We start from the raw sequence: 55,482 nt of genomic DNA, 5'->3' as shown, positions 1-55,482 counted from the left end.
GCCTGCGACCACATCGGCTCCCCAACCGTCTCGTGTTTGTCAGTTTCCGGTCGGCCGGTGGCGCCGCCGGTCTCGTTGTCGATCAAGCTGCCGGTCTCGTGGCCGGTTCCGCTGCCGGTCTCGCGGCCGGGCACCTGGCCGGTCTCGCTGCCGGGCACGTGGCCGGTCTCGCTGCCGGGCACGTGGCCGATCTCGCTGCCGGGCACGTGGCCGATCTCGCTGCCGGGCACGTGGTCACCGGGCGCGCCGGGCACGTGGTCATCGGCCGGGCTGGTCAGGTGGTCACTGGGCGCGCCGGGTGGCGCGGCCGGGGGCGTGGCGCTCAGGCCGGCCGCCTCGCGCCGGCCCCGGGCGGTGCCCTGCTGCAGCGCGCTCATCAGGGAACGGACCTGCTCCGGGGAGCGTGCCGGGGCGGCGGGCTGCTCCGCGACCGGGCCGCGCAGCTGCGGCGCCAGGCTCGCCTGCCGTACCCGGCGGGGCAGCAACGGTTCGTCACCGAGCAGCTCTTCAGCCGGCGTGGCGGCCGGCGCGGTGGTCGGCGTTACCGGTGGCACGGTCGGTGGCACGGCCGGTGGCACGGCCGGAGCGCCGGTCGGCATGACCGGGGGCACGGCCGGCGGCGCGGTCGGCAGCGCGTCGTGCATCGGGTCCGGGGCGACGCGGGGTGAGGGGATCCTTGGCGGCACCGGTGTCGGCGTGGCGCCCGGAGGCCGGAGCACAGCCGGACCGCCGCCGTGGCGCAGCGTTCCGTCGCCGCCCGGCACGGCGCCGTTACGGCCCGCGCCAGGACGCTCGGCGCCGTTCGATCCGGCACCGAGCGGACCGGAACCGAGCGGGCCGGCACTGAGCGGACCGGCACCGAGCGGACCAGCACCGAGCGGGCCGGAACCGAGGGGACCGGCGCCGTTGAGTCCCGCGCCGGACAGGCCGCCGCCGTGCGCCGTCCGGCCGTCGCCGGCCGATGGGAGGTCCGAGCCCAGCGACGGCGGCGCGGTGAGGCCCGCCGGTGAGGTCAGGTTGGGCGGCAGCGGCGTGGGCGGGGCCGCCGGCTCGTCGTTCGCGCGGCGCGGCTTGGTGCGGCGTCGTTGCACCAGCCCGTCCTCGGTCAGTCCGTCGACGATCGCGCTCGGCGCCGGTCCACCGGCGCCCGCGGCCGGCTCCGGGGCGGGCGTGCCGGTCAGGCCGAAGCTGTGCCGGCTCAGCGGCCGGGTGGGGTCGCCCACGGACGGGTCGGCGCCGGCCACCGGGGCAGCCAGTTCCCGGCCGGGCCGCCCGGCCGGATCGGGGCCGGGCGTGGCCGTGCCGTTGATCGTCACCGGGCGGCCGGTGACCGTGATCGAGCGGAGCTCCTCGGTGCCCTGCCACTGCAGCGCCGCCAGCGAGCTGCGCGCCGGGTCCTCGGTGCCCGAGCCGACCAGCGGCCGGTCCCAGGCCTGGTCCGGCGGGGTGGGACCGGCGGGCAGCGCGACGGGGCCGCGGGCGGTCCCGGTGGTGACCAGCTCCCCCGGCACCAGCACGATCGCCGTCACGCCGCCGTAACCGCTGGGCCGCAGCGAGACCCGGATGCCGTGCCGGTCGGCGAGCTGGGCGACCACGAACAGGCCGAGCCGGGCGCTGTCGGCGGGGTCGAAGTCCGGCGGCTCGAGCAGCTTGCGGTTGGCCTCGGCGAGGGCCTCGGAGGACATGCCCAGCCCGCGGTCCTCGATCTCGAGGGCGTACCCGTTGGGCAGGATCTGGCCGACCACCTGGACCCGGGTCTGCGGCGGCGAGAACGACGCCGCGTTCTCCAGCAGCTCGGCCAGCAGGTGGATGACGTCACCCACGGCCCGGCCCAGGACGGCCGACGACTCCACCGAGACGATGTCGACGCGCTTGTAGTCCTCGACCTCGCTGATCGCGCCGCGGACCACGTCGATCACCGGCACCGGGTTGCGCCAGCCGCGGCCCGGGGCGGCGCCGGCCAGGATCACCAGGTCCTCGGCGTGCCGGCGCATCCGGGTGGCGAGGTGGTCGACGCGGTACAGGTCCTCGAGCTCGTCCGGCTCGGTCTCCCGCCGTTCCATCTTGTCCAGCAGGGCGAGCTGGCGGTGCAACAGCGTCTGGCTGCGCCGGGCGATGTTGAGGAAGACCTCGTTGATGCCCCGGCGCACGTTCGCTTCCTCGACGGCGGACTGGACGGCCGTCCGCTGCACCTCGTTGAAGGCGCGGCCCACCTCGCCGATCTCGTCCCGGCCGTACTCCAGCGGCGGGGTCTCCACCTCGACGTCGACGGCCTCGCCGCGCTGCAGCCGCCGGACCACCGACGGCAGCCGCTCGCCGGCCATCTCCAGGGCCTCGCCGCGCAGGCGGGTCAGCCGGCCGACCATCGACCGGCCGACCCGCACCGACACGACGATCGAGACGATGACGGCGAGCAGGCCGAGCAGGCCGGCCAGGCCGAGGCGCAGCAGCACCTCCACGGCGACCGGCCGGGCGTCGCCGGGCAGCGCCGCGACGGTGTTGACCTCGAACGCGGTCAGCTGCTGGGTCGACGCGTCGAAGGTGGGCTGCCACTGCGCCGCCGTGACCGGCACGGCGGTGCCGGGGCGGCTGTCGCTGATCACCTGGTCCTGCAGCTCGCGCAGCCGGGTGAACGCCTGCCCGCTGCTGAGCCGCTGGAACGCCGCCCGGTCGGGCGCAGCGAGGTCGGTCACCCCCTCGGCGAGCAGGAAGCGCGACGTGGCGATCGCCTGGAGCAGGTCGACGCGGGCCGCCGGGCTCAGCTCGCCGGCCGCCAGCGCGCCGCCGATCAGCGAGTTGGACCGGCTCAGGTGCTCCTGGCCGCGCGCGATGGTGACCACGGCGCGGATCTTGCGGTCGATCCGCTCGTCGCCGAAGGTGGCCGTGGCGATGAACATCCGGAAGCCGGTCTCCACCATGGCGTTGTAGAGGTTCTGCGCGCCCAGCGCGTCGACCTCGCGGCGGTCGATGTGCCGCCGGTTCTCGGGCAGACCGTCCAGCTCGGAGAAGAGTTGCCGGATGCGGGCCTTCAGGTTGTCGTCGGCGGCGTCCTGGGCGTCGGCGGCGCTGGCCGAGCGCCGGAAGTCGGCGGCGGCCCGGTCGGTCGAGGCCCGCTGGGCGACCAGGGCGGTCGCGCCGGCCTGCCGGTCGGAGAGGTACGCGACGGACATCCGCCGTTCCAGCTGCAACTGGCCGATGAGCCGCTCGCCGGGTGAGCCGACCCGGTCCACCAGGGTCTGCGCCGACAGCAGATTGCTGGCCGGACCGGCGGTCACCGCCGTCGCGAAGATCCAGAGCGCCAGCAGGGCCGTCAGCGGCACCGCGGCCAGTGCGATGATCTTCGAACGGATCGACCAGTTGCGGGTTCTCATCAGACTCCGCCCGAGGGGATTGCAGGACCGTCGGCACGCAGCACCCGGGTGACCACGGACGAGGGATTGACGACCGTTGACGGAGATGCTGCGTGCGCCTTCGGCAGAATACGGAATGGCGGCGCTCCCAGCCACCTCGGCGGCGTGCCACAGATCTTGGCGAACACCCGCGAACCGGTCGAACCGGTCAGGGGCCGGCGGCGCCCGGCGGATTTTCTCCCGCGCGCCGCGATTTCGGATTGATGACCCTGGTTGAGTGGGCATACCCGGTGGTGAAGAAGGAGGACCGCCATGTCCGCTTGGCTCACCATCGTCCTGATCATCGTCGTGCTGGTGATCGTCGCCGCGATCCTGTTCGCGGTGCGGGCCAGCCGTCGCAAGCAACTGCAGAAGACCTTCGGTCCCGAGTACGACCGCGTCGTCGCCGACGCCGACAGCCGTACCGAGGCCGAGCGCGAGCTGCGCGACCGCGAGAAGCGGCATGCCGAGCTCGAGCTCAAGCCCCTGTCCGCCGAGTCCAAGGCCCGCTACTCGGTCGCCTGGGAAGAGGTGCAGATCCAGTTCGTGGACGCGCCCGAGACCGCCGTGTCGACCGCCGACGAGCTGACCACCCGGCTCATCGCCGAGCGCGGCTACCCGACCGGCGACTACGACGACCAACTGGCCACCCTCTCCGTCGCCCACGCCCGCACGCTGGAGCACTACCGCGACGCCCACGCGATCAGCGAGCGCAGCCGCACCGGCGAGGCGAGCACCGAGGACCTGCGGCAGGCGCTGGTCCACTACCGTGCGCTGTTCGCGGACCTGCTCGGTGAGAACCCGGTCCGCAGCGAGGGCGCGGCCAGCCCCGCGGCCGAGCCGAAGGTGCCGAACCAGCAGATCAACAACCACGACAGCGACGTCGCGGGCTCCCGTCCCGACGCCACGAGCCGCTGAGGAGCCTGACCATGCGTTTCTTCTCCAACGACGCCCGCGAGTCCAGCGATGATCAGGTCACCGACGAGCGGGCCGAGGCGCGCGCCGACGAGGACCGGCCGGAGCGGGTGCAGTCCGACCCGGTAGCCGTACCGAGCCAGCGACCCCCGTCGCCCTGGTCGAACACCCCGGCCACGGCCGACGACACCGTCGCCGTCGACCCCGAGCGCCGCGACGGCAGCCCCGACGCGGTACCGGACCGGGACGACGCCGGCGCACCGCCGTTCCACGAGCCGAGCCCTCAGCCGACCGCCTTCGGCGCCTCCACCGTCGGCGGCGCGGTGGCCGCCTCCGCGATGGCCAACCCGGAGAACGACCGGTGGCAGGCCACCGACCGCGACTCGGCGGCCGACTCGGGCGTCGGCGACGACGCCAACGTCGCGCCCGGCGACGGCGTGGTGACGTCCTCGACCAACACGTACGCCGGCAGCACCGCGGACACCGAGCGCACCGACCCCGACGCCGTCGTCGACGTGCCGCTCGATGACGACGACGACACCGACACCCGCCCCGGCGCGGTCTCGGACCGGACCGCCGACGCCGGTCTCGCGGACACCACCGACACCACCGACCGCGATCACGACGGCAACCGCGACGAATCGGTCACCACCTACGATGAGACCGACACGCCGGCGTCCGGCACGCTCAAGGACGACGGCGGCTTCGACGACCCCCGGGCCGTCGAGCCCGGCACCGAACGGCCCCTCGACGACTCCACCTTGGACGACGATGCCCGCCCCGAGCCGGCGGCCTCCGCCCTCAAGGACGAGGGCAGCTTCGACGACCCGCAGGTGGTCGAGCCCGCCACCGGTGCGCCCGTCGACGCGGACGACCGCCCGGCCCAGGACCCGGACGACCGCCCGGCCGCGGAGGCCACCCCGGCCGTCGTGGCCGTCCCGGTGGCCGCGGCGACGACCCCCGCCGCGCCGGCCGAGACCCTCTTCGACCGGGGCGACGCCCAGGCCTTCCAGGAGCGGTGGCGGGACGTGCAGCTGCGCTTCGTCGACAGCCCCAAGGACGCCGCCGCGGAGGCCGCCGGACTGGTCGAGGAGGCCGTCGAAAAGCTCACCGCCGGCCTGCGCGCGCAGCGCGAGGGCCTGCACAGCGACACCGATGACACCGAGCAGCTGCGGGTGCAGCTGCGCGGCTACCGGGACATGCTGAACCGCATCCTCAGCCTCTGACCCCGGCGCCACCTGCCCCTCCGTCCCCGGCCGCGTGCTCACCGCACGCGGCCGGTGCCATGCTGGGCGCATGCGCGCGTCCCGGCTGCTCTCCCTGCTGCTGTTGCTGCAGAACCGCGGGCGGATGACCGCCCAGGAACTGGCCCGCGAGCTCGAGGTGTCGGTGCGCACCGTGTACCGCGACGTCGAGTCGCTCGGCGCGGCCGGCGTGCCGGTCTACGCCGACCGGGGCCCGGCCGGCGGCTACCAGCTGCTCGACGGCTACCGCACCCGGCTGACCGGCCTCACCGGCGACGAGGCCGGCACCCTGTTCCTGGCCGGGATGCCCGGCCCGGCCGCCGAGCTCGGGCTCGGCTCGGTGCTGGCGGCCGCGGAGCTCAAGCTGCGGGCGGCGCTGCCGGGTGAGCTGGCGGACCGGGCGGACCGGGTACGCGAACGCTTCCACCTGGACGCGCCGGGCTGGTTCCGGGCCGACGAGCCCACCCCGCACCTGGCGACAGTGGCCGACGCGGTGTGGCAGGCCCGCATGATCGATGTGCGGTACCGGCGCTGGAAGGCGCCCCGCGAGGTGACCCGGATGCTGTCCCCGCTGGGCGTGGTGCTCAAGGCGGGACGCTGGTACCTGGTGGCCGGCTTCCGCGACCGGGTCACGGCGTACCGGGTGGTGAACGTCCTCGACGCCACGCTGCTCGACGAGCCCGCCGACCGGCCGCCCGGCTTCGACCTGGCGGCGTTCTGGCGGGACTGGACGGAGCAGTACGAGCGGGGCGTCTACACCGGGCAGGCCACCGTACGGATGACGGCCGAGGCGCTGGGCCGGATGGCGTACGTCTTCCCGCCGGAGATGTCGCGGACGGCGCGTGAGCGCGCCGGGCCGCCCGGCGACGACGGGTGGCTGACCACGACGGTGCCGATCGAGTCGATCCGCCACGGCCACATCGAGCTGCTCAAGCTGGGCGCGGAGGCCGAGGTGCTGGCGCCGCCGGAGCTGCGCGAACGCTTCGCGGAGACCGCCCGCGGAATGGGCCGGACCTACCTGCCCGACGGGGCGGACAGCACGCGGCCCGGGCCGGAAGGGCCCGGGCTGCGGGTGGGGCAGTCGTCAGACGAGTGAGGTGCTGGGCGCGCCGGAGTCCTGGGAGCCGGGCGCCGGGTCGCCCTGCGGGTCGGTGGGCGGCGGGTCGTCCGGCCCGTCGTCCGGCGGGGGCGGATCGTCCGGCGAAGTCGTCGACTCCGTCGGCGGAGTGGTCTGGCCGTCACCCGGGCCCGAGGTCCCCGGCGAGGTGGGTTCGGTGGGCGGCGTCGACGCGGAGGACTCCGACGGCGAGGGCGACGCCGACCTGGTCGCGGCCGGACGGGCGTTCTTGGTCCGGGTCAGCGGCTGGGTGTCGGCCTTGGGCTCGGAGCGGATCGTCTCGGTGCCGGCCGGCGCGTCGCCCGCGCCGGAACCGCCGCGCGGCGCCTCCACCTCGTTCTGCACCGTGGTCACGGCGGGCGGGCGATCGGGCGACAACGTCACCTGACCGAACTGCGCGCCGAGCCACATCGCCGGTCCGAGGCCGATCGCGACGATGGCCCCGAAGAGCGCCAGTGGTCCCCGCTCCATAGCGCCCCTCCCCCCTGTCGATGACGATCATCGCCGCTGCGAGTGGACTTCTTCTACCCAATTCGGCGAAGGGTAAGCGAACGATCCTGGACCCCATGATGACCCTTGGTGACAAGCTGGTGACTCGTCCCGTCGGACATGCGACCGTCCCCTGGTGACACGCGTTGCGGTGCGGAACGGTTCAGTCGTACCGGCGGCTATCTGCTGCGGGCCAGGAACGCCACGGCGTCGTCCAGCGCGGCCCAGCCGCCCGGCAGCTCGTCCGAGTCGAGCGCGGTCCGTACGCTCACCGCCCCGCCGTCGCGCAGGCGCAGGTCCCAGCTCCGCCGCCGGGTCCGGGTGGCGCCGGCGATCTCGGCGTACGGCAGGAACCGGCTGCCGGGCGCGGTCTCCTCGCGCAGCGGCACGTCGGCCGCCGCGAACCGGGCCAGCCGCCGCTTCGCCGAACCGTTCTGCGACCGGGGCAACCCCGGCACCAGGAACAGTCCGGTGTCGACGATGAGCAGATCCGTACGGGCGCCGTCCACGACCAGGTTGACCACGCCGCCGACCACCTCGGGCCGGGTCCGCGCGGTCTCCGCGCCCGGCCCGGCCGCCGCGTCGATGCCCAGCTCGGCGAGCCGCTCCCGGGCGGTCACGACCGTCGCCGGGTCGCTGGCCAGCGCGGCCAGGCCACCCAGGTCGAGGTGGGCGCCGTCGGCCGCGATCAGCTCGGCGTTGCCGGTCCAGCTGTGCCGCCAGCGGGCCGCCCCGCTGCGCAGCGCGGCCAGCGCGAGCAGCAGCGTGACCAGCTCGGCAACCCGGCCGGCGGTCTCGTCGGCGGGCAGCCCGGCGAAGACCGACTCGGCGGCCTTGTGCAGCCGGCCGTCGGCGGCCAGGTCGAGCACGTCGGCGGCGTTGGCGACGGGGACGCCGGCGGCGCGGGAGATCGTGGCCAGGGCGCCGTCGGCCTCACGCTGCATCTCGACAGTGCGGGCCGCGCCGAAGAAGGTGTCCCAGTCGACCGTCGTGCGGCCCTGGGCGGGGAAGGCGACGCCCTGGAGTGCGCGGCCCAGGCCGGGCAGGTCGGGGACCAGGTCGCCGGCCGGCGCACCCAGCTCGGGGGCGAGGGGGCGGCGGGATGCGGCGGGCTTTGGTGCGGCGGGCTTTCCCGGGGCGGGCTTTGGTGCGGCGGGCATTTCCGCGGCAGGACTTCCCGCGGCGGGTGGGGTGGGATTTCCCGCGGTGGGCGCGGCGGTCGGCGATGGAGTGCCCCGACCGGCGGAAGGCGCCTCGGAGGTATCGCCGGCGAGGGCCGTGGGCGGGGCCTGACCGGCAAGATCGGCTGCATCGGCTTCGCCAGGCGAATTATCCGGTTTCGTTCCCACCGGGTCGGCCGCGCCAGAGCGAGCACCCGTCCCCGACGTCGCGGGGTCGGCCGTGCCGGCGACGACCGCGCCGACCAGCTCGCGGTCCGGCTCGACCGGCGTGGACGGAGCCGGTTGCGCGGGGATCGCGGTCGCGGTCAGCGCGGCGAGCCGCTCGGCGACCGGTGGATGGGTGTCCCAGGCGCCCGGCGTGCCCGGGTCGCGGGCGCGCAGCACCGCCACGTCGTCCGCGCGGGCGGCGAGCACCCGCAGGAAGCCGCCGAAGAGGTCGTCCGGCACGTGCCCCGCCTGCCAGCCCGGGCCCAGGTACTCGGCGTGGAAGATCCGCTGGAGGGCGTCCAGCGCGGGCAGGTCGCGCAGCACCGCCGCGGCCGCGGCCGGACCGGCGTACTCGGCGGCGATCCGGTCGGCGGTGAGCTCCTGCGCGCGGCTGAAGGGCGCGTCGACCCGGCGGTAGAACTTCGCGTACGCGCGCAGCAGCGGGCCGGCCGGGTTGCGGGGCGGGATGCGCGGCAGCGTGCGGCCGACCGCCAGCCGGCCGCGGTAGGCCAGCGGCGCGAGCCGGCCCAGCCGCGGCGAGAAGTGGCCGAGCTCGTGCGCCGCGACCGCCCGCAGGTGCGCCTCGTCCCAGGCCTGCAGCAGCGGGAGGCCGAGGTAGAGGTCCCGGCGGCCGCCGAGCAGGCCGAGCAGCCGGGTGCGCTCCATGATCTTCGCGGCCGCGTCGGCGACGATGGTCACCCGGTCGGGGGCGCGGGTGCCGGCCGCTGCCGCCGCGCCGTCGAGCAGCGCCCACAGCTGCGGGGCGTCCGTGCGGGTCACCGGGATGCCGACCGGTTCGGGACGGCGGGTGTGCAGAGCCCGCCAGGTCGCGTACGCCATCACGCCGACCGTCGCGATGCAGACGGGCAGGCCCAGCCGCAGCGCGACGGCGCCCGGCAGCATCGAGAGCAGCAGCAGCACCGGCACCACCACCAGGGCCAGCTGCACCGCGGCGACGAGCAGGAACCCGGCCAGCGCGGTCGCCGATGCCAGCACCCTCTTCTGCACGCGGCCAGCCTAGGGCCGCCCCGCGACCCGCCCGCAGCCGCCGCTCCGCCCGGTGGTCACGATTCGGCGCCGAAGAACGCTCCTGACGTGCGCGGATCCGCCGCCGCGCAGGACCACCCGGGCGGCAAGATTTAAGGAAGATTTCGGGACGTTCGCTGCGGTGGCCCACCGTGCCGTTTCGCTCGGCGCTCGCAGGGGATCCCCGACGGCACGGCCGTCCTCGATCAGACCCTCGCCGCCGGCATCAAGGGCTATGCCTGGCTGCCCGACCTGCGCCGCCGTCACCACGACCGGCCCGTTCCCCTGCGGGTGCTGGGCCGGCGCGTGGTGGCCGTCAGCGTGCGAATCGTGGTGCCCTGAGGCCCGGGACCGGGTTCAGGGTCCGGGGGTCAGGCCTCGGCCCAGGGGATCTCCGGCGACGGGTGGAAGGCGACGCCCTGGTGGCGCCAGCGGGGGCCGAAGGCGGCCAGCCGGCGGCGGAAGGACTCCCAGTCGTGGCTCGCGCGCGGCGACCAGCCGATCTCCGCGACCGCGGGCAGCCGCGGGTACGTCATCGTCTGCGCGTCGGCCAGGCTGCGCAGCGTCTCCGCCCACAGCGCCGCCTCCACGCCCAGCAGCGCCTCCTCGCCCACGCCGGGGAGCCGCTCGGCCGGGTCCCAGTCGTACGAGCGCTCGACGTCGATCACGCCGGCCCAGTCCAGGCCGAGCGGGCTGTCGGCGGTGTACTTCATGTCCAGGTACGTCCGGTCGGCCGGCGACATGATCACCTTGCTGCCGTTCGCCGCCGCGCGGGCGGTGCCCTCGTCGGCGGCCTCGATCCGCCAGTACTGCGCGACCGCGGTCTCCGGCAGCTCGACGCCGGCCATCTCGTGCCAGCCCACCACCCGCTTGCCGTACTTGGCGACCAGCGGCAGCACCCGCTGGATGAACGTGCGGTAGTCCTCAGCGGTGGTGGCCTGGGCCTCGTCCCCGCCGATGTGCAGGTACGGCCCCGGGGTCAGCGCCGCGACCTCACGCACCACGTCCTCGACGAACGCGTACGTCTCCTCCTTGCCGGCGACCAGCGAGCTGTAGCCGACCTCGGTGTCGGTGCGCGGGGCGACCGCCGTCCCGTCGGCGGTCAGCTCCGGGTACGCCACCTGGGCGGCGTTGACGTGCCCCGGCATGTCGATCTCGGGCACGATCGTGACGAACCGCTCGGCGGCGTACGCGACCAGCTCGGTGTAGTCGGCCCGGGTCAGGTAGCCGGGGCCGGCGCCGTCGACGCCCGTACCCGCCCCGCCGCTGACCTCGGTGAGCCGGGGCCAGCCGTCGATCTCCAGCCGCCAGCCCTGGTCGTCGGTCAGGTGCAGGTGCAGGTGGTTGATCTTGAACTGCACCACCGAGTCGAGATAGGCCTCGATCTCCGCGACCGTGAAGAAGCGCCGGGCGATGTCGAGCATCACGCCGCGGTAGGCGAACCTCGGCCGGTCGGTGATCCGGCCGCCGGGCAGCACCCAGTCGGCGTCGCGCGGGGCGGCCCCGTCGATCTCCGCGGGCAGCAGCTGCCGCAGCGTCTGCACCGCGGCAAACAGGCCGGCGGGCGCGGCGGCCCGCACGGTGACACCCTCCGGGGTGATCTCGAGCCGGTAGCCCTCGTCGCCGTCGGGTTCGCCGTCGGTCTCCGCGCCGTCGTCGAGCAGCAGGGCGATCGCACCGGACTCCTCGCCGACCGGCAGGGCGAAGCCGGTGGCCGGGCGCAGCAGGGCGGCGAGGTGCTCACCGACGCGGCGGGCGGCGGCCGAACCGGGCGCCGTACGGATGGCTGTGCCCGTACCGATGCGGAAGTCGGCGGCCGGGTCGGGCCGCACCTCGGCCGGCCGGGGAATCACGTCGCCGAGCCCTCTGCGCTGCACTGCCGGTTCGCTCACCGCTTCATCCTCCGGGTCTCCGACCGCCGATCGGTCGGCACGACTCTAAACCCTCTTTCCAGTTCCGGGCCGTCCCGATGGCCCGCGTCACGTCGCCGATATCGTGGCGCCATGGCGATCACCACCCGGCGGGCCGTTCCGGCGGACGCGGCTGAGCTGCACGAACTCGCGGCTCGCACCTTCGGCCTGGCCACCCCACCGGGTACCCTCGCGGCCGACATCGATGCGTTCGTCGCCGCGCACCTGGCCCGGGCGAGCTTCGAAGGTTATCTGGCCGACCCGGCCCGCATCCTGCTGGTGGCCGAGGACGACGGCACGATGGCCGGGTACGCCATGCTGGTCGGCGGCCCGATCGCCGATCCGGACCTCGCCGTCGTGGTGGGCGCCGCCGTCGATCCGCCGGGGGGCGCCGCGATCGAGCTCAGCAAGTTCTACGTCGCCGCGGAGAACCACGGCTCCGGCATCGCGGCCACGCTGATGACGGCCACCCTCGCAGCGGCCGCCGCGACCGGGGCGCGGCTCTGCTGGCTGGGCGTGAATCAGCGCAACGCCCGGGCCGCGCGGTTCTACGCCAAGCACGGCTTCGAGATCATCGGCACCAAGCGGTTCCTGGTCGGCGCGGTGTGGCACGACGATCACGTCCGGGCCCGCCCGCTCTGACCGCGGTCACGGCCGGCGCGGCGCCGTGCCGCTGAACCAGGCGTCCGCGTCCGGCGCGAGCGCCCAGGCGATGCGTCGGGTGTTGAGCTCGTTGAGCGGGGGCAGGTCGTCCGGCGCGAACCAGCCCACGGCCAGTGACTCGTCGTCGTTGACCCGGGCCTCGCCGCCGACCGCCCGGCAGCGGAAGGTGATGTCGACGAACTCGGTCCGGTCGCCGTTGGGGTAGGTGTTCGGCGGCTGGGTCAGCACGCTGGTGATCCGCTCCGGGACGACGTGGACGGCGGTCTCCTCGTACACCTCGCGCACGACCGTCTCCGCGGGCTGCTCGCCCGGGTCCATGGATCCGGCGATCAGGGCCCAGGTGCCGTTGTCCGACCGCTGGCCGAGCAGCAGGCGGCCGGCGTCGTCGAGCACGACGGCCGTGACGCCGGGCAACAGGAGCAGCCGGTGCCCGACGACTTCGCGCAGGCTGTGCAGATATGGCGAAATGGGCATGCCGGACAAGATAGTGCTTCCGGCGCGCCTCGCCCGGCACCTGAGGTGCGACGCCGGGCCGCGCGTCAGCGGCTCATCGCCCACGGCTCCCGCGGCAGCACGTGACCGGTCTCGAGCAGCGTCTTGAGGTTGGCCAGCACCGCCGCCCAACCGCTCGCCGCCTCCGCCCGGTCGCGCTCGTCGGCGAGGTTCTCGTGGGTCACGGTGAGCCGGACGATCTCGTGATACCGCTCGATGTCGAAGGTGACCACCGAGGAGTCGTCCTCGCCGTCCCAGGTGGTGACCAGGCGCCGGGGCGGCGTGCTCTCCACCACGGTGCCCGCCACGTCGGCGATGCCGGATCCGTCCGTGCGGACGTGCTCCCACCGGGAACCGGCGGTCCACTCCGAGACGTTGGCATGACCCCAGTAACGCGCGGTGATGTCCGCGTCGGTGAGCGCCGCCCAGACCCGCTCGGGCGTGCTCTCGATGTAGGTGACGTAGACGAAGGCCGGTCGGTCGCTCATGGTCTCCTCGGCTCTGCGCTTGATTGCGCTCAGGCTCCGCAGCCGGGGCTGCTCGAACTTGTCGATCCACCGCTGCTGCACCTCGTGCAGCGGCACGGGGTTGAGGTAGTGCAGCTTCTCCCGCCCACGGCGGACCGGGGCGACGAGGTTAGCCGCCTCGAGCACGGCCAGGTGTTGGGTGGCCGACTGCCGGGTCATGGCCAGCCGGGCGCACAGCTCGGCGAGGGTCTGCCCGTTCTGCTCGTGCAGCCGGTCGAGCAGCAGCCGACGAGTCGGGTCGGACAGCGCCTTGAACACCAAATCCACACGCTAAGTTATGCAGTCATCTGCCTGCATGTCAAGCCGGCCGGGCGCGTACGGGTGAGCCCCGTTGACCGGCTCCGGCATTCGGCCGAGACTGCCTGGTATCGACACCGGCGTCGACCCGGAGAGGCCGCACCCATGGAGGAGAACCCTCCGTACCTGTTCCTGCCCGTCCTCGCGGATGCGCCGGCCCCCCGGGTGACCGTCACCGCGGACGTGGACGGCGCGGTCATCGACGTGACGGTCCGCGGCGACTGGGGCCCGCACCTGGGGGCCCGGGTCGCCCAGGAGATCGGCCGCTGCCTGGCCGAGAGCCCCGCCGCCATCCTCATCGACGCGGCCGCGGTGGTGGACCCGGCGGCCGAGAGCGTGCCGGTCTGGCTGTCCGCGACCCAGATCGCCGCGGCGGCCGACCCGCCGGCCCGGCTGGCCCTGTGCGTGCGGTCCGGATCGGCGCTCGCGAACCGGCTGGGCCAGATCGGCGCCCGGCGCTACCTCAGCGTCGTCAACTCCACCGCGGAGGCCCGGGAGTCGCTGGCCGGTCACCGCCCGCTGACCGACGTCGTACGGCTGCGGCTGCCGCCGTCGCCGGTCTCCCCCAGCGTCGCGCGCAACCTGATCGGCGGCGCCTGCCAGGCCTGGAACCTGAGCAGGCTGCTGCACCCGGGCCGGGCCGTGCTGTCCGAGCTGGTGTCGAACGCGGTCGAGCACGCCCGCACGGAGATGGAGGTGTCGGTCTCCCGGCGCGGGACGGCGCTGCACCTGGCCGTGCGGGACCGGGATCCCACCCTGCCCCGGATGATCGATCCCCGCCCGGTGGACCCGGGGCTGCCGCTCAACGAACGCGGGCACGGCCTGCGCGTGGTGCACGCGGACTCGGTGGCCTGGGGCGCCATCCCGACGGCGGGCGGCAAGCTGGTCTGGGCCACGGTCCGCGACCGGGCCGGCCGGCGCCGCCGGTGGTGACCGGCGGACTATCCGCCGAGTTGCGCCCGCGCCCGCATCAGCGCGAAGCCGAGCAGGTTGAGCCCCGGCCAGCGGGCCGGATCCGCCGTGCGCTCGTCGGTGGCCGCGAGCCCGATGCCCCAGATCCGGTCGGTCGGGCTGGCCTCGACCAGGATCCGCCGCCCGGTGCCGAGCAGGAAGTCCCGCAGCTCGGGGCGCTGGCCGAACTTGGCCACGCTGGCCTCGGTGACGACGGCCCGGCGCCGCTCGGTCCAGACCTGCTCGTCGAAGCCGCGGACCCGGCGGCCCAGCATCTTGGCCTGCCGCGGGTGGCCGGCCACGACGATCCGCGCCGCCGCCTCCTCGTCGCCGAAGAGCAGCGCCTTGCGCCACATCATGTAATGCTCCGCGGTGGCGAAGCGGACACCGTCCACAGTGAACTCCGACGGCCACCACTGGCTGAGGCAGCCCGGGCCGATGCCGCCGTCGCGCGGGGGACGGTGGCCCCAGAAGAACAGGTACTCCAGCCGCCCGCCCGAGCGGGCCAGCGCGATCACCTCGTCGACACTGTCGGGCATCTCATCCACGCCCGGAAGTATGCCGCCGCCCACCGACATTCTCCGGACCCGGCGGCCGCGCAGGATCACCGCCGGCGGATGGCCGAGCAGGGTTCCGCAGCCCAGGGCCGGTCCCGGAAAAGTGTCGTACCCGATCGATAGGTTCTCTTCGCAGATCGGCGCCACGGGGGCGCCGATCCGCCCCTCAGCGGCCGGCGCCGCGCAGCAGGGTCTCCGCGGCCGCGCGGGCCCGGTCGCGCAGTTCCGGAGGTGATTCCACAGTGAAGTCCGCGCCCAGCGTGCCCAGCACCATGACCGGCCAGCTGAGGTCGTCCACGTTCATCCGCAGCCGGCTGCTCGATGCCGACACCGGTTCGGCCGTGCCCCACTGGCCCACGTGCTTCCGCACCACCGCGGCCGGCCGGGCGATCACCACCGACACGTCGTAGCGGTTCGGCACGGCGGCCAGCCGCGAGCGCATCCAGGCCACCGGGTCGCCGCCCGGGATCTCGCGCGGGCGGAAGCGGGCGCCGGTCAGCCGCGGGGCGGTCAGCCGGTCGATCCGGAAGCTGCGCCAGTCGCCGCGGTCGAGGTCCCACGCCACCAGGTACCAGCGGCGGCCCAGCGAGACCAGCCGGTGCGGCTCGACGTAGCGCGCCGAGCCCTCGGCCTCGCGCGCCGTGTAGTCGAAGCGCAGCCGCTCCTCGCCGCGGCAGGCCAGCGCGATCGTCGTCAGGGTCGCCGGGTTCAGGGTGGGGCCGCCGCCGAACACCCCCGGCGCGGTCGCCGCCTGCAACGCGTCGATGCGCTTGCGCAGCCGGGGCGGGAGCAGCTGGATCACCTTGGCCAGGGCGCGTACCGAGGTCTCCTCGAAGCCGGCCACCGCGCCCGCCGCCGCGGTCCGCAGACCGACCGCGATGGCGACCGCCTCGTCGTCGTCCAGCAGCAGCGGCGGCACCGCCGCGCCCGCCTGCAGCTGGTAGCCGCCGGCCACGCCGCGGGCCGCGTCGACCGGATAGCCGAGCTCGCGCAGCCGGTCGACGTCGCGCCGCAGCGTCCGCGGGCTGACCTCGAGCCGGTCGGCCAGCTCGGCGCCGGGCCAGTAGCGGTGGGTCTGCAGCAGGGAGAGCAGCCGCAGCATCCGGGCACTCGTGTTGGCCATGCCGCCAGTCTGCCCGCCATTGCGGTCAGGAAGTGGCCGCAACGGTCCCTAGCGTCGGTCCCATGATTGAGACCCACGAGTTGACCAGGCACTTCAAGGATGTGCAGGCGGTCCGCGGCATCGACCTGACAGTGGCGCCGGGCGAGCTGGTCGCGCTGCTCGGCCCGAACGGCGCCGGCAAGTCCACCACGCTGCGGATGCTCACGACGCTGATCCCGCCCACCGCCGGCACCGCCCGGGTCGCCGGCCACGACGTGGTCGGCGCGCAACGCGAGGTGCGGCGCCGGATCGGCTACATCGGCCAGGGCAACGGCGCCGCGCACAGCCAGCGCGGCCGCGACGAGCTGATCAGCCAGGGGCGCGCGTACGGGATGAAGGTGCCCGCCGCCCGGCGGCGCGCCGCCGAGCTGATCGACTCGCTGGACCTGGGCGAGGTCGCCGACCGCACCGTGTCGACGCTCTCCGGCGGTCAGCGCCGCCGGCTGGACATCGCGATGGGGCTGATCCACGCGCCCGAGCTGCTCTTCCTCGACGAGCCCTCGACCGGGCTGGACCCGCAGAACCGCGCCAACCTCCAGCGGCACATCGTCGAGCTGCGCGAACGGCACGGCACCACCATCGTGCTGACCACCCACTATCTCGACGAGGCGGACGCGATGGCCGAGCGGGTCATCGTGATCGACCACGGCCGGATCATCGCCGACGACACCCCGGCCCGGCTCAAGCAGGAACACGTGGGCGACCGGATCATCCTCGGCTTCGCGCACGAGGCCGACGCGGCGGCGGCCGCGGCCCGCGTGCCGCACAAGGCCCACCGGCGCGGCGCCGAGCTGACGATCTCCGTTCCGGGCGCGCCCCGCCTCGTCTCCGGCCTGCTCGACGACTTGCGCGCCGCCGGCCTGACGCCGGCCGAGATCGAGGTCCGGCGGGCCACGCTCGACGACGTCTTCCTCCAACTGACCGGCCGCAGCCTGCGCGAGGGCGGCGCCGAGCGGTCCACCGAGGACGTTCACCCCGACCCTGCTCTCGTGGAGGCCTGAGCCATGACCAGTCTCGTCACCGACACCCGCGTGGTCTTCAGCCGCGAGCTGCGCCCGGTCCTGCGCAACCCGTTCACCGTCGTCTTCGCGATGGTCCAGCCGCTGGTCTTCCTCGGCCTGTTCGCCCCGCTGCTGCCCGACGAGCTCGGCCTGCAGTGGTTCGTGCCCGGCATCGTGGTGATGTCCTGCCTGTTCGGCACCTCGATGACCGGTTCCAACCTGCTGTTCGAGATCCAGACCGGCTCGCACGAGCGGATGCTGGTCACCCCGTTGCGCCGGCCGGCGCTGCTGATCGGCCGGGCCCTGAAGGAGATCGTGCCGGTCGTCGTGCAGGCCGCGGTGATCATCGCCATCTGCCTGCCGTTCGGGCTGGACGTGCACCTGGGCGGCGTGCTGGTGGGCGTGCTCATCCTCGCCGTGTTCTGCCTGGGGCTCGGCTCGCTGTCGTACACGCTGGCGCTGGCGGCGAAGAACCAGGAATGGCTGTTCTGGACCGTGCAGCAGACCCTGCTGTTCCCGCTGTTGCTGCTCGCGGGCATGCTGCTGCCGATCGAGGCGGGGCCGGGGTGGCTGCGGGCGCTGGCCCGGTGGAACCCGCTCACCTACGTCGTCGATGCCGAGCGCGCCCTGTTCAACGGCGACATCTGGGCCTCGACCACGGTCAGCGGCACGCTGGCGGCGCTGGCGGTGGGCGCGTTCGGCCTGTTCGTGGGCAGCCGGGCCATGCAGCGTTCCGCCTGACCGGCCCGCCCGGCGCCCGGCCCGGGGGCCGGCCGACACCCCACCCGGGCCGCCGGTGCGGCGGACCCGGGTGGGCAACGGCTACGGTCATCTCCGCACGGCCGGCGAGCGATGGGGGAACCGGACATGTTCGGGTTGCGGCGGCACAGGACGCGCTCCCTTCCACGCACGCTGGGCCGGTTCCTCGAGGGCCTGAGCCGCCCGGCGTCCGCCGATCCGCCGGCCCGGCGCAGCAATCCCGACGCGGTGGTCGACTGCGCGGTCTACCACGACGGGGCGCGGCGACCCGGCCCGGTGCACTTCGCCCACGCCGCCCGGCAGGCCCAGCGGCACGACGCCTTCGTCTGGCTGGGACTGCACGAACCGGACGAGGCCACGATGGGCGCCATCGCCCGGGCCTTCGGCCTGCACGAGCTCACCGCCGCGCAGGCCGCCGCCACCGGGCACCGACCCGTGGCCGAGGTGATCGGCGACGTCACCCGGCTGGTGCTGCGGACCGCGCGGTACGTCGAGCACGAGGCGCTCACCGAGACCTCCGAGGTGGTGGACACCGGCGACGTCACCGTGCTGATCGGCGAACGGTTCGTCATCACGGTGCGGCACGGCGCGGCGGGCGCCCTGCGGTCCGTGCGGGCGGAGCTGGAGCAGCGGCCGGCCCTGCTGGCCGAGGGCCCGTGGGCGGTCGCGTACGCCGTCTGCGACCGCATGGTGGAGCTGTACCTGGACGTCGCCGGGCACGTCGAGCGGGACCTGGAGGCGCTGGAGGAGGTGGCCTTCTCCCCCGGCACGCCACCCGCCATCGCGCACATCTACCAGCTCAAACGCGAGATGGTGGAGTTCAAACGGGCAGTGCTGCCGCTGCCGGAGCCGCTGCAGCGGCTGCTGGACCGCGAGGTCGTGCCCCCGGCGCTGCACCCGTACCTGGTGGACGTGCGCGGTCGGCTGGCCCGGGCGGTGGACCGGGTCGCCGGTTTCGACGACCTGCTGAACTCGATCCTGCAGGCCCGGCTGGCCCAGGTCTCGGTGGACCAGAACAATGACATGCGCAAGATTGCGTCGTGGGCGGCGATCGCCGCGGTGCAGACCGCGATCGCCGGCATCTACGGCATGAACTTCGCGAACATGCCCGAGCTGGGCTGGCGGTACGGCTACGCGGGCGTGCTGCTGCTGATGGCGGGGGCCGCGGTCGTCCTGCATCGCCGATTGAAGAAGGTGGGTTGGCTGTGACGATCGTGGAGCCCGAGCAGCGGTGGGCCGACCTGGGCCGGCAGGCCTGCGTCGTGCTGGCGCCGCTGTTCCGGGCGGTGGAGCACGTCGGCAGCACCGCCGTACCCGGGCTGCCGGCCCAGCCGGTGATCGACCTGATGGCCGGCGTCGACGACCTCGACGAGGTCAACGACCGGGCGCTGGAGACGTTGGGCTACCGCGGCGCGGCGACCGACATGCCGCAGCGGCTGTTCTACCGGCGGGAGGACTACGACAGCACGGCGTACCACCTGCACGTGGTCACCGCGGCGAGCTGGCCCACCCGCAACGAGCGGCTGCTGCGCGACTACCTCATCGCGCATCCGGCCGACCGGGACCGCTACGGCGCGCTCAAGCGGGAGCTGATGGCGGAGTTCGGGCCCGGTCCGGCGTACACGCGGGGTAAGACCGGGCTGCTCCAGGAGCTCACCGACGCGGCCCGGGCCGAGCGGGGCCTACCCTCCGTACCGGTCTGGGAGGAATAGCCGCGGCGGGTGACAACCCTCTCCCCCGGCACCGGACGTTACGGCTGTGACCAGGCATAACGCCTGAGGTCCCAGCCGTACCGAAGATCCACCGAACGGTCCCGGGCCGGTCCACCGGTCCGCCCGTTCTCCACTCCGGACAGTGTGCGGAGTGTGCCCCACTCTGCCGTGGCAGTCGAATACGCCGGGTAACTACCGTTTGGCTTCGATCACTGCACTGGGGGCGGTAGTAGTGGAAACTTCGGTCGAGGTCGTACCGCAGAGCGTGGATCCCGGGCCCGAGGGCCCGGTCCGCGGCGGGCTGGTCGCCGTGCTGCGCGGCCACCTGGACCTGTTCCTGAACGCCGGCTCGCTGATGGCGACGACCGCCATCACCTCGCTGTTCGGCTTCGCGTACTGGTGGGTGGCGGCGCGGACCGCGCCCGCCGAGGCCGTCGGCCAGGCCTCCGCGGCCGTCTCGGCGATGACGCTGATCGGCACGATCGGCATGTTCGGCATGGGCACCATGCTCATCTCCGACCTGGGCTCGCTGCGCGGCCGCAAGTGGGAGCTGATCTCCACCTGCCTGCTGGTCGCCGGCGGCGCCGCGACCCTCGGCGGCCTGGGCTACGTCGCGGTCGCCCACCTGGCCGTCCCCGGCCTGCAACACGCGCTCGGCAGCACGGCCGCCACCGTGCTGCTGGTCTTCGGCATCGCGCTGAACGCGATGACCCTGGTCCTGGACGAGGCCCTGGTCGGGCTGTTGCAGGGGCCGCTGCAGCTGATGCGCAACGCCTGGTTCTCGGTGCTCAAGCTGGCCCTGCTCGGCGTGCTGGCCGTGCTGCCGATCACGCTGACCGGCGGCGAGCTGCTGCTCACCTGGATCGCCGGGATGGTGCTGTCGGTCGCGATCCTCGGCCGCGCCCTGCGGCGCAAGGGCACGGTCGATTCGGTACGCCCACGCCTGTCGCTGCTGCGCGGCCGGGGCCGGGCGACCTTCGACCACAACCTGCTCAACCTGGCCACCTACCTGCCGCGGGCAGCGCTGCCACTGGTCGTCACCGCGGTGTTGTCGGCGGAGGCCAACGCGTCGTTCTACACCGCTTTCATGGTGTTGTCGTTCCTGGCGATGGTGCCGGGCAACGTGGCGCTCACGCTGTTCGCGGTGGCCAGCGGCGACCGGGCTGCGCTGCGCTCCAAGGTGCGGATGGGCCTGCTCATCTGCCTCGGCGTGGGCCTGCCGGCCTCGCTCGTGGTGGTCTTCGCCGCCAAGCCGATCATGGGTCTGTTCGGCGCGAGCTACGCGGAGTCGGCCGGCACCGCGCTGATGATCCTGGCGCTGACCTACGTGCCGTTCGTCTTCCACCACTTCTTCCTGGCGATCTCCCGGGTGCAGGGCCGCGTCCGGGGCGCGGGCATCTTCTCGGTCTTCGCCGGCGTCGCCGAACTCGTCGCCGCCTGGTACGGCGGCAGCCGCGGCAGCCTCACCGAACTCGTCACCTGGGTGGCCCTGGTGATGGCCGCCGAGACCGTGCTCGTGGCGCCGACCGTGCTCCGGGTGGTTTTCGCCCGTACCCCGCTCGAGGAGAACATCATGTCCAGCACCAGCCTCACCCTGCACGAACGCGCCTGGCTGCCGCTCGAGTACATCCGTACCGTGGGCCCGCTGACCGGGGTCACCGCCGAGCGGTTGCGGACCGCCCTGATCGGGTTGCACGCCGCCGACCCGTCGCACCGGGCCGTGTCCCGCCTCGACCGCGCCGGCGCGCGGTGGCTGCACCTGGACGCGCCCGCGTTCGCCGCCTACGTGCGGGAGGCGGTGACCGATCTGGGCGACGGGCCGGCCGACTTCGACGCGATGACCCGGCAGTTGCAGGCCGAGCCGCGCGGCCACCACCCGGTGCGGATCCTGGCCGGCGGCGGGTACGTGGCGCTGAAGGTGGCCCACGCGTACGGGGACGCGGGTCCGGTGAACACGCTGCTGCGGGAGCTGGTCCGGGCGGCCGGCGAGGAACGCGCCGCGGTGATCGCCCCGTCCGTGCGGCACCGGTGGGCGCTGCCGAAGGCCTGGTGGAAGCAGTTCGGGACCAAGCCCGGCCGGTGGAAGCAGGGCCTGAGCTTCGCCCGCCCGCCGCACCCGCCGGAGTCGCCGACCCGGCCGTGGTCCCCCGGACTCACCGTGCAGACCGCCCGGTCGGCCGAGGTGCTCGGCCGGATGCGGGCCTGGCGCGACCAGTACGCGCCGGGCGTCACCACCTCGGCGATCACGTTCGCGGCGTTCGCCTCGGCGCTGCGCGAGCTGGGCCTGAACCCGGACCTGTCCGGCGGCACCTTCCTGGCCGACGCCCGCCGGTACGTGGACCCGGGCGTCAGCATCGACAGCAACTTCTGCATGGGCCCGTACCTGAGCCCGCCCAGCCTGACCGACCCGCTGGCGATCCACACGACGCTGAAGGCGGAGCTGGCCACCGGCCGGATCCTGACCATGATGCTGCTGCGCGAGGGCAAGATCGCGGTGGCCGGCGCGCCGGGCCTGCCCGACCCCTACCCGGCGGAGGTGGCGATCGAGCCGCGGCCCCGGCTCACCTTCAGCAACCAGGGCCGGCACGACGTGCTGGCCGACCTGCCCTGGGCGGTCGAGGCCGCGGGGCGTGTCAACCAGAGCGTGCCGACGCTCAACGGGCCCGAGGGCATCACGCTCACCACGTCGGAGATGGGCGGGGTGCTGCACCTGGAGGCCACGTTCCACGCCTCGACGTACGACCCGGCCGTGGTGGCCCGGGCGCTGCAGCTGGTCTGCACCGATCCGGCGGCGCTGATCATGGCCACCCGCTGAGGGTCACGGACTTACGCGCGGCCGGCCGCCCCCGCCGGCCGCGCGTAATCACTTTTCCGCGGGGTCCGCGGGCAGCACGACGAGGGTCAGCCGGTACGTCTGCGCCTTCTCGACCGCGTGCCGGCCGCAGGTGGTGTATCGCAGCGTCGCGTGCAGCTGGCGGTACCGGTCCGCGGGGCCCTCGGGGTGCACGGTGAAGGCGGTGTAGTCGAGCCGCTTCGGCCGGAGCCGGTCGCTCTGCCAGAACGACGTGTACGTGCCGGTGTTCTCGGGATAGCCGATCCGCACGTCCCCGCCCTCGACGGTCACCTTGGCGTCGCAGATCTTCCGGCCGGTCGTCCAGTTGACGGAGACCCAGGACGTCTGGCCCGCCGGCACGGCGTCGACCCAGGTGGTGACCGGCCGCGGACCCGGGCGGGAGGCCACCGCCGCGGTGGGGGTCGCCATCGCGGTCAGGCCGGTGGCCGCCAGCGCCGCCACTCCGGTCGCGACGATTCGCCGCTTCATCATGAGAACTCCCTCAACACGCTCAAACGCCAGTAATGCCGACGATAGGGCGGTGGCTCTCACGATGGGTCATCTTGGGGAAAGCCGGGCAGCGAAACGCGCGGGCGGCCGATCGGCCACCCGCGCCTTCCGTCATCGGGAGTTACTGCTGGCCGCCCTGCGCCGGAGCGCCACTGGCCGGAGCGCCACCCTGGGCCGGAGCCCCACCCTGGGCCGGAGCCCCACCCTGGGCCGGGACGCCACCCTGGCCCGGCATGCCGCCCTGACCCGGGTTCCAGTTGCCGTGCCCGTCGCCGTTGCCGTTGCCGTGCCAGTTGCCGTTGCCGTTGCCGTTGCCGGGCCAGTTGCCGTTGCCGTTGCCGTTGCCGGGCCAGTTGCCGTGGCCCGGGCGGAAGGCGACGACCGGCATGGCCAGGCCGAACGACTTGTACATCGTGCGGTCACGCCGGCCGCACAGGTCGTACGCGATGACCGTGCGGAGCAGCGCCACGCCGGAGTGGTTGAAGTCCGCGTTCACGCGGAACGCCGTGTAGTCGCTGCGTCCCGGACGCAGCGTGTCTCCCCGGGAGAAGGAGGTGCTGCGGGCGTGGCGCGGGTAGGCGACGTCCACGCGCCGGCCGTTCACCCACACCCGGGCGTCGCAGATGCGACGGTCGGTCTGCCAGCGGACGCTGACCCAGGTGTCGGTGTGCGCCCGCACCCGGTGCACGAAGTTGGAGACGGGCTGCGGTCCCCGCCGCGACGCTTCCGCAGCGGTGGGCGCGACCAGGGTGGCCAGGCCGACCGCGGCCGCGGTGGCGGCCACGAGGGCTCCGATACGCCGAGACTTGTTCATCCCATTTCCTCCGAAACTAGGTCGTCGTCGGGCCGAGGGCTGGCCCGACGAAGATCAGGTTATGGGTGATTTAGGACTCACTACGACATTTGGTGGCGTTTCGGGCGATATTACAGCTTTTTGACCATTACGTGGAGGCCCACTCGTCCTTTCGACCGATGATCGAACGCCTCCGGCACGGTTCCGACGATCTCGAAGCCCAGCTCCTGCCACAGGTGCACGGCAGCCGTGTTGGCCTCGACGACGGCGTTGAACTGGATGCTGTGATAGCCGTTGCGCCGGGCCCAGTCGACGACGTACTCGCCCAGCGCCCGACCCACGCCGCGTCCCTGCCGGTCCGGGTCCACCATGAAACTGCCGGTCGCGACGTGCGCGCCGCGCCCCGGCCGGTTCGGGCCCATCTTCGCCGAGCCGACGATCTCGTCGCCGTCCACGGCCACCACGGTCAGCCCCGGCGGCTGCTCCATCCACAGCGACCGGGCCTCGTCCAGGCTCAGCCCCAGCGGGTAGGCGTACGTCTCGCCGGCCGCCACGATGCGCGCCCAGAACGGGTAGATCCGGGGCCAGTCCTGCGGTGTCGCCACTCTGATCTGCATGCGCCCGACCCTAGGTCGGGCCCGGGTACTCAGCCACGCGGCCGGTCGCCCTGACACGATTCCCGGCATGACTGAGGCACGCCGCGAACCGTCCCTCCTGCTGGGCGCCGGCGCCCTCGCCCTGGCGATCTCCGCGATCCGCCCGTACTCGTCCGGCACCTGGCTGCTCGAGGTGCTGCCCGCCCTGATCGCGGCGCCGATCCTGGTGCTGACGTACCGGCGTTTCCCGCTGACCCCGCTGGCCTACCGGCTGATCCTGGCCCAGGCGCTGATCCTGATGATCGGCGGCCACTGGACGTACGCCCAGGTGCCGGCCGGCGAGTGGGTGCAGGACCTGTTCGGGCTGGACCGCAACCCGTACGACCGGCTCGGGCACCTCTTCCAGGGCATCACCCCGGCGATCATCGCCCGCGAGATCCTGCTGCGCCGCACCCCGCTGCGTCCCGGCGGCTGGCTCTTCGCGCTGGTCGTCTGCGTCGTGCTGGCCGTGAGCGCGTGCTGGGAGTTCTTCGAGTGGTGGTCGGCGCTGATCGGCGGCAGCGCGGCCGACGACTTCCTCGGCGCGCAGGGCGACGTGTGGGACACCCAGTGGGACATGTTCCTGGCGATGTGCGGCGCGGTCGTCAGCCAGCTCCTGTTCTCCCGGCGGCACGACCGCCAGCTGGCCGGGCTCAGGGACGGACCGGGCTGATCCGGTCGTTGCGCAGGTGCTCGGGCCGCGCAACCGGATCGTCGAGCTGGTGCACCGCCTGCCCCTGCTCACTGATTTACCTGTTCAAATCACCGGTAAAGCCCCGATACGCGACGATGGTGGGGTCAGCGCCCGAAAGGAGACACCATGTCGCTCAGTGCGGCCCACACGGCGGCCTTCCGCCGTGACGTGCCCCGCGAGGGCCGGGTCTGGTCGATCCGGGACGGCGCGGGCTACCCCGCACCCGGCGACGAGAACGGCCGCCGCGCCATGCCGTTCTGGTCCAAGCCCACCCGGGCCGAGCGGGTGGTCGGCGCCGTCACCGCGTACCGCGGGTTCGACGTGGTGGAGATCCCGGTGGCCGACTGGCTCGACAGCTGGCTGCCCGGCCTGCACAGCGACGGCCTGCTGGTCGGGGTCAACTGGGCCGGCACCCGGGCCACCGGCTTCGACCTGCCGCCCGACCAGGTCGCCGGCTGGTTCGCCGATCCGGCCTGAGCGCCGGGCGAAACCTTGAGTGACCGCACGCGGGGCCGATACAGACGGGACAGGACCCGGCACCGCTGAAGGAGACCCACGATGTCGCACGCCCGGCCGGCCGACCAGGGTGCCACCGTCATCGAGTACGTCCTGCTCGCGGGCCTGATCGTGGTCATCGTCATCGCCGCCGTGACCCTGCTCGGCGGGCACGTCACCGCGCTGGCCGACACCGTCGCGGCCCCCTCGGGCCCGAGCGCCGGCACCGCCCCCTAGCCGTGCCGCGCCACGCCGCCGCATTCCTTCCCCGCGGCGGTGGCCCCGGACAGCCCCACCCCCTATGCTTGCCGAACTGCAAACAAGGGGGTAGCGGTGCGGAGTCTCGAGATCCTCGTCGTGGACGACGACGATGCCGACGCCCTGATGATCTCGGAGGCGCTCGAGAGCTCCGAGCAACAGACGACGGTCAACCGGGTGGCGGACGGGCGCGAGGCGCTCGACTACCTGCTGCGTACCTCCCCGTACGAGGACGCGCAGCGGCCGGACCTGATCCTGCTCGACCTCAACATGCCGCGGATGGACGGCCGCGAGACGCTCGCGGCGATCAAGACGGACGACCGGCTGAAGGCCATCCCGGTCATCATCCTGACCACCTCCGGCGCGGCCCCGGACATCGCGTCCAGCTACCAGCACCGCGCGAACGCCTACGTGACCAAGCCGTTCGGGCTGGACGAGTTCGAGGCGACGGTCCGCACGATCGACCGCTTCTACCGCGAGGTGGCGCTGCTCCCGCCGAGCGACTGACGCCGGTTACCGCGCGGCCCCGCGGGGTACCACCGGGACCATGTCGGACAACACCGCCCCCGAAGACCTCGGGGCCCCGCAGTCGTTCCTGGTCCTCGCCGACGGCACGCCGGTCTACGACCGCGCGGGCGACAAGGTCGGCACGGTCGAGCACGTGCTCTCCGACGACCAGGACGAGATCTTCCACGGCCTGGTCGTGAAGACGGCGGACGGCCACCGGTACGCGAACGCCACCCAGGTCGACGGCCTCTTCGAACACGGGGTCATCGTGGCGGTCCCCGCCGCCGAGCTGCCCGAGCCCAGCGAGGAAACCCTCGCCCGGGCCGACGACTCGTTCGGCGACGGCCTGCGCCGGGCGTGGAACTGGCTCATCCAGCCGAAGTGACCCCCGCCGCCTCGAGCAGGCCGAGCCGGGCCAGCGCGGCGTTGTCGTGGAAACGCGTCAGCGCGCCGATCCGATCGCCGCGCACGGTGACCACCATCAGCCCGGCCGGCCGGGCGACCGGCTCGCCGGGACCGGCCAGATAGCAGGCGTACGCCGGCTGCGTGTTCACCCGAGCCGGGACGAGCAGCATCCGGCGCGGCCCGCGCCATACGTCGCTGGCCCGCAGGAACGCCCCGATCGCCGCGGGCCCGCGGTACTCGTGCGGCGCCGGCGGCATGGTCAGCCAGGCGTCGTCGGCCAGCAGCGCGACGACCGCGTCGATGTCGCCGGCCGTGAACGCCTCCGCGAAGCGCTGCGCCAGCCCCTCGTCCCCCGGCTCCGCCCGGCCGTCCCCCGCGGCGGAGCGGGCCCGCTGGAGCACCCCCTTGACCACCGTGGGGGTCATCGCGAGCATCCCGGCGACCTCGGCGGACGAGTAGCCCAGGACGTCCCGCAGGATCAGGACCGCGGCCTGCCGGGGCGGGAGCCGCTGGAGCGCGGCGATGAACGCCAGCTCCACCGCCTCCTTCATCGCGTACCGGGCCTCGGGGCCGGGAGCGATGTCGGGCACCTGCTCCAGCAGCGCGTCGGGCCACGGCTGAAGCCAGGTCACCGCGTCCCGGCGGGTCGGCGCGGGCGGCTCGAACGGGGGCGTCGGCGCCGCCGGGACGCGCCGGCCGGCGTCGCGCCGCGCGTTGAGACAGCGGTTGGTCGCGATCCGGTAGAGCCACGAGCGCAGCGACGACCGCCCGCGGAACTCGGGCAGGCCCTTCCAGGCGGCCACCAGCGTCTCCTGCAGGACGTCCTCGGCGTCGCTCAGCGAGCCCAGCATCCGGTAGCAGTGCAACAGAAGCTCACGGCGGTGCGGCTCGACGAGCTCGGCGAACCCCGTACCGTCCACGACCGCAGCATCTCACCCGCCCGCACCGTTCCGATCGCGGCTGTGCCGGTGTCTCAACAAGGGAACCGCTCACGACCGACCCGGAAGGTGACCCCGATGCCCGAAGAAGCGAGCACCGCCCTGCGCGTGGCCCTGGCGTACCACGCGGCCTGGACGACCAAGGACCTCGACCTGGCCTTCGGCTACGTCGCCGACGACATCGTCTGCGACGCGCCGGCGGGCCGTCTCGAAGGCCGCGATGCCTTCCGCGCCTTCCTCGCGCCCTTCGCCCAGTTGCTGCACAGCGCCACGCTGATCGCCGCCTTCGGCGACGAGGACAAGGCCCTGATGATGTACGACACCAGCTCGGCGCTCGTGGCCAGCGGCCCCGGGGCCGAGTTCCTGACCGTCGCGCACGGCCGGATCACCTACAGCCGCTTCATCTTCGACCGGGTCCCGTTCGCGGCCGCGCGGCAGGCCATACCCTGACGTCGGAACGGGAGGTACCGGTGGACGAGAAGGAACTACTTGCCGCGGAACGCCGCCTGCAGGCCGCCCAGCTGGCCTCGGACGTGGCGGCGCTCGACACGCTGCTCGACGACCGGCTGGTCTTCACCGGCCCCGACGGCGCGCTCTACGGCAAGCACGACGACCTGCGGGTGCACCGCACCGGGACACAGGTGATCGAGGCCCTGCACGAGGAGGACGTGACCGCGCTGGTGGCCGGGACGACCGGGATCACCTGGTTCCTGGGCACCCTGCGCGGCAGCATCGACGGCACCCCGTTCGAGGCCCGCATGCGCTACACCCGCACGTGGGTGCACGACCCGGGGCACGGCTGGCGCATCATCACGGCCCACGCGAGCATCGTCTGAGGGTGCTCACCCGGCCTCCAGCACCACCCGCAGGAAGCCCATCAGGTCGGCGTGCCGGCGTACCGGCCCCCGGTACAGCGCCGGCCCGCCGACCCGGATCCGCCGGGCCTCCCGGATCACCCGGTGCCAGCGCTCGTCGTAGGTGTCCAGGGCGTACCGGGCGGCCTCGGTCTTCGCGGTGACCCGCCCGGCGGCGAGCGTATGCCGCAGCCGGGCGGCGCCGAGCACACCCCAGGCGGTCGCCCGGGCGCTGTAGCCGACCGGCCCGCGCGCGGTGCGGTCGCGCCAGCGGGTCCAGTAGCCGGCGAGGTTCTCCCGGGTGCCGGCGGCCAGCGCGGGCCAGTCGGTGTGGATGCCGAGCTCGGCCACCGAGGGACCGCGCACGGCGACACCGCCCTGCGCCAGCACGTGCCAGGTGACGAGATGGCGTTCGAAGGCCGACGCGGGCTCGACCCGCCACTCGTGCACCGCCGGACCGGGCGGGCCGGCGGCGGGATCACGCCGGAGATCCTCGGCGGTGACGTACAGGCCGTCGAAGGGGGTGCCGCCGTGGGACCGCCGGAGGTGGCCGTGCACCGCGCGCAGGGCGGACAGGTCGGGCCGGCCGGAGACCACGGCGACGAAGTCGATGTCGCTGACGCCGGGGCGGTAGTCGCCGAGCGCGATGGATCCCTGGAGGTAGAGGCCCTGGACGAGGCCGGGGGCGTGGCGGTCGGCCAGGTCGAGGTAGGCCGCGCAGGTGGCGGCGACGGCTTGGTCGAGCTGGTCGGTCACCGGGCCCACGGTAGCGAGCGCCCGCATCCGGTCCTGGTGGGTGCATTCGGTGGCCCGGGCGGCGCGGCGGCTTGGCGGCCCCGACGAGCCGGAGAGCCGGCCGCCCCGACGGCCCGGAGGGCAGGCGGCCCAGAGGGCAGGCGGCCCAGAGGGCAGGCGGCCCGACGAGCCGGAAGGCTGACCGCCCCGACGGCCCCGACGGCCCGGAAGGCCCGGAAGGCCCGGAAGGCCCGGAAGGATGACGGCCTCGACGGGCCGGAGGGTTGGCGGGTCGAGGACGTCTGGCGGTCCGACCGCGGCGGTCGGCGGGCCGGGTGGGGGCTCAGCCTGTCGTGGCCAGGCCCGAGTCGTCGCAGATCGCGACCAGTTCGGCGGCGGCGGCGCTGACCGCCGCGACCGCGTCCGGTTCCGCGTCGGTGCCGTGGGCGGCCACCGCCTTCGTGTAGGCCGCCGACAGGGCCTGCGCCGCGTCGGCCACCGGGGCGTCCGCCGTGCCGGCGGCGCCGGCGATGTCGGCGATCACGCCCGGCTGCATCAGGGAGGCGTCGCGGACCGCGCGGACCGCCTTGCCGCAGGTGAGCGCGCCGGGTGGCTCGTCAACCGAGGCCACCTCCCCGGCCGGCGTGGCCCCGGCGGGGGCGTTCCCGGCAGCGGTCTGACCGGCCATCGCGGGCGAGACGCTGGGCGCGGCGGCCGGTGACGGCGTGGCCGCCTGATGCGACGGGTGGGAACAGCCCGCGACCGTACCCGCGAGGAGCAGGACGAACGGCACGACAGCGAGCGGTGATCTTGGCATCAGCACAGCGTAAGACCGGCGGGCGCGCCCGCCGGGGAAACGGCGCGCGGGCCGGTCGGAAACCGACCGGCCCGCGTGCTCAGGGGTGCGCTCAGATGGCGCTGCCCTTCTTGTAGTCGTCCCAGCTCATGTTCCAGTCGGTCCAGCCGTTGCCGTTCTTCAGCTTCTCCTCGGTGCCGCTGACCGTGATCGGGTCACCGAGCATCGTGCGGGAGAACAGCCACTTGCCCATGGCCATCGAGACGTTGACACAGCCGTGCGAGACGTTGGTGCGGCCCTGCACGCCCTCGGACCACGGCGCGGCGTGGATGAACTGGCCGCTCCAGGTGATCCGCTGGGCAAAGTCGATCTTGGTGCGGTAGCCCTTCTCGGGGCCGAGCTCCTCGAGCGTGTCGAAGACGGTGTGTTCCTTCTTCTCGATGACGAGCATCGTGCCGCTCGACGAGGGGGTGCTCTTCTTGCCGAGGCTGACCGGGATGGTCTTGATGACCTTGCCGTCCTGCTTGACGATCATCTTCTTGGTCTTGTTGGAGACCGTCATCACGAACGACCGGCCGACCTTGAGGTCCACGGTCAGGTCGGAGCGGCCGTACCAGCCGTCGCCCATCGGCACCCCGGCCAGCTGCACCTTGTAGAAGATCTTGGTGTAGGGCTTCCAGTACGTCTTCGGGCGGTAGTGCACCTCGGTGGGGCTGGTCCAGTGCCAGATGCCCTCCTGGGCCGGCGTCGCCGTCACCGTCATGCGGCGCTGGACGTCGTCGCGGTACTTCTCCGGCACCGAGCGGCCGAACCGGACGATCATCGGCATGCCGACGCCCACGGTCTGCCCGTCGGCGAGGAAGCTCGTGACGCGGACCAGCTTCGCCGGCTTCTTCATCACCGTGAAGGTGCTGGACGTGCTGCCGCCCTTGTCGCCGGAGGGGGTGCCGTTGACCGTGACCGTGTAGGTCTTGCCCCAGCCGAGCGCCTTGGCCGGGATGAAGACCTTCTTGTCCTTGTCGAGGGTGCCCTTGACCTCGGCGCCGTCGGCGTCCTTGACCTCGACGGTGGTGTTCTCGGCGTCCTCGGTGTCGTACTTGATCTCGGTGGCCGCCTCGACGTCCTTGGCGTCCGGGGCCGGAGAGGTCACGGCCACCGTGCTCAGCGTCGGCGCGGGCGCCGGCGCCGGCGAGGCCCCGGATCCGTCACCCTGGGAGCCGCCCTGCCACGAGGGGGTCTCGGCGTCGTCGCCGCTGCAACCCGCCGTCAGCAGCACACCCGCGGTCGCCAGGGCCGCCACGGCGACCCGCCACGGCCGTCGCCCGGCCCGGGCGGTCAGCGGTGACGCTGTCACGCCCGTCGACCGTTCTCCACGAAATCCCATGATCCCTCTCACCGCGCTGTCGTCCCGGCGCCCATCTTCCTCCATGAATGCCGAGCCACCAATCCCGGTTTCGTGCCGCGGCCCCTGGAGGGTGGCGCCGCGCCCTGGGGTCAAGCGACCGAAGTTACTTTACGCTTCAAGTTTCAGGCGCCTTCCTGGGCCGCCAGCTCGGCCGGCACCGGCAGCGCGCTGCCCTTGACGAATTCCTTCCAGCTCATGTCCCACGCCGTCCAGCCGTTGCCGGCGGCCAGCTTGTCCTCGGTGCCCCGCACGGTGATCGGGTCGCCGATCAGCGTCTTGTCGAAGAGCCAGCGGGCGTTCGACGGGGACACGTTGACACAGCCGTGCGACACGTTGCGGCGGCCCTGGGAGCCGACCGACCACGGGGCGGAGTGGATGTACTGCCCGCTCCAGGTGATGCGCTGGGCGTACTCGATCTCGGTCCGGTATCCGTCGTCCGGGCCCAGCTCGGCGGTCGTGTCGAAGACCGTCGCCGCCTTCTTCTCCATGACCACCATCGTGCCACTGGACGAGGGGGTGCTCTTCTTGCCGAGGCTGACCGGCATCGTGCGGACGGTCTTGCCGTCCTGCACCACGGTCATCTTCTTGGTCTTGTTGTCGACCTTCATGATGAAGCTGCGGCCGATCTTGGCGGTGGCGCCGCGGTCCTGGTCGCCGTACCGGCCGCCCCCGGTCGGCAGGCCGCCGAGCGCGATCCGCACGGCGAGCTCGGTGCCGGTCTTCCAGTACTGCGGCCCGCGGTAGTAGGCCTGGGTGCCGCTGGCCGTCCACGACCAGACGCCGGGCTGCGCCGGCGAGGTCTTGACGAACATCCGCTTCTGCACGGCGGCCCGGTCCTTCTTCTTGATGCCCGGGTTGAACTCCACCACGACCGGCATGGCCACGCCGTAGGTGCGGTCGTCGAAGAGGTAGAGACCGGTGCCGGTCTGCCGGGCCGGCTTGCCCATGGTGGTGAAGGTGGTGCCCGCGGTCTTCGTGGCCCCGGCGGCGTCGACGGCGGTGACCGTGGCCTCGTACTTCTTGTTGGTCTTGAGGGGCTTGCTCGGCACCCAGGACGAGCCGTCCTCGCGCAGCGCCCCGGCGACGGCCTTGCCGGCGGCATCCTTGAGTGCGACGCTCGTCACCTTGCCGCCGGAGACCTTGAAACCGATCTCGGCGCTGACCGGTACGTCCTTCTTGCCCGTGGCCGGCGTCACAGTGAGTGAGGCGGCCGAGCTGCCCCCGGTCTCGCCGGGCGCGGTGACGCCGGACTCGGGCAACCCGCCGGAGGGCGCCGACGACGGCGCGGCCCCGACCCAGGCGGCCGGCGTGGCGGTCTTCTCATCTTTGCTGCAAGCAGCCAGTGCCAGCGGCGTGACCACCACCAACGCCACAACCGCCACGAGTGAGCGCCGCATGCCGACCATCCTTGATCCTCGATCCCACGTTCCGCGGGCACATCCTGCCTTACTCGCGCAACGCGCGGGGGTCATCCCGGCGCGGGTCCCGGCGAGACGATCATGCTGGGTGCCGATTTCAGGGGGCCAGAAGGTCGTGTTAGTGTTTCTCCGTTGTCAGCGAGCGCCGCTAGCTCAACTGGCAGAGCAGCGGACTCTTAATCCGCGGGTTGTAGGTTCAAGTCCTACGCGGCGCACAGTTGATGATGGCCCTGACCAGGCGTTTTGCTGCTGGTCAGGGCCATCTTTTCGTCCCTTGTGGACGTTTGCGTGATCCATGCGTGATCTGGAGACGCTGGCATGCCCAGACACGTGCCGGTATTCGTCGCCAACATGGCCACCGCGTGATTCAGCTCACGGGCCATTGACCAGCCGCGCCGCGGCACACTCGCGGGCGATGGAAACCGGGCACACAGGAAACACCCGGCGACCCTTTGGCAGGTCACGTCGCGCCGGGATCGCTGGAGGTCTCATCGGGCTGAGGCTTGGCCTGCGCCTTTCTCGCCGGATTTGTTTCGGAAGACTGCGGTGGTGAAATCATGTTGGACTTGCTGCCCCACCATGAGGCACGGCGACGCCACCAGGGAGCGAGCGCCTGCAGGTGCTGGTGGAAGGCGGTGACGTAAGCCTTCTCGCGCTCTTCGAGCGAGGACAGGTCGATGACGGTGGTCGGGATGTTCATCGCGCTGTCGTCGGTGATGGGTGGCGCTTTCCATGCCTCGTGCATCCCGCCGCCGACGACCTTGCGGGCCTGCTCCACCAACGTCCGGTAGACGGCTCCGACGGTCTCGGACTCGGCAGCGGTCCAGGTCTGGTAGTAGGCCAGCCGACTCTGGATCTCCCGGAGGACTTCCGAGAGACGGACCCGTTCAGCAGCGGCTTCGTCGTGGCGGCGCCGGCGGATGGCGTACGGCAGCTCGCGGTAGTCGGCGTACGCCTGATAGGCGGCGGTGAACAGGTCGCGTTGGCGGGCACGTTCCTTCTCGCGCTCGCTACGGCGGGCCGTACGGGCGGCGAGCCAGATGGCCACCGCGGCGCTTACCACCGCTGCCAGCAGCGGGCCACTCGTCCACCAAGGCGTCGGAGCGGGAGCGGAGGTGGTCGGCGGTGGTGCGGCCGGCACGGCCGTGGAGGTGGTCGTCGCGCTGCTCTTCGCCTGCGGCGGAGTTGCCGAGGGGACCGGGGTTGGGGCCGCCGACGCTGAAGCCGCTGGGCCGTGGGTGGTGCTCATAGAGTCTCCTGCCGATCTAGGGCGCGGTGCGGAGCTTCATCGCCGACCCATTCGCCGGTGCGACGCCACCAGGCTTCGCGAATCAGGTGGGACGCGATGTGTCCGAGCAGCACCACGGGGCCGTCGCGGCGCTGCCACTGCCGCTCAGGTGGGTCGTACGGATACCACATACACAGCGAACCGTCGTCGTAGCGGTGCGGGGAATCGGTGGGGCCGTCGACGAACACGCGGGGCACCTCCGGGCTGCCACAGCCGAAGACGATCGTCACCGTGCGGCGGTCGAGGCCAGCCGGGATGATCGTGCACCGGAGCGCGAAGCCGCCGCGGTACACGCGGGGCGGCCGGATCGGACGCGGCGCGGCGCCGGCTGCTTTCAGGGCCGCGAGGAACGGCAGCCGGTGGGCCGGCCTGGCGAACCAGGCCGGCTCCCGCCACGACGGGCCGATCATCGTGGCGTACGTCCGCCGTAGGCGCGGGTCGTGGCGACCATGGCGGCCGGGCCGGTGATGCCGAGCGCGGTCGTCGACACCGGCTGGCGGGGCCGCAGCACCGCGGCGGCTTGGGCCAGGCGGTTGTCGTGCGGGTCGTCGACGTACTTCCAGAAGACCCGGTGCAGGGCGGCCTGGACGGCGACCGGGTCGTCGTCGCGGGCAAGGGCGTCACCCAGGGCGTCGGCGGCCCTGCGCAGGCGGGTGGCGACCGTGGCACGGTCGAGCAGCAGCTTGAGCGGGGCCGAGACCCCGGCCGGATCGGGGGTGGCCTGGCCCCGTTCGATGCGGGTGGCGGCGCGGTCGAACAGCGTGTGCAGGGCGCGCGCCACGCCGACGCCGGGTTGGACGAACTCCAACGCCAGCGTGGACAGGTGGAACGACGACATGCCGGGCTGGGTGTACTGCTTGTTCCATGCCTTGGCGAGGCGGATCACGGCGCGGCGGGTCTGTCGCAGCGCGGCGGGGCCGGCATTGAAGAGGGTGACGTGGCCCTCGGGGTGCGAGGCTTCCCACCGGTTCGTGTGCAGGTTCGGGATCCAGAGGCCGTCGCCGTCGCGGCGGGTGAGTGCCACGACCATGTCGACGGTCGGGTCCTGGCCGTCGATCGGGGCGCCGAAGGTCAACTTGGGGCCACGCTTGGAGGTGCCGCAGCGCGCGTTCGGGTAGGTGCGGCGGACTTCCGGGCCCAGCAGCGCGCACAGCTGGTCGCAGACCTCGGTCGGGGGCTCACCGCCGCCTTCGGGGCCGAGTCCGGGGTAGCAGCGGCGGTCGAGGACCAGGCCGCCGTCGCCGTCGGTGACCGGGTCGATCATGGTGTGGTGGGCCAGCGAGCCGCTGCGGTAGGAGCGCAGCGCACCGTAGAAGCCTTCGACGATGTCGCGGACCAGCTCGAGCCGGGCGCGGGCCTCCTTCAGCGGTCCGTCGTCGGCGTCGATCTGCGCACGGACCGCACTGAGTTGATCATTCGTGTGTCCCATGGAGGGCCTCCTCTCCGCGCGAGGCGCGGGGTGCGTCACCCGGGGGTGCCGGAGGGCCGCGGTGGCCCTCACCCTTGTCTGACGACCCATCGCCGAGATCGTCCACGAACTGCCGCCGTGGTGATCGTCAGAGGCAGTCGATGCAGGTCGTACCGCCGTCGGGGAAGCGGGACATGCCCCAGGAGAGGAAGCACCGGTCGCAGCGACGTTCGCGGCGCTGGGTACAGGCGCAGTGGCCGGACGGGCAGCGCGGTTCCCCGCACGCCGCGCAGACGTCAGTTGCCGGGAAGGTCTCGTCGCAGATTGCGCAGTCGGCCGAGGCCGCTGATCGGAATTCGGCCGGACTGCGGGTCGGGGAGAACGGCTCCCACGGGGCGTGGTGCTCGACGAGCACGGCGACGAGGTATCCGTCGCACCAAGCCGCCTGCCCGTAGAGCGGGCCGTGGTCGTGGGTGCGGTACCGGATGGTCGTGGCGTCGACGGTCACAGCCGCCCCGTCGGCCCTGTCCAGGCCTCGCAGGGCCGCGGCGACCAGCGCCGTGTGCACCTGGTCGCTGCCGCGAGCCGGTGGGTAAACGCCCTGAGCGGCGGCGAACGAGACGATCCCTGCCGCGTCGTACAACACCACCGCCCCAGGGCTGCGCAGATGCTCGGCCGCCCGGACCACGCACGCCGCCCGGGAAGCAGTAGACGCTTGATATAGGCGCACGACGTCGCCGGCGGTGGGGGTGGCTTCGGCAAAGCAGGCGGCCACCAGTTCATCCGGCAGCAGGATGCGGGCAGCGAACCGGTCGCAGGCGGCGTCCTCGACCCAGTCGGCGGCGGTAAGCAGATTCTCGGCCAGCTCGAAACTGGTGTTCTGCAGATGGTGGCCCAGCTCGTGCAAGACGGTGAACTGGCAGCGTCGATGCGACGCGGACCGGGCCACTCGCAGCTCTGGCGGATCCGCGTCATCGCCGTAGCTGCCCGCGACCGAGCATCCGCCGGCACCGACGTGCTCGTCGACCAAGCGGACCCGGATCTCCGGCCATCCTTCGAGTTCGGCCAGGGCATCGGCGCACAGCCGCTCGACGGAGTCGGGGCGCTGCTGGCCCAAGACGCGCAGCATTGCTTTCACCTGGGCGGTCACCGCCGCCGAGTTGCGGTCAGGCGCCACCCGACACGTCCTTCGGATCGTTGACGGCCAGCCAATGCGCGATTCGGTTCTCCCAGTCCGCGGCGCCAGCCGCGCCGGTCTGCCGAAACGCCAGCCCGAACGCGCCAAGGCCAATCTCCAGCCGGACCGCGTCCTCCGTCCTGCGCAGCCGGGTTGCCCAGGTCCGCCACACCGTGCGCCAGCGCGGCCGCTCTAACTCCACGGCCAGCCCCGGCGGCAGCCCATTCACCGCCGCCAGCACGTCGCTCGCGGCGACGCCGAACAACCCGGCGAGGACCGCCGCCTGTTGCTCAGAAATTGCCGCCTTGCCCTTGAGGATCTTCGTCGCGGCCACCAGCGGCACGCCAAGCGCCTGAACCACCTCCCGTAAGCCGACCCTCTGCGCGGCGGCGGGCACGTCGAGCACGCCGTCCGCGCGGACGGGAACGAGCGGCGCCTCGGCGAGGGCCTCGAGCGCGTCTTGCAGGTCGGCGCGGACCTGCGCGTCTCGACTATGCGGTGTGGCGGGCCTTCCGTGACGCGTACCCGGTGGGGGCTCCGCCGAGGTGGCGGCGCACCAAGCGGTCACGTCGGCATCCCAGAGGTCGACGACCCGGCTCAGCACCCCGGTCGGCACACGCGCCGGCTGACCAGCCCAGGCCGTCACCTCCACCGGGAACGCCGTCCGCGCCTCGTTGAGCACCAGGCTGTTCTCGTCCTCGCCCGTCGGGTCGATCGACACCGGCACCACCCGCCAGTGCCGCTCATCTACAGCGCCTTCCAGTAGCAGCACCAGCTGCGACACGTCGCCCCACTCGGCGCGGCGCACCTGACCGACGGCGGGATCCACGGCGTCGGGATCACCGAATCGCTCCCGCAGCGCCTCGGTCGTCAGCGCCTGAGGGACCGACAAGGACCCGGCTAGGGCCCGCAAGGACGCGGGCAGGTCCGTCGTCACGACGCCTCCCTCCTGTCCCCGTCAATAAAGTCCTCATCATGGTCTGACGACCCATCGCCAGGATTGTCCACGCCCTCGGCGCCAGGAAGGGCGGCCCGGCACGCGGCGAGCACACCGCGCACTACCAACTCGCTGTCCTCCACGGCGCCGGCAAGCTCTCGCACGAGGGCGCGGACCCGCTCCATCTGCAGGTACGCCTTGCTGCGCCCACATCCCAGATACTCCTGCACGCGCCGTACCGCCGCCGCCGGGTTCTCCGCGGCCGCCTGCAACCCCAACAGGTGACGCTCCTGCACTGTTAGCTGCCCGATCACGTCGGCCGCAGCATGCGCCGCCGCGGATGCCTCCTCGTGCGCCTGCCAGATATCGGGTGGCAGCGGCCCTGAATCGGCAACTTGCTCGGCTTCGAGGTCCAGAGCGTCCGGCGGCATCGCCAGGGTGGTCACGGTGCCGGCGAACCGCCGGAGGAGAACCTCGACAAGCTGCTGCACCGACAGGCAACCCCCGGCGGCCTGCATCACCGCCCGTACCACCGCCGACAAATCCTCCGCGGTGGTCAGCGGAGCACGGCGCGTCTCGCTCTCCCACCGGATGACCTTGGCCCGGACCATCCCCGCCGCGGCCACCAGACAGTCCAGGCCGCCGCCCCACGGCGGCTCCTGCGTGCCGGCCAACCGCCACCGGCCGGCACCGTCCTGCCCCGCGGGCACCTGCTCGAACTCGTCATGCGCAGCAAGATGCTCCGTCAGCGTCTTGGTCACCGAGCCATGCACCGTCGTGGTGAGGAACTTGTCGATGAGCCAGTTCTTCATGCTGGTGTGCAGCAGCCGCTCCAGCGACGCGTCATCCGAGGCCTGCGCGACCAGTGCGGGGATGGCCCGTTGCCAGTGGTCGGCGATGAAGTCCTGCGTCACCTCGATGGCCAGCTCGGGATCATCGCGTTGGTCGCGGTACGCGCCGGGGTGCCTTGCCACCTGCGCGCTGGCCACCCGATGCAGCATGGCCAAGAACGGCTCGCCGACGACGCCGGCCTGAAGATCCGCCAGGATGGAAATGCTGACCTCCTTCGGCCAACGTGGTGTCCCGCTCGTACGACCTCAGCGCGGTTGGCTGAACTCAGACGCCTGCCTCGACCGGCTGGCCCTGGCTGATGTGGCCACGGCCAGCCGGATCCGCAATCGATGCAACGACGTATCCGACGCGGCGGTTACGGCATGCGGCTGACCCATGACCGGCCGAACCCGAGCAGCAGCCAAGTTCGCCGGCTTGACCTGGCATTGATGGGCGCGGCCGAGATTCGCAAGCGCCTGGGTGAGATTATCGGTTAGTACGCCGCCTCGACGAACTTGAAGGCCACGCATGAGACTGGGACCGCGTCGGCGGTCCCGAGTCTGCACTTCTGATCAGCTGACGGCCTTGAGGTGTCGCCGACGGGGCACGCTGGCGGCTGCCTTCTCTGCGGCGTCGAACGCCAGGTCCGGTAGGACGCTGGTGTAGAGGTCACTGGTAACGGTGATCGAGGAGTGGCGCAGCAGCTCTTGCACGACCCGCATATCCACCCCGGCGGCAAGGTTGATGGTCGCGGCACCGTGGCGCAGGCCGTGCAATCCGATCGGCGGGAGACCGGCTTGCCGAAGGCGGAAGTAGAAGTGGTCGGTGATGGCGGCCGGGTGCAGCATGGCGCCGGTGTCGGTGGTGAAGCACAGGCCGGTCTCGACCCATTTGGCTCCGGCGGCCAGCCGTTGCCGTCGCTGTTGCACGAGGTGGTTGTCGAGGGCGATGACCGACCCGTCGTCCAGGGGGACGTCGTCGTAGCTGTCGTCGGTCTTGGGTCGTTCGAGGCGGGCTTCCCAGCCGTGTTGCACGACTTGCCAGGCGATGGTGATCTTCTTGCGGGTGCGGTCGTAGTCGACGCGGTGCAGCCCGCACGCTTCGCCTCGGCGCAGCCCTCGGTAGGCGACGATGTGGTAAAGCGCGTAGAGCGGGTCATTGCAGGCGATGAGGTGGTCGAGGAAGACGCCGGTCTGTTCCGGCGTCCAGACCATGATCGCGTCCTCGGGGACCTTGCCGGTCAGCCGCCACTCGGCGACGCGTTCGGCGGTCCACACCAGCTTCTTCGGTGCCTTTTCCGGGGCGACCTCGACCAGCTTCGCCGGGTTGACCGCGACGATGCCGCGTCGCATGGCCCAGTTGTAGGCGGCGCGCAGGGTGGCCAGGATCCGGTGCTGGGTGGCGATGCCCACGGTCCGCAGCCCTTTGACCTCGTCCTGCTTCTGCGGGTCCGGGCTGGCGCGGTACAGGTCGATGCGTTCGTTGCGTTCTTCGATCTTCTCGAACATGGCTTCGATGAGGCCGGCGGTGAGCCGGTCGGCCCGGACCGTGCCCAGGTGCGGGACGAGATGGTTGTCGATGTGGCCCTGATAGGAGCGGCGGGTGCCTTCCTTGATCTTCTTTTTCTTGCTCCGGCCTGCGTCGCGGGCGCCGCCTCGGCTGGTGATGAACATCGTCAGCAGACCGGCCACGTCGGGGACGGTGTCGAGTTTCTCGACCGCGTACAGCAGGCGGCGGACCTGCTCCGGGTCGGGGACCTGCTGGTCGGCGTTGACGGCCTTCTCGATGATGTCCCCGGCCCGGGTGAGGTTGGCGGTGTCGCCGGGTTCGCAGACGGCGAGGGCGTCGGTGATGCGGCGCAGCACATCGCCCGCGTCGTTCTGGTTGTCGAAGGCGCCTCGGCGTAGCGGGCGGCGGCGGCCGTCGGCGGCCTTGGGGAGTTCGATCTGGTACTGCCAGACACCGTGGTGCGGGTTCCAGGTGGTGCCTCGGCGCAGCTTCGGGCATTTGGCGCCGAGCGGTTTGCCGGTGTTGCGGTCGCGGCAGAAGCAGCGTTTGGACGTCGTTCCGGTGTTCATGCGGTTCGTCCTGTTCGGGTGGGTGGGTGTGTCCCAGCGGATTCGCTGATCGGCGAATCCGCTGGGACGACTGTCGACACGCCATCCATGCCGGACGGTGGGGCGGGATCAAGCCTGGTCACCACCGGGGTCTCCGCCGGTGCGCCGCCCCTCGACGCGACGGTCCCCGGCTCGGGCCGGACGGCTGTCAGCCCGCGGTCTCAGCGGCTCCGATGGCGCGCAACAGGTGCGGGACGCCGACGATGAAGCGGCGGCCGACCCGGGTCACGGGTACGGGGAACTCACCGTCACGGGCGAGTTGGTAGGCGGTGGTGCGGCCGATGCCGAGGACGGCTGCGGCGGTGACGATGTCGGTCGTGGTGCCCAGCGCGCGGACGGCGTCGACCGTCCAGGTCGCCCGGGTCACGCGACGTCCTTCGGGCCGAGCCGGAACAGCAGCAGATCCTCATGCTGGATCAGCCACTGGGGGTCACCGGCGGCGACGGCATCGCGGACGTTCTTGATCTGGAAGAACGACGCCCGCGGCACGAGCACGCCGTCACGGACTCCGGCGATGAGCGCGACGAGTTCCTCGACCAGGGTCAGTCCGGCGGCGATCCCGGCCGCCGCGACCATGCCGGGGATGTCGATCAGTTCCCCGTGCCGCCGGTACGGCCGGGCGGTGACCGCGACGTGGCCGCCGGGCCGCAGCACGGCGGCGCAGCCGGTGAGGATCTGGGTGAACCCCTCGGCCAGCTCGGCGTGCTGGGTGTAGGCGAGGTTCGCGGCGTCGGCGCCGTACCGGTGATTGAGCTTTCGGACCTTCCCCCGGCGTGGGCCGGGGGTGCGGACGTGGCCGTGGGTCGACGGCCCGTACGGCGGTGAGGTGATGACCAGCGCGATCCGGCCGTGGACCTCGGGCGGCAGCAGTGCGGGCAGGCGCCGGGCGTCACCGAGGTAGATCTCCCCGGTGCCGGTCGCTGCCTGGCTGGCGGCGAGGCGGATGTTGTCGGCGGCGTGCTGCGCCCACCGATCCTCGTACTCGACCCCGACGCCGTGGCGGCCGAGGTGCATCGCTTCGACGAGGGTGGTGCCGATGCCGGCCATCGGGTCGGCGACCAGGTCGCCTTCGTCGGTGTAGGTGGCGATGAGGTAGCGGGCGATGGTGGGCAGCATCTTGCCCGGATGGTCCATCGAGGCCGGGGTGTAGCGGTTGCGTCGCAGGTCGCGGGACGCGGTCTGCCCGGTCAGCAGGACCGAGCCCTGCACCCCGTCGGCGATGTGCTGGAACAGCGGCGTGACGTCCGGCGTGGTGCGGGAGGTGGCGGTGACGGGTTCAGGCACGGACGGCTCCCTGGTCGATGCTGCTGGCGGCGAACGCGAGGACGTCCAGATGGACAGGCACGTGCCTGCCGCCGAGCAGTGCGGGACGGGTGATGGCGGCGGTCGCCGCGTCGGTGCGCGGCTCGACGGCCGGGAGCGGCACGAGCAGGACGGGCAGGTGCTGGTGGTAGCGCAACCCGGCGGCGCGGGCAGCCGTGACGACGGTGCTGCGATGCGGGACCGGTCGCGGCTCGGCACCGGTAGGGGCCAGCGCGATGAGCACGAACCCGCCGGGACGCAGCAGTCGATGCCACCGGCGCATCACCTCGGCCAGCTCATGCAGGCCGCCGACGGATCGGGGCAGGCCCGTCAGCAGCAGCGAGACACCCCGCTCGGCCACGTCGGCGAGACCGCCGGACTCGGGCCGCTGGGCGGTGGCCCGAACGTCGGTGTGATCGCCGTCGGTGACGAGGGTCGCCGGGTGACGGTGCAGGTATCGGGCGGCGTGGGCGACGCCGGGGTGGTTGTCGAGGTCGAGGACGACATCGCCAGCACGGGTGTAGTGCGCGATGAGCCGGGCGAGGCGGTGAGGGTCGATGCCGTGCCATGCGGCCGGGTCGGCCGGTGGCGTGGTGAGCTGGTGCGCCGGGAGGAGCAGCAGGCCGACGTGGGACTGCTGCGGGGTCGTCTGCGGGTGGTGCTGGTGAGTCTGCGGCATGGGTGGTGGGCCACGTCCGCCGACGAACGCTGACACTCATTCAATACAAATCCGGACCCGAATTTTGCACGCGAGCTCTGTGGTACAGCGTTCGTGAGCCCCCTCCCGGTGGGCAGCCGAGAGGGTTGAACAAGATCATCACGAGGGTTGAACACACAGGTCAGGGCCATGAACACGGGGTGCCGCCGACGTGTCGCTCAGCCACGCGCGGACCCGGTGTGGGCATCGCCTCGGGCGACGAGGGCCCGACTGCTTGAACAAGATCTACTTCGCCATGAACAAGATCACCGCGAGGGTTGAACAAGATCATCGGAGGGTCGGGCCGGGGTTGAACAAGATCACCGGCACGCTCGCCGAGGTTGAACAAGATCCATACAGCGGTGACGGCCTTGAACACGTCACCTCACCTCCGCCGTATTTCCATCGATCGACGTCGAAAAGACGTCGTCGTGTTCATGGCCGTACGGCGAGGCATTGCGCGGCTGCGGCGACGTGGCTTGCGGCGCCTTGAACACACAGGCCGCACCGTGAACACCGGCCCTGTCGCGGTCTCGACCGTTCCTTGACCGGCGCATCGACGCCGGCCACGCGATGCGGTGGGGATGCGCCCTGCCGGGCCTTGAACAAGATCCACAGTGTTCAAGATGTGTTCAAGCTCCCTGATGACGTGGTGGCACACCGCCGTTCGGCCCGAGAGCCGGACCGCGAATCCCTTTCTCACGGCTCAGGGAGTTCCACCATGTCCGCACCACAGCGCATCACCGACCTGGCACCCGGCGCCGACGCGTCGTACCTGGACCACTTCGAGTATCGGTTCCGGCTGCGGGGCGAAGGCCCGCAGCCGCTCTCGGTCGACGGTCGCCGTCTCGGCCACGGGCTGCCGCGCCGCCAGATCCCGCTGACCGAGTTGTCGTCAATCCTGACCCACCCCTCCTGCGGTGCCGAGGCGAAGGACGCCGTGTGGCGGCTGCTGGCTCGCCAGGCGCGCGCCGGCTCCGACTCGTGGGTGGTCGGCGCGGTGGGGGTGGCGTTGCCGGGGCTGCGTAAGGCCGCCTACCGGCTGTGGCTGCTGTCGGCGGGAGACGTCGAGGCCACCGTGGTCAGCCACTTCTACCAGGCCCTACTCGCGATCGATCTGCACTCGCCCTGGGTGTTCACGCGGCTGTTGAACGTGGCGTTCTCCCGCACGCGCAGCGAGCTGGACAAGCGCGAGCCCGGTACCTCCGGGGAGGTCGACTTCGTGCCCGCCTCCCGGCCGCCGGCCCCGCCGTATGACCACCCGGACTTCGTCCTGCTGCGGGCGGTGCAGTTGGGCGTGCTGAGCGTGCCGGAAGCCGAGCTGATCGGCGCGACCTACCTCGACAAGCTCAGCGTCAGCGAGTACGCCGAGCGCCTCGGCCGTACGTACTGGCAGGTGTACCGCCAGCGCGGCCCGGCCGTGCAGCGCCTGGTCACGGCGATCAACGACGGCACGCTGAGCGACCCCTACACCGACGTGATCACCGAAGCCACCTTGACGACCGCCGCCGAGACCACCCGACCCGCCAACCGGCCCTGAGTACCCCGTTGACCTGCGGTTCTGCAAAATCGCGGTCCGGATCTGTATTGGATTAGTGCGGGACCTTCCCGCGTAGGTGACCTCCCCGACCGGCCCCGCTGACGGCGCTGACACCCGTTGACCCGGCCCATCCGAGCCTCTGTGAGGAGGACGGCCCCGCGCCGGTCGGCACCACCGGGTCACCACGCACGGAGCCCGATGGCTCCCGCCTTCTGTCACCCACCGCGCCGCACCCTGGCCCCGCCCTGCCCGGGGCCGGGTGCGGCCCGCCCCGGAGGTGCCCTTTCATGGCCGTCAAGCCCAGCCGCACCGGACGGCGCAAGCCCGCACGCCGTCCACGCCGCCCTCGCCTGAACCCGTCGACCTGGGTGCTCTACCAGGCCACCCGCATGATCCCCGTCCTGATCGCGGTCGCCGCCACGTTGACGACCGCGCTGGTGCTGACCTCGAGCGCCGCGTACGCCGCCGACGCCGGCATGGTGCCGCTCGCGGCCGACTCCATCCAGGCGGTCGTCAACAACATCCGGCTCTGGCTGGTCGGCATCCTCGTCACCGTCGCCACCTTGTTCCTCACCGTCGGTGCCCTGCGCTACCTGGCCGCCAACGGCGACCCCGGCGAGGTCGAAAAGGGCAAACTGGCGATGAAGTCAGCCGCTATCGGCTACGGCCTGGCCCTGCTCGCGCCGCTGTTCGTCACCATCGTCGGCGGATGGGTGGCCTGACATGACCCCCACCCCGACGCGGGCCGGGCGAGGCCCGCACCGCCTCGCCCGGCTGATCCTCGCCCTGCTACTCGGCACCGGCCTGGCAGCCGCAGCAACCGCTCTGACCAGCACAGCAGCACTGGCCGACCCGACACCCGCACCCGCCCCAGCGCCCGGCGCACCCAGTACGCCGCAACCCAACCCGACACCGAGCCCGATCGGACCGCCGCCACCCGGCGGACCGAGCCCGGCACCCACGCCGACACCGACTCCGGCGCCATCGCCGGGAACCAGCCCCACCCCCGGTGCCGCCACGGACACCGACCCGTCGTGGTGGGACATCGGTGGCCAGATCCGCAAGGCGATCACCGACTTCTTCGCCTACCTGGTCGAGTCCGCCCTGAACCCGATCATGGAGGGGCTCGGTGCGACGCTGCTGTCCACCCCCGACCTGACCAACAATGCGCAGGTCAAGGCGATTTGGACGACGTGCCTCGTCGTGGCGAACGCGGTGTTCGTGCTGTTCGTGGTCATCGGCGGGTTCACCGTCACCGCCCGGGAAACCTTGCAGACCCGGCACGGGCTCAAGCAGATCCTGCCCCGGCTGGTCATCGGCGGTGTCGCCGCGAACGTGTCGCTGCTGCTGTGCGCCAAGCTGATCGAGGCCACCAACGCGTTGACGCTGTTCATCGCCGGACAAGGCGTCGACCCGCAGAGCGCCGCGACGGCAATCAGTCAGGCCCTGACCAACTCGGCCATGGGCAGCAACATCATGGTGTCGCTACTGGTCTTGGGCGCGCTCGTGCTGGCCATCATCGTGCTGCTGACATTCCTGCTGCGGATCGCGGGCACGGTCCTGCTGATCGGCGTCGCCCCGATCGCGATGATCTGCCACGCGAGCCCGTACACCGAATCCATCGCCTACACCTGGTGGCGGGCGTTCGGCGCCTGCCTGGGCATGCAACTCGCCCAGGCACTGATCCTGCTGGCCACCGTGCGCGTGTTCCTCACCCCGAACGGCGCGATCGTGCTCGGCTTCCCGACCAGCGTGGACACCTTCCTCGGCATCCTGGTCTGCCTGACCATGCTGTGGATCATGGTCAAGCTGCCGGGCTGGATGAAACATGTCGTCCTCGGCCCGCTCGGGCAGTCCGGCGGACGAGGGCTGCTCGGTCAGCTCGTCAGCACCATCCTGACCATCAAGACCCTCGGCGCGGCGGCCGGCGTCCTCGGCGGCGCGAAGGCTGCCGCTGCGGTGGGGACGGCGGGACGAGCGGGGACGGCCGCGCGCACCACGGCGGGGACGGCATCGCGGACGGGCGGCGGCAGCCGTCCCCGCCCCGCGCCCCGTCCCGCCCCGGCTGGTTCCCGTCCCCGGCCGTCCCCGGCCCCGACCGGACCGGCCGCGTTCAGCCACGCCCCCGTCGTGCACACCCCCATGGCCGTCCCCGCCGGGACCAGCGCCGCCCCGGCCTTCAGCAACGCCGCCCCACCGCAGACCCCCGCGCCCGCGCCGACCACGGCCGCGCCGCCGGTGGTGTTCTCCACCCCACCGGGTCCGGAGTCGGCTCCGGCGACAGCACCGCCGCCGAGTACGCAGCCGTTCAGCCACCCACCCACCACCCCGGCACCCGGTAACGCCTCGGCCACCGCGCGCCGGGCACCGGCCGCCGCGTTCTCCGCAGCGCCGCAGGCCCAGACGGCGCCGAGGCGTCCTCCGGCCCCGGTCACACCGGTGTTCTCCGCAGCACCGGCCGCACCCGCACGTTCACGGCCCACAGCGGCACGGCGTGCACCGGCGCCTGCCCGCACCACCAGTCCTCCCGCAGCCGCACCGGCAACTCCGGCGGCATCGGTGCCCGGCGTCCGTCCTACCGCGTCCGCCCGTCCCGCCCCGGCCTCTCGTCCCGTCCCGGCATCTCGTCCCGTCCCGGCATCTCGTCCCGTCCCGGCGGCTCGTCCCGTCCCGGCGGCTCGTCCCGTCCCGGCCGTCCGCGCGGTGCAGCCCGCCCGCCCCGCGTCCGAGGTTCAAGCCGTCCCCGCGCCGCAGCCGTCCCCGACAGTTGCGCCGCAGCGGTCGTCCCCAGCCGTCCGCCCGCCCGTCCCGTCCCCGTCCCCGGAGTCGGCGCCCGCGCCCTCGGTGCGGCCGGGCGTCCCGAGTGCGCCGGACGGCCGCGTCCGGCGCCGTCGCGACAGGAGTAACCCATGAGCACCCGTGACGACGACGAGCCGCTGCGCGCTCGCGTCCCCGCCGACGTGGAGAAAGCTGATCGGCTGATGTTCGGCCTCACCGGCAGGCAGTTGGTCATCCTCACCGTCACCGGCCTGATCATCTACGCCGCGTGGACGGCCCTGGCGACGGTGGTCCACCCGCTGTACTTCCTCATCGGCGCTGTTCCGGTGGCCGCGGCGGCGTTCTTCCTTGCGGTCGGCCGCCGCGAGGGGATCAGCCTCGACGCCTGGCTGCTGTCGGCGATCCGGCATCGCCGCGCCCCGCACCGCCTCGTACCCGCTGAAGGACCGATTGCCGCTGCCCCGGCCTGGGTGTCGACCACCGCCGGGCGCGGTGACCGGTTGCCGCTGCCCGCACCGTTGCGGCTACCGGCGACAGGCATCACCGCCGAAGGGCTGGTCGACCTCGGCAGCGACGGCACCACCGCACTGGTGGCGGCATCGACGGTGGCGTTCGGGCTGCGCTCGGCCGGTGAGCAGAACGGCCTGGTCGCCGGGTTCGCCCGCTGGTTGCACAGCCTCGACGGGCCGACGCAGATCCTCATCCGGGCGCAACGCGTCGACCTGACCCACGTCGCGGACCGCATCCTGCACGACGCACCGGGGTTGCCGCACCCCGCGTTGGAAGACGCCGCCCGCTCGCACGCCGCGTTCCTCGACGACCTCGCCGAGCAGCGCGAGCTGCTGCACCGCGATGTCACCGTCGCGGTGCGCGGCAGTCGAGGCTCCGCCCACACCACCCATCGGGCACGGGAGACCGTGCGTGCCCTCGCCGGGTGCGAGGTGGTCGCCACCGCCCTGGACGGCTACGCCACTCAGGCGACCCTCGCCGCGTGTCTCGACCCGGCCGCCGCCGGCCCTGCCCGAGCGCTGACCCACCACGACGTGAGTACCGAGCTGGAGGACGGTGACCTCGCATGAGACTGCCCACCATGCGCCGCCGACCGGCGGCGGCACCCGAAGGGACAGTGCTGCCGGGCAGCCCGGACGCCGTGGAGGTCGCGGGGCGCTTCGTGCACGCCGGCGACGACTACAGCGCCACCCTCGCGGTGACGGGCTACCCGGCCGAAGTCGGCGCGGGCTGGCTCGAACCGGTCCTGTCGTACCCGGGCCGCGTCGATGTGTCGCTGCACATCGAACCGGTGCCACCGGTCGTGGCATCCGACCGGCTGCGTAAGCAGCGCGGCCGGTTGGAGTCGTCGCGGCGTGCCGACGCCGGCAAGGGCCGCCTCGATGACCCGGAGCTGGACGCCGCCGCCGCCGACGCTGCGGACCTCGCCGCCCGGGTCGCCCGGGGCCAAGCCCGCCTGTTCCGCGTCGGCCTCTACCTGAACGTGCATGGATCCAGTCCGGAGGACCTCGCCGACCGGGTGGCCGAGGTGCGGGCATTGGCGTCGTCGCTGCTGCTGGACGTCGCCCCGGCGACGTGGCGACAGTTGCAGGGCTGGGTGACCAGCCTGCCCCTCGCGGTCGACGCGCTCGGGATGCGCCGGGTGTTCGACACCGACGCGCTCGCCGCCGCGTTCCCGTTCACCAGCCCCGACCTGCCGGTCAGTGCCGCAGGCACCGGCATGGGCGTGCTGTACGGGCTGAACCTGGCCTCGGCCGGGGTGGTGGTGTGGGACCGGTGGGCGCAGTCGAACTACAACGCCGTCATCCTCGCCCGTTCCGGTGAGGGCAAGTCGTACCTGGCCAAACTCGACCTGCTGCGCAACCTGTACCTCGGCGTGCAGGCGTTCGTCATCGACCCCGAAGACGAATACCTGCGCCTGGCCGAGGCAGTCGGCGGGACGGTGATCCGGCCCGGCGCACCGGGTGTGCGGATCAACCCCCTCGACCTGTCGCTCGCCGATGGTGACGACGCGCTGTACCGGCGGACCGGATTCATGCAGACCTTCGTCGCCGTCCTCACCGCAGGCGACAACGCCACCGCCGCAATCCCGCCGGACGAGGTGCCGGTCCTGGACGCCGCCGTGCTCGCCGCGTACCGGGCCAAGGGCATCACCACCGACCCGCGTACCTGGCGGCGGCCCGCCCCGCTGCTCGCCGATGTCGCCGCCGAGCTCCATCAGCTCGGCGACGCCGGGCAAAGGTTGGCCGCGCGGCTGTACCCGTACGTGGCCGGGTCGTTCGCCGGGCTGTTCGACGGGCCGACCACCACCGCCGCCGAGGGCCACCTGGTGGTCTACGCGATCAAGGACCTGTCGGACGAACTCAAGCCGGTCGGGACGCTGCTGACCCTGGACGCGATCTGGCGCAAGATCACCAGCTCGTCACCCGAGCAACGCCAGCTCGTCCTGGTCGATGAGGCGTGGCTGATGCTGCGCGCCGGGCTCGGCGCGAAGTTCCTCCTGCACCTGGCGAAATCAGCGCGTAAGCACGGGGCGGGGCTGACCGTGGTCACCCAGGACGCCGCCGACGTGCTCGCCACCGACACCGGCCGCGCCGTGGTGTCCAACGCCGCCACCCAAGTCCTGCTCCGGCAGGCACCGCAGGCCATCAAAGCGGTATCGGAGGCATTCGGGCTCACCGACGGTGAGCAGGCATTCCTGCTGTCCGCCGCCCGGGGAGACGCGCTCCTGGCGTGTGGATCTTCGAGGGTGGCGTTTCACAGCCTCGCCGACGACGTCGAACACGACCTCGTCGTCACGGGTCCGGCCGCCGGCGACGGCTGAGCCTCGGCCCGGCTCCCATCGCCCAGCCTTCCCCGAGAACGGGAATCGTCTCATGCGCACAACGCTGCCCTTGATCGCCTTCTCGCCTACTGCGCCACCGGCCGCGCCGCCGTCTGTGACCTGTGTCCCCGGCCACGACGGCATCCCGGACTCCGCGCTCGGCAACCTGCTCTGCGGTACGTGGGCCACCGATGCACCGCACACCGCCTGGATGTTCGCCCATCGACACTGGCCGTTGTTGCTGGCCTGCGTGCTGCTGTTGATCGCCACCCGCATCGGGGTCCGCATGTGGCGGCGCACCGTGTGGCGCAACCACGCCGCGCAGGCCCGATGGTTGGAGATCACCCCACCGGTGTCAGCCACGGCCGCCTCCACCGTGGAACTGTGGCGGCTGCTCGCGTCGGTGCTGCCTGCGTCGCGGTGGTGGGCGTGGCGTCCGTATCGCATCGTCTGGGAGGTCGCCGCCGACCCGAAAGGGATGCGGTGCGGACTGTGGTTGCCACCCGGGGTGAACCCGACCGCCGTGCTCCGGCTGCTGCAACGGGCGTGGCCCGGTGCCCGCGCCGAACAGAGGCGCCCGCCGGGCTTCGCGCCGGGCAGCCCGGCCGCCGCCGTGGCGTTGCAGGCCACCCAGCCGGAGTGGCTGCCCCTGGTCGATGACCCCGCCCCGGCACGTGGCCACCGGGGGGAGGTTGGTGCCCCGCCGGAGGAGGATCGGTTGCGGGCGGTATTCGACGGGCTCGCCGCCGCCGGGCGCACCGGCGGCGGCCTGCTGCAGGTCCACGTCACCCGTGCGCCGAGACACCGGGTCAACGGGCTGCGTCGCGCCACCACCCATCCGCAGCGTGCCCGCCGTCCCCGTAGTGGCGCGTCCCGGGTGATCGGTCTGACCGCTGACGGATTACGGGCGCTGATCATCGGCATTCTCAACGCCGTTACCCCCGGCCCCAGCCGTCGCACCAGCACGACGGGTCGCATCGACCCCTACCTGGCCGAGCAGGCGCGCCAGGCTCGTATCAAACTCGGTGCCCCGCCGCATCTGCTGGTGGCGGTGCACGCCACTGCCGCTGGCCCCACCAAGGCGGCGGCGCAGGCGGCTGCGGCGGACATCACCTCCGGTTACAGCCTGTTGTCTGCGCACTTCGCCCGCCGACGGCTACGCCGAGCGCACCGCAACGCAACGTCGCGGTGGGTGGCCGCCGCCCAGATGACCCTCGCCTCCGTGCACGAGGCCGCCGCGCTGGCCGGGCTGCCCGCCGAGCCGTCCGCACACGGCCTTCCCGCCGCTGCGTCCCGGCGCCGCCCGGTCAGCCGCGAAGTGTTCACCGCCGGTCCCCACCAGCCCGCCCCGCGAGCGAAGCGCCCGGCGGCGGACCCGGCTACCGCGCCCGCCGGTGCGAGCCAGGACGACCCACCCCAAGTCTGGAGCGCCCCGTGACCGCTACCGAGTCCGCACCGCAGCGCCGTCTGCACCTGGTGCCGTCCTCTGAACGTCATGGCCTCGGCGGCAAGGTCATCGGCGTTGCCAACGCCGGACCCGCCGTCCGGGTGGGGATCTCTTTGGAAGATTGCCGTCATCACCTGCACGTGTGCGGGCCGACTGGCACCGGCAAGACCAGCCTGTTGCTGCGGATGATCGCTGACGATGTCGACGCCGGGCGCGGCGTCGCCGCGTTCGACCCCGCCAAAGGCGACCTGATCCGCGACCTGCTCGGCGTCCTGCCCGCCGCGTGCGGTGACCGGCTCGTCATCATCGACCCGGACGAGACGGCCGCGCCGCCGGCCATCAACCTGCTCGACCCTGCCGTGCACGGCGGAACTCCGCATGATGTCGCCGCCGCGCTCACCTCGGTCATGTCGAAGGTGTGGGCACGCTGGTGGGGCCACCGCACCGCCGACATCTGCTACCACGGCCTGCTCACCCTGGCCCACCTGCCCGGCTCCACGCTCGCACAGTTGCCGCGGCTGCTGTCGGACGCGAAGTGGCGCAGCGGCCGGGTTACCGCAGTCGTCAACAGCCTGGGCGCGTGGGAGGGCAGCACCCTCGGCGACTTCTGGGAAGGCTTCAATGAACTGCCCACGGGTCAGCGCGCCGGGCTCGTCGCCCCGCTGCTGTCACGGCTGCGCCTGGTCCTCGCGCACCCTTTGGCGAGCGGCCTGTTCGGAGTACCGGCCACGACGTTCAGGTTCGCCGACATCCTCGACGGCGGGGTGCTGCTGTGCCGGCTCCCCAAAGGCGTCATCGGCGAGGACGGCACCCGCCTGATCGGGTCGCTGCTGCTGGCGGGGTTGTGGCAGGCCACCGCCGCCCGCGCCCGCATCCCCGAGCACGATCGGCTCGACGCCAGCATCGTGCTGGACGAGTGCCACAACTTCCTGCACCTGCCGATCGGCATCGATGACGCCCTCGCCGAAGCCCGCGGCCTGCACACCTCGTTCACGCTGGCGCACCAGTACCTGGGCCAGTTGTCCGGGGACATGGCAGAGGCGATCGACGCCAACGCCCGCAACAAGGTGTACTTCGCGCTCGCCCCGAAGGACGCCGTCGATCAGGCCCACCACGTACGCCCGTATCTCGACCACGGGGACCTGATGCGCCTCGGCGGTTACGAGGTCGTGCTCCGTCCGGTCGCCGGCGGCCGGATCGTGGCTCCGGTCACCGCGGACACTCTTGCTCCGCCCACGCCGCACCCCGGCAGAGCCGCGCAGCTTCGCCGGCTGGCTCGCGAACACACCGGGCTGCCGGTCAAGACCCGTCGTGAACTCATCGGCGATGCGGCCACCGCCTCACCGGCCCAGCCCGAAACCCCTGCTGCTGAGGTGGCTGGCAACAGCGACGAGTTGGTGGGCCGTAACACCTTCGCTGTTCAAGGGGCGGGCTCACGGGAGGGATCTAACGAGAAATCCAACGAGAAATCCAACGACCGCCAACGCCCGGCTGAACGCTCGCCCGTGAACACGGCATCTGCGCTGGCCGACGACGGTGAGGAGGACTGGTGGACCGGAACCGACTGATAAGAGATATCACTCCTACTACGGCTAACAGCCCGGCTCGTGCCCGCCTGACGGCGTCCGTCGTCGCCGCCGAACTCGCCCGCTTCACCCCCCGCGACCGGCTCATGCTCGACCTGCTCGACCAGCACTCCACCTTCACCACCGAGCACCTGACCGACCTGGCCTTCGGCTCCCTCGGCCGTGCCCGCAACCGGCTCAACCTGCTGCACCAGCGCGAGATCCTCGACCGGTTCCGCCACTACCGGCGGCCCGGCTCGCAATCGTGGAGGTGGACCCTCGGCCCCGTCGGTGCGGCGCTCGTGGCGGCCGGACGTGGCGAGGCGATGCCCCGCCCGGCCGCCGTCCGCGACGCTACCGCCCGCCTGGCCATGTCTCCACGTTTGGAGCACTTGCTCGCCACGAACGGGTTTTTCGTCGCGCTCACCGCGCACGCCCGCACCGCCTCCGGCGCGCGGTTGGCCCGGTGGTGGAACGAGGCGGCATGCCGTGAGGCCACCGCCAACGTGGTGCGCCCCGACGGGCACGGCGTGTGGACGGTCGGCGGGCGGGCGGTGCCGTTCTGGCTGGAGATGGATCTCGGCACCGAAACCCTGTCGCGGGTCGCGACCAAACTCACCGGCTACGCCGCGCTCGGCCCCCGCCGCGCGTACCCGGTGGCGTTCTGGCTACCCACCGCCGCGCGGGAGGCCAATCTCCACGCCCACCTGTCGCGCGTCGGGGTGCCGGACGGGGTGAGCGTGGCGACCGGTGCGGACGACTACGCCGCCGCTCACGGCGGCCCCGCCGGAGCCGTGTGGCGGCTACCCGGACACGCCGGACGGCTCACCCTGGCAGACCTGCCCGTGTCCGGCGGTGCCGTATGGGACGGGTAGTCACCGGCGCGGTCGGCGGACTCGTCCTCCTCCTCGTGATCATCATCGGCGCGGCGGCCGGAGTCGTCTCCGGGGTGGTCGGTGGCGGCCAGAGTCCGGCCTACGCGTGTACGGCCACCGCCACCACACCCGGCGCGGCCCCCGTCGGACTGACCGCCGAGCAGGCAGGTAACGCCGCCGTCATCGTGGCGGTCGGTCAGCGCATGGGCGTGCCACCGCGCGGGTGGGTGATCGCCGTCGCGACCGCGCTGCAAGAGTCTGGCCTGCGCAACCTCGGCCACCTCGGGCCGAACAACGATCACGACTCGTTGGGCCTGTTCCAACAACGCCCGAGCATGGGATGGGGCACCCCGGCGCAGATCATGACACCGGACTACGCCGCCGGGAAGTTCTACGAACGCCTCCAACGGGTGCCCCGGTGGCAAACCCTGCCGCTCACCGACGCCGCACAGGTCGTCCAACGCTCGGCGTACCCGGATGCGTACTCCAAACACGAGACACGCGCTGCCGCGATTGTGGCCGCGTACACCGGCGGGGTGGTGTGCGACGGCGGCGACAACCTCCCGCCCGAGGCCGCCGCGTCGCTGCCACCAGGGTTCACGCTCCCGGCGGGCACGCCGCCGCCGGTGGTGACCGCGATCGGGTGGGCGCTCGGACAGCTCGGCACCCCGTACACCTTCGGCGGGGACTGCACCGCACCGCACTCGGGCAACCCCCGGCGTCAGTGCGACTGTTCCTCGCTGATGCAACAGGCGTACCGGGCGGCCGGAATCCGCATCCCGCGCACCACCGCCGATCAGGTCCACGCGGGCACCTCCGTCCCCGACCCGGCCGACCTTCGCCCCGGCGACCTCATCCTCATCCCCGGTGGCGGCGGCACCCGCGCCGATCCCGGCCACGTCGGCATGTACCTCGGTTCCGGCCTCATTGTGCAAGCACCGAAAACCGGCGACGTGGTGAAGATCAGCAAATTGTCAGCCTGGATAAATCAGATAGCGGCAATACGTCGCATCGTGCCGAGCTGACGCTTGACAAATCCGAGGCGCCGAGCGCACCGGACGCCGGCCCGCGAAGTGACATTCAGCTCAATACGTCGACTTGACTTCACCGCACTATCGAGCAATAAAGAGCCGCCCCATTGCCTGCGGCCAGACACGGCGGAGCGTCAGGCCGCAGGCAGCGAGCCGCCACCGCGCCGTATAAGCGCACGGGGGCACGAGTCCTACCCGATACACCGGCGTGCGCCATAACGCGCCGAGCGGGCAATACAACAGCACTAACGCCCCGATGCAATCCGGGGCGACACCGTACGGCACGAGGCAAAACGTGTTCCGGACGGCCACCCGTAAAGAGTCATGAAAACGCGGGTTGACAAACAATGCGTGCAGAGGGTCCATGGACGTGGGCAACAACAAACGCCCCGCCGGAACACCACCGGAAAGCGCACCGCACTAATCGCGGGAACGCTATTTCCAACCCTATTCACGGAGGTATCACCGCCATGACCACGCCCACCACGCCCGCCGCCGTCACCGTCGCCAACACCCTCGCCGCCCACCCGGACGGCATCACCACCCGCGCACTGGCCGACGCCTCCGGCGTCAGCGCCTCCACCGTCGCGAAGACCCTCACCGCGATGGAAGCCGACGGCACCGCCACCCGCACCCCCGGCCCCGCCAACGGCAACCGCAAGACCGCCGACATCTGGCACCCGGCCACCACCCCGGCCCCGGCTGACGAGGCCCCGGCGGACGAGACCCCGGCTGACGCCACCCCGGCCCCGGCTGACGCCACCCCGGCGGACGAGACCCC

Annotated in this window: 54 protein-coding genes and 1 tRNA gene (1 of these 55 only partly in view); 29 read left to right on the top strand and 26 right to left on the bottom strand. The window is 72.5% G+C overall.

Annotated elements, in window-relative coordinates:
* A protein-coding gene (locus tag Ani05nite_RS30470; protein ID WP_239130779.1) for a nitrate- and nitrite sensing domain-containing protein crosses the window boundary here: on the bottom strand, positions 1–3,371 show its 5' portion. Its footprint begins 109 nt before the window's first position; 3,371 of the gene's 3,480 nt are visible here — the first part of the coding sequence; it begins with the start codon at positions 3,369–3,371; its stop codon lies off the left edge, out of view.
* A 291-nt stretch (positions 3,372–3,662) separates the two neighbouring features.
* Here Ani05nite_RS30470 and Ani05nite_RS30465 point away from each other — a divergent pair, with 291 nt between their 5' ends.
* From Ani05nite_RS30465 to Ani05nite_RS30455, 3 genes are all read left to right on the top strand, one after another.
* Positions 3,663–4,307: a hypothetical protein gene (locus Ani05nite_RS30465; protein WP_203774128.1), complete on the top strand. Its 645-nt coding sequence runs from the start codon at positions 3,663–3,665 to the stop codon at positions 4,305–4,307.
* A gap of 11 nt (positions 4,308–4,318) precedes the next feature.
* Positions 4,319–5,530 (top strand): hypothetical protein, encoded by a 1,212-nt coding sequence (locus Ani05nite_RS30460; protein ID WP_203774126.1) that lies wholly within the window; start codon positions 4,319–4,321, stop codon positions 5,528–5,530.
* A 70-nt stretch (positions 5,531–5,600) separates the two neighbouring features.
* Positions 5,601–6,644 carry a helix-turn-helix transcriptional regulator gene (locus Ani05nite_RS30455; protein WP_203774124.1) on the top strand — a complete coding sequence of 348 codons (1,044 nt, stop codon included), beginning with the start codon at positions 5,601–5,603 and terminating at the stop codon, positions 6,642–6,644.
* Here the strand turns inward: Ani05nite_RS30455 and Ani05nite_RS30450 are convergent.
* From Ani05nite_RS30450 to Ani05nite_RS30440, 3 genes are all read right to left on the bottom strand, one after another.
* Positions 6,633–7,136 carry a hypothetical protein gene (locus Ani05nite_RS30450; RefSeq protein ID WP_203774122.1) on the bottom strand — a complete coding sequence of 168 codons (504 nt, stop codon included), beginning with the start codon at positions 7,134–7,136 and terminating at the stop codon, positions 6,633–6,635. The genes Ani05nite_RS30455 and Ani05nite_RS30450 overlap by 12 nt on opposite strands.
* A 197-nt stretch (positions 7,137–7,333) precedes the next feature.
* Positions 7,334–9,550 (bottom strand): M48 family metallopeptidase, encoded by a 2,217-nt coding sequence (locus tag Ani05nite_RS41485; protein WP_239130777.1) that lies wholly within the window; start codon positions 9,548–9,550, stop codon positions 7,334–7,336.
* Positions 9,551–9,939: 389 nt separating this feature from the next.
* Positions 9,940–11,460, bottom strand: coding sequence for a beta-N-acetylhexosaminidase (locus Ani05nite_RS30440; protein WP_239130776.1), 1,521 nt, complete (start codon positions 11,458–11,460; stop codon positions 9,940–9,942).
* Positions 11,461–11,571: 111 nt separating this feature from the next.
* On the opposite strand from Ani05nite_RS30440, the gene Ani05nite_RS30435 reads away from it, so the two are divergent.
* Positions 11,572–12,120: a GNAT family N-acetyltransferase gene (locus Ani05nite_RS30435; RefSeq protein ID WP_203774120.1), complete on the top strand. Its 549-nt coding sequence runs from the start codon at positions 11,572–11,574 to the stop codon at positions 12,118–12,120.
* 6 nt (positions 12,121–12,126) lie between these two features.
* Here Ani05nite_RS30435 and Ani05nite_RS30430 read toward each other — a convergent pair whose 3' ends face one another.
* Together Ani05nite_RS30430 and Ani05nite_RS30425 are read right to left on the bottom strand one after the other, a co-directional pair.
* On the bottom strand, positions 12,127–12,615 hold the full coding sequence (locus tag Ani05nite_RS30430; protein ID WP_203774118.1) for an NUDIX hydrolase: 489 nt from the start codon (positions 12,613–12,615) through the stop codon (positions 12,127–12,129).
* Positions 12,616–12,680: 65 nt separating this feature from the next.
* Entirely contained in the window at positions 12,681–13,427 is a 747-nt protein-coding gene (locus Ani05nite_RS30425; RefSeq protein WP_203774116.1) for an ArsR/SmtB family transcription factor, read from the bottom strand.
* A gap of 135 nt (positions 13,428–13,562) precedes the next feature.
* Here Ani05nite_RS30425 and Ani05nite_RS30420 point away from each other — a divergent pair, with 135 nt between their 5' ends.
* On the top strand, positions 13,563–14,390 hold the full coding sequence (locus tag Ani05nite_RS30420) for an ATP-binding protein (protein WP_203774115.1): 828 nt from the start codon (positions 13,563–13,565) through the stop codon (positions 14,388–14,390).
* Positions 14,391–14,398: 8 nt separating this feature from the next.
* Here the strand turns inward: Ani05nite_RS30420 and ybiA are convergent, their stop codons facing one another.
* Together ybiA and Ani05nite_RS30410 are read right to left on the bottom strand one after the other, a co-directional pair.
* A complete protein-coding gene (gene ybiA, locus Ani05nite_RS30415) occupies positions 14,399–14,947 on the bottom strand; it encodes a riboflavin biosynthesis intermediates N-glycosidase (protein WP_239130792.1) in 549 nt (182 codons plus the stop codon).
* Positions 14,948–15,131: 184 nt separating this feature from the next.
* Positions 15,132–16,088 carry a helix-turn-helix transcriptional regulator gene (locus Ani05nite_RS30410; RefSeq protein WP_203774114.1) on the bottom strand — a complete coding sequence of 319 codons (957 nt, stop codon included), beginning with the start codon at positions 16,086–16,088 and terminating at the stop codon, positions 15,132–15,134.
* 62 nt (positions 16,089–16,150) lie between these two features.
* Between Ani05nite_RS30410 and Ani05nite_RS30405 the strand changes: the two genes are divergently transcribed.
* The 5 genes from Ani05nite_RS30405 to Ani05nite_RS30385 all read left to right on the top strand — a co-directional run bounded on the left by Ani05nite_RS30405 (position 16,151) and on the right by Ani05nite_RS30385 (position 22,414).
* The gene (locus tag Ani05nite_RS30405) at positions 16,151–17,128 is read left to right on the top strand and encodes an ABC transporter ATP-binding protein (protein ID WP_203774113.1); all 978 of its coding nucleotides are present in this window, start codon (positions 16,151–16,153) and stop codon (positions 17,126–17,128) included.
* A gap of 3 nt (positions 17,129–17,131) precedes the next feature.
* Entirely contained in the window at positions 17,132–17,869 is a 738-nt protein-coding gene (locus Ani05nite_RS30400; RefSeq protein ID WP_203774112.1) for an ABC transporter permease, read from the top strand.
* Positions 17,870–17,995: 126 nt separating this feature from the next.
* Complete coding sequence (locus Ani05nite_RS30395) at positions 17,996–19,096, top strand: magnesium and cobalt transport protein CorA (protein ID WP_203774111.1); 1,101 nt, start codon at positions 17,996–17,998, stop codon at positions 19,094–19,096.
* On the top strand, positions 19,093–19,599 hold the full coding sequence (locus Ani05nite_RS30390; protein ID WP_203774110.1) for a GrpB family protein: 507 nt from the start codon (positions 19,093–19,095) through the stop codon (positions 19,597–19,599). The genes Ani05nite_RS30395 and Ani05nite_RS30390 overlap by 4 nt, the downstream gene beginning before the upstream one ends.
* A 232-nt stretch (positions 19,600–19,831) precedes the next feature.
* A complete protein-coding gene (locus tag Ani05nite_RS30385; RefSeq protein WP_203774109.1) occupies positions 19,832–22,414 on the top strand; it encodes a lipopolysaccharide biosynthesis protein in 2,583 nt (860 codons plus the stop codon).
* 48 nt (positions 22,415–22,462) lie between these two features.
* Here the strand turns inward: Ani05nite_RS30385 and Ani05nite_RS30380 are convergent, their stop codons facing one another.
* The 3 genes from Ani05nite_RS30380 to Ani05nite_RS30370 form a co-directional block, all read right to left on the bottom strand.
* A complete protein-coding gene (locus Ani05nite_RS30380) occupies positions 22,463–22,924 on the bottom strand; it encodes a hypothetical protein (RefSeq protein ID WP_203774108.1) in 462 nt (153 codons plus the stop codon).
* A 139-nt stretch (positions 22,925–23,063) separates the two neighbouring features.
* Positions 23,064–23,756, bottom strand: a complete 693-nt coding sequence (locus Ani05nite_RS30375; protein ID WP_203774107.1) for a hypothetical protein — start codon at positions 23,754–23,756, stop codon at positions 23,064–23,066.
* 110 nt (positions 23,757–23,866) lie between these two features.
* Positions 23,867–24,352 (bottom strand): GNAT family N-acetyltransferase, encoded by a 486-nt coding sequence (locus tag Ani05nite_RS30370; RefSeq protein ID WP_203774106.1) that lies wholly within the window; start codon positions 24,350–24,352, stop codon positions 23,867–23,869.
* 67 nt (positions 24,353–24,419) lie between these two features.
* Here Ani05nite_RS30370 and Ani05nite_RS30365 point away from each other — a divergent pair, with 67 nt between their 5' ends.
* The 5 genes from Ani05nite_RS30365 to Ani05nite_RS30345 all read left to right on the top strand — a co-directional run bounded on the left by Ani05nite_RS30365 (position 24,420) and on the right by Ani05nite_RS30345 (position 26,709).
* Complete coding sequence (locus Ani05nite_RS30365) at positions 24,420–25,043, top strand: DUF2238 domain-containing protein (protein ID WP_203774105.1); 624 nt, start codon at positions 24,420–24,422, stop codon at positions 25,041–25,043.
* A 147-nt stretch (positions 25,044–25,190) separates the two neighbouring features.
* Complete coding sequence (locus Ani05nite_RS30360; protein WP_203774104.1) at positions 25,191–25,541, top strand: DUF2750 domain-containing protein; 351 nt, start codon at positions 25,191–25,193, stop codon at positions 25,539–25,541.
* 81 nt (positions 25,542–25,622) lie between these two features.
* Positions 25,623–25,796: a Flp family type IVb pilin gene (locus tag Ani05nite_RS30355; RefSeq protein ID WP_203774103.1), complete on the top strand. Its 174-nt coding sequence runs from the start codon at positions 25,623–25,625 to the stop codon at positions 25,794–25,796.
* A gap of 96 nt (positions 25,797–25,892) precedes the next feature.
* The gene (locus Ani05nite_RS30350; RefSeq protein WP_203774102.1) at positions 25,893–26,324 is read left to right on the top strand and encodes a response regulator; all 432 of its coding nucleotides are present in this window, start codon (positions 25,893–25,895) and stop codon (positions 26,322–26,324) included.
* A gap of 40 nt (positions 26,325–26,364) precedes the next feature.
* Positions 26,365–26,709, top strand: coding sequence for a PRC-barrel domain-containing protein (locus Ani05nite_RS30345; protein WP_203774101.1), 345 nt, complete (start codon positions 26,365–26,367; stop codon positions 26,707–26,709).
* Here Ani05nite_RS30345 and Ani05nite_RS30340 read toward each other — a convergent pair.
* Positions 26,693–27,649 carry an RNA polymerase subunit sigma-70 gene (locus tag Ani05nite_RS30340; protein ID WP_203774100.1) on the bottom strand — a complete coding sequence of 319 codons (957 nt, stop codon included), beginning with the start codon at positions 27,647–27,649 and terminating at the stop codon, positions 26,693–26,695. The genes Ani05nite_RS30345 and Ani05nite_RS30340 overlap by 17 nt on opposite strands.
* Positions 27,650–27,745: 96 nt before the next feature.
* Here Ani05nite_RS30340 and Ani05nite_RS30335 point away from each other — a divergent pair, with 96 nt between their 5' ends.
* Both Ani05nite_RS30335 and Ani05nite_RS30330 read left to right on the top strand, forming a co-directional pair.
* Positions 27,746–28,117, top strand: coding sequence for a nuclear transport factor 2 family protein (locus Ani05nite_RS30335; RefSeq protein ID WP_203774098.1), 372 nt, complete (start codon positions 27,746–27,748; stop codon positions 28,115–28,117).
* A 20-nt stretch (positions 28,118–28,137) separates the two neighbouring features.
* Positions 28,138–28,503: a nuclear transport factor 2 family protein gene (locus tag Ani05nite_RS30330; protein ID WP_239130775.1), complete on the top strand. Its 366-nt coding sequence runs from the start codon at positions 28,138–28,140 to the stop codon at positions 28,501–28,503.
* Between the two features lie 6 nt (positions 28,504–28,509).
* On the opposite strand, the gene Ani05nite_RS30325 is transcribed toward Ani05nite_RS30330, so the two are convergent.
* The 4 genes from Ani05nite_RS30325 to Ani05nite_RS30310 form a co-directional block, all read right to left on the bottom strand.
* Positions 28,510–29,277 (bottom strand): aminoglycoside adenylyltransferase domain-containing protein, encoded by a 768-nt coding sequence (locus Ani05nite_RS30325; protein ID WP_275410662.1) that lies wholly within the window; start codon positions 29,275–29,277, stop codon positions 28,510–28,512.
* Between the two features lie 322 nt (positions 29,278–29,599).
* Positions 29,600–30,073 (bottom strand): hypothetical protein, encoded by a 474-nt coding sequence (locus Ani05nite_RS30320; protein ID WP_239130774.1) that lies wholly within the window; start codon positions 30,071–30,073, stop codon positions 29,600–29,602.
* A gap of 91 nt (positions 30,074–30,164) precedes the next feature.
* Positions 30,165–31,406: a L,D-transpeptidase gene (locus Ani05nite_RS30315; protein WP_239130773.1), complete on the bottom strand. Its 1,242-nt coding sequence runs from the start codon at positions 31,404–31,406 to the stop codon at positions 30,165–30,167.
* A 173-nt stretch (positions 31,407–31,579) separates the two neighbouring features.
* Positions 31,580–32,863 carry a L,D-transpeptidase gene (locus Ani05nite_RS30310; protein WP_203774092.1) on the bottom strand — a complete coding sequence of 428 codons (1,284 nt, stop codon included), beginning with the start codon at positions 32,861–32,863 and terminating at the stop codon, positions 31,580–31,582.
* A gap of 154 nt (positions 32,864–33,017) precedes the next feature.
* On the opposite strand from Ani05nite_RS30310, the gene Ani05nite_RS30305 reads away from it, so the two are divergent.
* Positions 33,018–33,090, top strand: a tRNA-Lys gene (locus Ani05nite_RS30305).
* 245 nt (positions 33,091–33,335) lie between these two features.
* Here the strand turns inward: Ani05nite_RS30305 and Ani05nite_RS30300 are convergent.
* The 10 genes from Ani05nite_RS30300 to Ani05nite_RS30255 form a co-directional block, all read right to left on the bottom strand.
* Entirely contained in the window at positions 33,336–33,923 is a 588-nt protein-coding gene (locus Ani05nite_RS30300) for a hypothetical protein (RefSeq protein WP_203774090.1), read from the bottom strand.
* A gap of 197 nt (positions 33,924–34,120) precedes the next feature.
* Positions 34,121–34,573: a type II CBASS E2 protein gene (locus Ani05nite_RS30295; protein ID WP_203774088.1), complete on the bottom strand. Its 453-nt coding sequence runs from the start codon at positions 34,571–34,573 to the stop codon at positions 34,121–34,123.
* Positions 34,570–35,592, bottom strand: a complete 1,023-nt coding sequence (locus tag Ani05nite_RS30290) for a nucleotidyltransferase family protein (RefSeq protein WP_203774086.1) — start codon at positions 35,590–35,592, stop codon at positions 34,570–34,572. Before Ani05nite_RS30290 ends, Ani05nite_RS30295 begins: the two co-directional genes overlap by 4 nt.
* 127 nt (positions 35,593–35,719) lie before the next feature.
* A complete protein-coding gene (locus Ani05nite_RS30285; protein ID WP_203774084.1) occupies positions 35,720–36,748 on the bottom strand; it encodes an ImmA/IrrE family metallo-endopeptidase in 1,029 nt (342 codons plus the stop codon).
* Positions 36,738–37,685 carry a hypothetical protein gene (locus tag Ani05nite_RS30280; protein ID WP_203774082.1) on the bottom strand — a complete coding sequence of 316 codons (948 nt, stop codon included), beginning with the start codon at positions 37,683–37,685 and terminating at the stop codon, positions 36,738–36,740. Before Ani05nite_RS30280 ends, Ani05nite_RS30285 begins: the two co-directional genes overlap by 11 nt.
* Positions 37,682–38,674 carry a hypothetical protein gene (locus Ani05nite_RS30275; RefSeq protein WP_203774080.1) on the bottom strand — a complete coding sequence of 331 codons (993 nt, stop codon included), beginning with the start codon at positions 38,672–38,674 and terminating at the stop codon, positions 37,682–37,684. Before Ani05nite_RS30275 ends, Ani05nite_RS30280 begins: the two co-directional genes overlap by 4 nt.
* Before the next feature lie 414 nt (positions 38,675–39,088).
* Positions 39,089–40,594, bottom strand: coding sequence for a tyrosine-type recombinase/integrase (locus tag Ani05nite_RS30270; RefSeq protein WP_203774078.1), 1,506 nt, complete (start codon positions 40,592–40,594; stop codon positions 39,089–39,091).
* 187 nt (positions 40,595–40,781) lie between these two features.
* Entirely contained in the window at positions 40,782–41,000 is a 219-nt protein-coding gene (locus Ani05nite_RS30265) for a helix-turn-helix transcriptional regulator (RefSeq protein WP_203774076.1), read from the bottom strand.
* The gene (locus Ani05nite_RS30260) at positions 40,997–41,917 is read right to left on the bottom strand and encodes a TRM11 family SAM-dependent methyltransferase (RefSeq protein ID WP_203774074.1); all 921 of its coding nucleotides are present in this window, start codon (positions 41,915–41,917) and stop codon (positions 40,997–40,999) included. Before Ani05nite_RS30260 ends, Ani05nite_RS30265 begins: the two co-directional genes overlap by 4 nt.
* Positions 41,910–42,614 carry a hypothetical protein gene (locus Ani05nite_RS30255; RefSeq protein ID WP_203774072.1) on the bottom strand — a complete coding sequence of 235 codons (705 nt, stop codon included), beginning with the start codon at positions 42,612–42,614 and terminating at the stop codon, positions 41,910–41,912. The genes Ani05nite_RS30260 and Ani05nite_RS30255 overlap by 8 nt, the downstream gene beginning before the upstream one ends.
* 253 nt (positions 42,615–42,867) lie before the next feature.
* On the opposite strand from Ani05nite_RS30255, the gene Ani05nite_RS30250 reads away from it, so the two are divergent.
* From Ani05nite_RS30250 to Ani05nite_RS30200, 11 genes are all read left to right on the top strand, one after another.
* Entirely contained in the window at positions 42,868–43,125 is a 258-nt protein-coding gene (locus Ani05nite_RS30250) for a hypothetical protein (RefSeq protein ID WP_203774070.1), read from the top strand.
* A 228-nt stretch (positions 43,126–43,353) separates the two neighbouring features.
* Positions 43,354–44,172 carry a sigma-70 RNA polymerase sigma factor region 4 domain-containing protein gene (locus tag Ani05nite_RS30245; protein WP_203774068.1) on the top strand — a complete coding sequence of 273 codons (819 nt, stop codon included), beginning with the start codon at positions 43,354–43,356 and terminating at the stop codon, positions 44,170–44,172.
* Positions 44,173–44,561: 389 nt separating this feature from the next.
* Positions 44,562–44,894: a pilin gene (locus tag Ani05nite_RS30240; RefSeq protein ID WP_239130788.1), complete on the top strand. Its 333-nt coding sequence runs from the start codon at positions 44,562–44,564 to the stop codon at positions 44,892–44,894.
* Between the two features lies 1 nt (position 44,895).
* The gene (locus Ani05nite_RS30235) at positions 44,896–47,085 is read left to right on the top strand and encodes a TrbL/VirB6 family protein (RefSeq protein WP_203774064.1); all 2,190 of its coding nucleotides are present in this window, start codon (positions 44,896–44,898) and stop codon (positions 47,083–47,085) included.
* Entirely contained in the window at positions 47,082–48,029 is a 948-nt protein-coding gene (locus Ani05nite_RS30230) for a PrgI family protein (RefSeq protein WP_203774062.1), read from the top strand. Before Ani05nite_RS30235 ends, Ani05nite_RS30230 begins: the two co-directional genes overlap by 4 nt.
* Positions 48,026–49,783, top strand: coding sequence for a VirB4 family type IV secretion system protein (locus Ani05nite_RS30225; RefSeq protein WP_203774060.1), 1,758 nt, complete (start codon positions 48,026–48,028; stop codon positions 49,781–49,783). Before Ani05nite_RS30230 ends, Ani05nite_RS30225 begins: the two co-directional genes overlap by 4 nt.
* A gap of 52 nt (positions 49,784–49,835) precedes the next feature.
* On the top strand, positions 49,836–51,221 hold the full coding sequence (locus tag Ani05nite_RS30220) for a hypothetical protein (RefSeq protein ID WP_203774058.1): 1,386 nt from the start codon (positions 49,836–49,838) through the stop codon (positions 51,219–51,221).
* Positions 51,218–52,798, top strand: a complete 1,581-nt coding sequence (locus Ani05nite_RS30215) for a type IV secretory system conjugative DNA transfer family protein (protein WP_239130772.1) — start codon at positions 51,218–51,220, stop codon at positions 52,796–52,798. Before Ani05nite_RS30220 ends, Ani05nite_RS30215 begins: the two co-directional genes overlap by 4 nt.
* A 104-nt stretch (positions 52,799–52,902) precedes the next feature.
* Positions 52,903–53,670: a replication-relaxation family protein gene (locus Ani05nite_RS30210; protein WP_203774183.1), complete on the top strand. Its 768-nt coding sequence runs from the start codon at positions 52,903–52,905 to the stop codon at positions 53,668–53,670.
* Complete coding sequence (locus Ani05nite_RS41475) at positions 53,658–54,695, top strand: C40 family peptidase (RefSeq protein WP_239130771.1); 1,038 nt, start codon at positions 53,658–53,660, stop codon at positions 54,693–54,695. Before Ani05nite_RS30210 ends, Ani05nite_RS41475 begins: the two co-directional genes overlap by 13 nt.
* Before the next feature lie 476 nt (positions 54,696–55,171).
* A partial coding sequence (locus tag Ani05nite_RS30200) for a MarR family transcriptional regulator (protein WP_203774056.1) occupies positions 55,172–55,482 on the top strand: 311 nt, incomplete at its 3' end.

It is taken from the genome of Actinoplanes nipponensis, assembly GCF_016862275.1.
GTDB lineage: Bacteria > Actinomycetota > Actinomycetes > Mycobacteriales > Micromonosporaceae > Actinoplanes > Actinoplanes nipponensis.
The sequence above is the reverse complement of the archived record's forward strand: the minus strand, read 5'-3'. Positions and strand labels throughout refer to the sequence as shown.

What these genes read in the sequence shown, in the direction of transcription:
- Ani05nite_RS30465 (WP_203774128.1), top strand. Translation starts at nt 3,663, where the DNA reads ATGTCCGCTTGGCTCACCATCGTCCTGATCATCGTCGTGCTGGTGATC.
- Ani05nite_RS30460 (WP_203774126.1), top strand. Translation starts at nt 4,319, where the DNA reads ATGCGTTTCTTCTCCAACGACGCCCGCGAGTCCAGCGATGATCAGGTC.
- Ani05nite_RS30455 (WP_203774124.1), top strand. Translation starts at nt 5,601, where the DNA reads ATGCGCGCGTCCCGGCTGCTCTCCCTGCTGCTGTTGCTGCAGAACCGC.
- Ani05nite_RS30450 (WP_203774122.1), bottom strand. Translation starts at nt 7,136, where the DNA reads ATGGAGCGGGGACCACTGGCGCTCTTCGGGGCCATCGTCGCGATCGGC.
- Ani05nite_RS30435 (WP_203774120.1), top strand. Translation starts at nt 11,572, where the DNA reads ATGGCGATCACCACCCGGCGGGCCGTTCCGGCGGACGCGGCTGAGCTG.
- Ani05nite_RS30430 (WP_203774118.1), bottom strand. Translation starts at nt 12,615, where the DNA reads ATGCCCATTTCGCCATATCTGCACAGCCTGCGCGAAGTCGTCGGGCAC.
- Ani05nite_RS30420 (WP_203774115.1), top strand. Translation starts at nt 13,563, where the DNA reads ATGGAGGAGAACCCTCCGTACCTGTTCCTGCCCGTCCTCGCGGATGCG.
- ybiA (WP_239130792.1), bottom strand. Translation starts at nt 14,947, where the DNA reads ATGCCCGACAGTGTCGACGAGGTGATCGCGCTGGCCCGCTCGGGCGGG.
- Ani05nite_RS30410 (WP_203774114.1), bottom strand. Translation starts at nt 16,088, where the DNA reads ATGGCCAACACGAGTGCCCGGATGCTGCGGCTGCTCTCCCTGCTGCAG.
- Ani05nite_RS30405 (WP_203774113.1), top strand. Translation starts at nt 16,151, where the DNA reads ATGATTGAGACCCACGAGTTGACCAGGCACTTCAAGGATGTGCAGGCG.
- Ani05nite_RS30400 (WP_203774112.1), top strand. Translation starts at nt 17,132, where the DNA reads ATGACCAGTCTCGTCACCGACACCCGCGTGGTCTTCAGCCGCGAGCTG.
- Ani05nite_RS30395 (WP_203774111.1), top strand. Translation starts at nt 17,996, where the DNA reads ATGTTCGGGTTGCGGCGGCACAGGACGCGCTCCCTTCCACGCACGCTG.
- Ani05nite_RS30380 (WP_203774108.1), bottom strand. Translation starts at nt 22,924, where the DNA reads ATGATGAAGCGGCGAATCGTCGCGACCGGAGTGGCGGCGCTGGCGGCC.
- Ani05nite_RS30375 (WP_203774107.1), bottom strand. Translation starts at nt 23,756, where the DNA reads ATGAACAAGTCTCGGCGTATCGGAGCCCTCGTGGCCGCCACCGCGGCC.
- Ani05nite_RS30370 (WP_203774106.1), bottom strand. Translation starts at nt 24,352, where the DNA reads ATGCAGATCAGAGTGGCGACACCGCAGGACTGGCCCCGGATCTACCCG.
- Ani05nite_RS30365 (WP_203774105.1), top strand. Translation starts at nt 24,420, where the DNA reads ATGACTGAGGCACGCCGCGAACCGTCCCTCCTGCTGGGCGCCGGCGCC.
- Ani05nite_RS30360 (WP_203774104.1), top strand. Translation starts at nt 25,191, where the DNA reads ATGTCGCTCAGTGCGGCCCACACGGCGGCCTTCCGCCGTGACGTGCCC.
- Ani05nite_RS30355 (WP_203774103.1), top strand. Translation starts at nt 25,623, where the DNA reads ATGTCGCACGCCCGGCCGGCCGACCAGGGTGCCACCGTCATCGAGTAC.
- Ani05nite_RS30345 (WP_203774101.1), top strand. Translation starts at nt 26,365, where the DNA reads ATGTCGGACAACACCGCCCCCGAAGACCTCGGGGCCCCGCAGTCGTTC.
- Ani05nite_RS30335 (WP_203774098.1), top strand. Translation starts at nt 27,746, where the DNA reads ATGCCCGAAGAAGCGAGCACCGCCCTGCGCGTGGCCCTGGCGTACCAC.
- Ani05nite_RS30320 (WP_239130774.1), bottom strand. Translation starts at nt 30,073, where the DNA reads ATGCCAAGATCACCGCTCGCTGTCGTGCCGTTCGTCCTGCTCCTCGCG.
- Ani05nite_RS30310 (WP_203774092.1), bottom strand. Translation starts at nt 32,863, where the DNA reads ATGGTCGGCATGCGGCGCTCACTCGTGGCGGTTGTGGCGTTGGTGGTG.
- Ani05nite_RS30295 (WP_203774088.1), bottom strand. Translation starts at nt 34,573, where the DNA reads ATGATCGGCCCGTCGTGGCGGGAGCCGGCCTGGTTCGCCAGGCCGGCC.
- Ani05nite_RS30290 (WP_203774086.1), bottom strand. Translation starts at nt 35,592, where the DNA reads ATGGGACACACGAATGATCAACTCAGTGCGGTCCGTGCGCAGATCGAC.
- Ani05nite_RS30270 (WP_203774078.1), bottom strand. Translation starts at nt 40,594, where the DNA reads ATGAACACCGGAACGACGTCCAAACGCTGCTTCTGCCGCGACCGCAAC.
- Ani05nite_RS30255 (WP_203774072.1), bottom strand. Translation starts at nt 42,614, where the DNA reads ATGCCGCAGACTCACCAGCACCACCCGCAGACGACCCCGCAGCAGTCC.
- Ani05nite_RS30245 (WP_203774068.1), top strand. Translation starts at nt 43,354, where the DNA reads ATGTCCGCACCACAGCGCATCACCGACCTGGCACCCGGCGCCGACGCG.
- Ani05nite_RS30240 (WP_239130788.1), top strand. Translation starts at nt 44,562, where the DNA reads ATGATCCCCGTCCTGATCGCGGTCGCCGCCACGTTGACGACCGCGCTG.
- Ani05nite_RS30235 (WP_203774064.1), top strand. Translation starts at nt 44,896, where the DNA reads ATGACCCCCACCCCGACGCGGGCCGGGCGAGGCCCGCACCGCCTCGCC.
- Ani05nite_RS30230 (WP_203774062.1), top strand. Translation starts at nt 47,082, where the DNA reads ATGAGCACCCGTGACGACGACGAGCCGCTGCGCGCTCGCGTCCCCGCC.
- Ani05nite_RS30225 (WP_203774060.1), top strand. Translation starts at nt 48,026, where the DNA reads ATGAGACTGCCCACCATGCGCCGCCGACCGGCGGCGGCACCCGAAGGG.
- Ani05nite_RS30220 (WP_203774058.1), top strand. Translation starts at nt 49,836, where the DNA reads ATGCGCACAACGCTGCCCTTGATCGCCTTCTCGCCTACTGCGCCACCG.
- Ani05nite_RS30210 (WP_203774183.1), top strand. Translation starts at nt 52,903, where the DNA reads ATGCTCGACCTGCTCGACCAGCACTCCACCTTCACCACCGAGCACCTG.
- Ani05nite_RS41475 (WP_239130771.1), top strand. Translation starts at nt 53,658, where the DNA reads ATGGGACGGGTAGTCACCGGCGCGGTCGGCGGACTCGTCCTCCTCCTC.